Here is a 57,671-nt window from a genome sequence, read left to right on the forward strand (position 1 = left end):
CCGAGCCTGGGCGAGGTGCCGAGTGGCGGGGCAAGAGCGTTTTGCTTACTTTTGCGCTTTTCAAAAGTGAGCCGCTGTAAAAGCGGAACCCATAGCAGCCGTTACCGCAGAAACGGATATGTACTCGGTCTGATCCAGCATCCTGGTCGGCCCTGAGGCCGCCATCGGGGGCAAGCCTCCTCCCACATTTGGATTGCGATCAATTCAGCGCAAAGCCATTGCGACCTGCCGACTTCGCCCCATAAAGCGCCTTGTCGGCCGCCTCGATCAAGCTGAGCAAGCGCTCCAGTTCAATACCCGCCGCCGCCGCAATGCCGATACTCACACTCACACGCCCGAACGGACTGCCCGGATGTACGATGTTTTCCCGCAGCAACCGATCAATGATCAATTGCGCTACCACCGCCGCGCCTTCGCCGTCGGTCGCGGGCATGATGATGGCTATTTCCTCTCCGCCGTAACGCGCCACCAGATCCGAAGGCCGCCGTACACAGGTTTCCAACAACTGGCTGACCCTCTGCAGGCAGGCATCGCCGGCGACGTGACCCAGGGCATCGTTGTAGCGCTTGAAATAATCGATATCAATCATCAACAACGCCAATGAAGTGCCATCGCGCTGAGCCCGACGCGCTTCCAGGGCCAGGGTGTCATCGAAGCAGCGACGGTTGGCCAGGCCGGTCAGCGCGTCCTTCATTGCCAGCAATTCAAGCTGCCGGTTGGAATCGAGCAGCTGTTGCTGGGCAATACGCAGCGCCTCTTCCACCAGGGTTCGCCGGCGGATATCGAGGATCAGAAACCAGCCGATCAAACCGGTCAGCCCCAGCAGCCCCGCCACCACCACCGCCGACAACGCAGCTTCGATACGCCAGGCCGCCAGCGACTCGTGCTTGCCCAGGGCAACGGTAGTGATCAGCGGCAGGCTCTCGCTTTTGCGGAAGGCATACAGCCGCTCTACTCCATCCAGGCTGGAGGTGTGCGAAGCGGTACCGACGGAGCGGTCCACCAGATGCTGGGAATAGATAGGCGACTTGGAAAAGTTGCGCCCCATGTCCTGCTCGCGGAAGGGGTAGCGCACCAGCAAGGTACCGTCGGTGTAGGACAAACCGATCGCGCCCTCCTGGCCGACATCGAGTTTGCCGAACACCCGTAGAAAGTTTTCCACCCCCAGCGTCACGGCCACCACCCCGGCAAAGTTGCCGGCCGCGTCATCGAAACGGCGGCTGATGGTCACCACCCACTCGCGGTTGGTATGGCTCTGAATCGGCGGGCCGATGAAAGGCTCACGGCTCGGATCGTCGCGATGATGGATGAAATAGGCACGTGCGCTGCTGTTGGCACCCGCCGGAATCAAGCGATTGGACGACATCAGCCAACCGCCCTGGCGGTCGTAGATAGTGATACCGCTCAGTTGTGGCATCAGCGGCTGTTGTCGACGGATCAAGGTGCTGATGCGCTGGATCTGCGCGGGGCCACTGCCTTCGGTTTCCAGGCGCTCGACCAGCCCCAGCAACAGCAGCGCGCTTTGCCGCACGATGCCTTCGGTGTAGGTAGTGAGCGCCTGGGTCAGGTTCAAGCCGTGCACGTCCACTTCCGCCAGCGCCCGCTCGCGGGAAGACAGGACCTTCCAGATCGTCAACGACGTCAGGGAACAGCCGATCACCAACAGCAAAAGCATCACAAGACGGGTATCGCGCTTCACGTCAGCACCTTAAGGAAGTCCGGTTTCCGTTCCAGCCATCATTTGAACGTCGGTACTCACAGGGGCCACCGGTTCCGGGGCGCAAGCATACAAGCAGTCCGGCGGGGCCGCAGCAACAGAGTGGGCCTGGGCATGCGCCGTTTCGAGAGGGCGCCAGGCAAAGGTCACCGCCAGCCGCAAACCAGGCAAAGCGGTTATTGCATTTAATGACGGCACATTGGCAACTCAGTCCAATAGCAGGCATCGCCATTATTTCAATATCAACCCAAGTTAAAAAGTTATACGAAGCGGCACACAAACAGCCATTTTGTACAAGTTTTTCGCTACACACTACCGTTCATCGCCATTTCGAAAAAATTTCAAAACATCTGGCCGCTTGCTCTTATCGGAGTAGATGTCCGTTGCATAAATGGGCAACTAGCGAAACGACAACTGAACTTGGAGTATTGTTATGACCACTAGCAATAAAAACCCTGGCAACTTCGCTAACGATCGCGAGAAAGCGTCGGAGGCGGGAAAGAAAGGCGGCCAGGCGTCAGGTGGCAACTTTGCCAACGACCGCGAGAAAGCGTCGGAAGCGGGTCGTAAAGGCGGCCAGAACAGTCACGGTGGTGGACGCAAGTCATAACGAAGGGCATTAATCATGCGAGCGTCAATTGATTACCAGCGTGGCGAGTTGCATCACCGATCAATGGTGGAAGTGCGAACCGGGGCTAAATCCGGCACAGGTTCTAACACAACGCCATGTTACGAACGCCAGCAAGCCGTTGAACTCGCCGAAGCAACTATCGGTGCGACGCAAACACCACCATTGTGCGAGAGACACTTATAGCCCGTGCACCCGCACGACTAAGTGTAAGTTCCCTGCAAGATCGAAATGAACGTTGGACAACCGACATAACGACGAGGTAACTGAACATGAGTACTCAAGACAAGAAAGGCCAAATGAGCGTCAATGAAGCCGGTAAAAAAGGTGGCGAAGCCACGTCGGCCTCCCATGACAAAGAGTTCTATCAAGAGATCGGCAGCAAGGGCGGCCAAAACAGTGGAGGGAACTTCAAGAATGACCCTGAGCGCGCTGCCGAAGCGGGTAGCAAAGGCGGCCAGAACAGCGGCGGGAACTTCAAGAATGATCCCGAACGCGCCTCCGAGGCCGGCCGTAAAGGTGGTCAAAACAGTGGCGGTAACTTCGCCAACGACCGGGAGAAAGCTTCCGAAGCCGGGCGTAAAGGCGGCGAGAACAGCCATGGCGGTGGCCGCAACAGCTGATGTGCTTGATGCAGGGGGGCCAGGCTCCCCTGCTTTCATTGATGAGGGACACCATGCCTTTACACATTATTAATTTCACCGGCCCTGTCACTGCGTCAACCTGCAGCCAACTGATCGAAAAAGCCTCGTTGGCCGTGCAGCAAGACGCCTCGGGCCTGGTGGTGAACATTGCAACCATGGGCGGTGAATGCAGCTACGGGTTCACCATGTATAACTTCCTGATGTCCCTGCCAATACCGGTGCATACCCATAACCTGGGCACGGTGGAGTCAATGGGCAACATCATCTTTCTCGCCGGCGAGCGCCGGACTGCCTGCATCCACAGCAAATTCCTGTTCCATCCGTTTCATTGGCACGTGCAAGGCGCAGTCGATCATTCGCGCATGTCCGAATACGCGATGAGCCTCGATTACGACTTGCAGCTGTATGCCCGCATCGTGGCCGAGCGCACCGCCGGTGCCAGCGAAACATTGGAAACGGAAAAGTACCTGATCGCCGCACCGCGCATTCTCGACCCCCACCAGGCGCTGGCCGCCGGCCTGATCCACGCAATTGAGCTGCCCGTGATCAAGGCGGAGTTTGTGAGCTGCTTCATTCACTCCTGAGGCCGTTAATAGGGGGGAGATTGCACAGCAGGAAGAAGCGACTCGACCGATCATCACGCACCCCTGCTGCCGGCCGGGATACTGGCATTAAAATATCAACTAAGCGCTTGTTTGAAATTCGCACGTTTATTGGTTGAAAACATCCGTCCAATCATGAAAGGTGGTATTCCATTCAGGGAGGAACTGATGTGCCAGACTCACAAGCGAACCGTCGTTGCGTTCAATGCAAACAGCCCTATGAACCGACCACGGAGGAACCTGCCTACCTGGTGTCGACAGCGTCGGAAATGCTCTGCCCGACATGCAAAAACACCTATTCGGCCGAGCTGATGAAAGAGGCACTTCAACGCAGCGTTCTGAAGTTATACAAACTTCAGGAGCGCCGTGGAAAACAGTAGATTTTAAAAATAGCCGCACACACTCGAATGCACTCATTCAACTAAAGGATGCGCTCATTCGGGTGGTGGCGGCACATAGGGTTGTGCAACAAACGGAACACTGCCGGATGGTCTCCATCTTACATTTTCAAGGCCGTAGCGCTCGGCAAGGGGTTTGCTTATTCGCTTGATCTTTTCATTGCGCGAGCGTGGGATGACGCCGATGCCGGCATCGCAACATGCCCAATGCCAAGCCTCCGCGTTGTTCATGAACTCCGCCCTTATAATGAAAGACTTCGGCGTTTGGTGATAGTCGTATTCAATGATATATAAAGAATTTTTCATAACCGCTCCTTCTGTTTTTTTGTTGTTTGAGCAGAATGAAGGTTCAGAATTTTTCTTATCTTAATGACAGATTTTGCTTTTTCAGTGCTTAACAACCATTCGTCGGCAATCCCTGAAAAAAGAATAAACCACCGGCTTTTTTTTGATTCTCAATAGTGAGTCTGTTCACTCCAGACTCTTGGTAAAAACTCCTGTCTTGCCCGTACTTAGTGCGGGCTTTTTTTTGATCGCAGTTCATATGGCTAAACAATGTATGCGTACAGGCCTGGGCTATCGGCCAGATACCTGTGACCATCCTTATATACGCAAAGGCTACTATTTGGGCCTGGACCCAAATGTCTATGTGTGCGTGCGCTGCGGTGAACAACGTGAGCCCGAGCGGTGGGACGATTTCGCACGTCGGCGCATGCCGCCGCGGGGGCTTCTGAATGAATCCCCAACCACTGACAGCGATGATCAATACCCGCCTTGATACCTTTCATCCCCCCATCGTGAAATGCACCGGAACCTCAAACGGCGCAGGATTTTCTACCGAAAACACACCCGTAGGAGGACTGGAAAATGCCTGAGCAACCCCTGATAGCCAACCACACCCCTCAAGACACCCACCGACGCGGCACACTGACCAAGGCTGAACGCGCGCTTTCGTTGACGGCCGGCGCTGCCCTGCTGCTGCAAGGCTGGCGCAAAGGCGGACTGGGCGGCGCATTGCACAGCGCGGCAGGCGCCTACGCCGTATTTCGCGGTTACGCCGGCCATTGCTCACTCAAACAAGCGCTGACGCCAACGCCTTTCGAACAGCAGTTCAGTCGCGAGCATCACTGGCCGATCAGCGAGGCGATCACACGCAGTATCACAATTGCACGCCCGCTTGAGGAGGTGTCTGCCTTCCTCGCCCGGCCCGAGCAGATCGGCCCGCTGCTGCGCTGGGTCGACAGTGTCGAACAGCTTGCACCGGACACCACGCTCTGGACGCTGCGCGCTCCCGCCGGCAAGCGCGTGCAGTGCACCTTGATCCAGACCCAATCCCAGGAACCCTCGGTGTTGCATTGGAAAACCCCGGGCGATGCGCGCTGGGCGCACGACATTACCGTCTCGCTCATCCCTGCCCCCGCTGGCCGTGGCACTCAAGTCAAAGCGGTGGTGGTGTGCAAGCCGGCCATGGGCAAATTGGGCTATGGCCTGGCGCGGGCGATCAGCCTGTTCAGCGACAAAGCCTTGCTCAATGCACTGCAGGCCGTGAAACAGCAACTGGAAACCGGCGAGGTCAGCAGCAACCGCCTCAGACCGGAACAGGATGACGACTTTTTTTACGTACACGCCGCCGATGACCAGGTGACCACCGATCACCCGGCCGTCAAAACCGGCGTCGCCATTGAAGGGGGACCTCACTGATGCGCGCACTCACCTGGCAAGCTCCGAACCTGTTGCAAGTGGACAATGTCCCCGACCCGACGATCCTCAACCCGCGTGACGCGATCATTCGCGTGACGCTGTCTTCCGTGTGCGGTTCCGACCTGCACCTGCTGGGCGGCTACGTACCGGCCATGAAGCCTGGCGATATCATCGGCCACGAATTCATGGGCGAAGTGGTCGAGGTCGGCAAGGGCATCACCGACCTGCGCCAGGGCGACAAAGTGGTGACCATTTCGATTATCGGCTGCGGCAACTGCGAACCGTGCCAGCGCAGCGATTTTTCCTGTTGCGACAACTCCAACCCCAACCCGTCGGCGACGGACTTGATGTACGGCCAGCCATGCTGCGGCATCCTCGGCTACAGCCACGCCTTCGGCGGCTACCCTGGCAGCCACGCGACCTACGTGCGGGTGCCGTTTGCCGACGTCAACCTGTTCAAGGTGCCCGAAGGTGTCAGCGACGAGCAGGCGCTGTTTGTTTCGGATGCGGCGCCTACCGGTTACTTCGCCGCGGACAATGCCGGTATCCAGCCCGGCGATACCGTGGCGGTGTGGGGTTGCGGCGGCGTGGGCCAGATGGCCATTTGCAGCGCGTACCTTCTGGGCGCGGAACGGGTGATCGCCATCGACCGCTACCCCGACCGGCTGCGCCTGGCCCAAGAGCGCGGCAAGGTGATCCCTATCAACTACGAGAAAACCAACGTGCATGAGGCTTTGCTGGAACTGACCGGCGGGCGTGGGCCGGACCGTTGCATCGATTGCGTGGGGATGGAGGCCCATGGCACCGAAATCGACTACGCCTATGACAAGGCCAAGCAATTGCTCCGGCTGCACACCGAACGCGGCACGGTGCTCAGGCAGGCCATCCGCGCGTGTCGCAAAGGCGGGACGGTATCGGTGGTGGGTGTCTATGGTGGGGTGCTCGACAAGTTTCCCATGGGCGCGATCGTCAACAAGGCCCTGACGTTGAAATCCGGGCAGCAGCCGGGTCAACGGTATGCGACGACCCTGTTTGAGCATATTCAGAGGGGTGAGTTGGACCCTGCTTATTTGCTGACTCATCCGATGAGCCTGGAGGACGGGGCGCAGGGGTATAAGTTGTTCAAGGAGAAATCGGATGAGTGTTTGCGGGTGGTGTTCAGGCCCTGAGGTTGGGGTTTGATTGGGTACATATCCGTTGTTTCAGTAACGGCCGCTGATGGTTCCGCTCTCACAGCGGGTCACTTTTGAAAAGCCCAAAAGTAACCAAAAGGCTCTTGCCCCACCACTCGGCACCTCGCTAATGCTCGGTGTGCCCAAGATCAAAAGCAAGCGGCTCGCTTCGCATCGTGGATACGCTGGGGCTTGCCCCAATGAGGAGAGTCAGTGAGTGCATCAGTGGCTGACACACCGTCATCGGGGGCAAGTCCTAATGCCAGTCAGTTAAGGCTTTTTGTAGGAGCGAGCTTGCTCGCGAAAAACTCACAGACGCCGCGTTCATTCAGGAAGCACGCGTTATCGTTGACGTTTTTCGCGAGCAAGCTCGCTCCTACAGACGGCGGTGTACGCTTAACTGACTGACATTAGGGCAAGCCCTCTCCCACATTGGACCCGGATCGACACAAGGTACGGTCGGCTCTAAGGCCGCCGCGCTTTTGCTTTTGATCTGCTTTTGATCTTAAGCGCCCCGTTAAACCACGCTGGCCGAACGCAGGCTTGAATCCGTGGGTAACCCGGCAGGACGCCGGGTTAGCTGGACTGGGCCATGGATGGCCCATTGCGGCGGCCCACGGATTCATGCCTGCGTTCGGGCACACCGAGCACTAGCGAGGTGCCGAGTGGTGGGGCGAGGACCTTTTGGTTACTTTTGGGTCCTTCCAAAAGTGACCCGCTGTAAGAGCGGAACCGCCAGCAGCCACAACCTAAATAACGGATATGTACTCGATCAGCCTCACCCCGCCTGCACCGCCGGCGCCACCAACCGATTGCACCCATACAACACCATGCCCAGCACAATCAGCGCCCCACCCCGCAGCCAGGTATCCAGGCTCTGCTGGCTGAGCAGAATCAGACACGAAACAATCGCCAGCACCGGTACCCAGCTCGGCACACGAAAATGCTTTTCCTCGATGGTGTCACGACGCAATACCAGCACCGCGAGGTTAGTACTGAGAAACACAAACAGCAGCAACAACACCACTGTCTCGGCCAAGGCCGCCAGCGTGCCGGTCAGGGTCAAGGCAATGGCCACGGCCGTGCTGGCAATGATCGCCACCCAGGGCGTACGGCGCTTGGGCAACACGCGTGACAACGGCTCCGGCAGCAGGCCCATGCGCGCCATGCCGTAGGTCAGGCGGCTGGCCATGACCATCGTCAGCAGCGCGCCATTGGCGACCGCCACCAAGGCGATGAAGGCAAACAGTTGCGGGGGAATATTCAGGCCCGAGGCGCGCACCACTTCGAGCAGCGGTGCCGAAGTGGCCGTCAGTTTGTCCATCGGCAGCACCACGGAGGCGGCGATACCGACCGCCATATACACAATGCCCGCCACGATCAACGCGGCGAACAGCGCGCGCGGATAAACCTTGCGCACCCCACGGATTTCTTCCGCCAGGTTGGCCGACGTCTCGAAGCCGACAAACGAATAGAACGCCAGCAATGCGGCGCCGAGCACGGCGAGCATCGGGTTGATGCCGGGTTTGAATTCGAACGCCCGCCCCAGATTGGCTTCGCCGGACTGAAAGCACCAGGCCGCAGCGACCACCACCAACAACAGCCCGGACAGTTCCACGCAGGTCATCACCATATTGGCGCCCAGGGACTCCTTGATCCCGCGGGCATTCAACAGCGCGATCACCAGCAGAAAGACCAGCGCCGCCCAGTGGGGCGAGACGTCAATGAATGCGGCCAGGTAGTCGCCGGCAAACGCCAGGGATAACCCGGCGGCGCTGGTCACGGCGGCGGCAAGCATGCAAAAGCCCACCAGGAATGAAATCAGCGGCGACTTGAAGGCCTTTTCGGCGAACACCGAAGCGGCGCCCGCATGCGGGTACTTGGTCACCAACTCGGCGTACGAGCCTGCCGTGAGCATGGCGAAGAACAACGCCACCAGCAATGGCACCCAGATCGCCCCGCCCACCTGGCCGGCAATGGTGCCGGCCAGCGCATACACGCCTGCGCCGAGCACGTCGCCGAGGATAAACAGGAACAACATCGGGCCGGTTACGGCACGGCGCAAGGACGGCTTGGAGGGTTCGGCTTGGCTCAAACTGGATTCGGACATGGGCGGCTCTGGCGGCGGATTGTTATCAGCGATCAGTCGGCGCGGGCCGGCTGACGCGGGGGCTATCTGCAATGGAAAATGCCCGCGTCACCAAAGTTCCGTTTTCCGCTGCGAACCGGCGCAGGCGCCCCGTCAATCGTCATCGGGCAAGTGTGCGTCAGCGCAGGGCAATCGACCCGATTCCCCGCCAGCAATCCGTTCCGCTTGATCAATGCCGCGCTTGAGCGCGTCGTGCACGGTCCATTCGGTGCCAGGCAACTGCCTGGTGCGCTCGACCACACATTGACCCGTGGCGGTGTACACGCTGACCAGCACTTCAATATCAGCGTCCTCCCGCTCCCGGGCCCTGACTTCGATATGGCAGCCGTTTTCCACTTCCTGGGTAAAGCACTCTTCTTCCAGTGCCTTCTCGGCCCAGGCCTTATAGGTATTGCCGCGAATGAACATAGCTGTTCTCCAAGACCGTTAGTGGGTTGCTCCTCAACTAATACATGAACTCTTTAGCAGGGATTACGTCTTTTTTCCAAGACGATTTCAATCATGCACCTATAAGAACCCTAATAGCGTTTCGCTTGTTAAACCGTTCGTCAGGCGGAGTAACATTTTGTTAAACCAACCCCTGAGGGCTCATTCAAATTGTTCGGGAGCGCGGTGAAACGCGCCCTGTAGAGCGGCGGCAAAGCCAGCGAAACCTGGCAGTCGATGCATTTTATCGACTGACGGCGACGTATTGCCGGACGTTAAACAATTAAGTGTGCCAAGCATTAACAAGCGCAACGGCAACGTTTCGCTTAACCAACTTTCTTGCGCACAGGCGCGGCGGCTTCGGCACTGTAACAACGGAAGTTTTCAATACAGGAGCAAGGCATGAAACGAACGATTGCTTATTGCCTGGCATCTCTGGCCAGCCTCTTCTTGTTAACCGGCTGCAACTTGGTGGTGTTCAACCCCAAGGGACAGGTTGCAACCGATGAACGCGACCTGATTATCCTCGCCACCGGCCTGATGTTGCTGGTGGTGGTGCCGGTGATCGTGCTGATGTTCGTATTCGCCTACCGCTACCGTGCGACCAACAAGAACGCGCGTTACTCGCCGCGCTGGGCCAGCTCCCACAAAATCGAAGCGGTGGTGTGGGGCGTTCCGCTGCTGATCATCATCGCCCTGGGCTGGGTGACGTGGGAAACCACCCATGCCCTTGACCCCTATCGCCCGCTCGACTCGGACACGCCGCCGATCAACGTGCAGGTCGTGGCCACCGACTGGAAGTGGCTGTTCATCTACCCCGACCTGGGTATCGCCAGCGTCAACGAACTGGCCCTGCCGGTGCACACGCCGGTGAGTTTCACCATCACCTCCGACGCGGCCATGACGTCATTCTTCATCCCGGCACTGGGCGGGCAGATCTACGCCATGGCCGGCATGCAGACCAAGCTGCACCTGATCGCCAATGAGACCGGCGAGTTCCGGGGCATTGCCGCCAACTACAATGGCCCCGGTTTTTCCGACATGCATTTCGCTGCGCTGTCGCTGAGCCCCACCGACTTTCAAACCTGGGTGACCAAGGTCAAGGGTGCCTCCAAGCCCCTTGACCACACCAGCTACGCGCAATTGGCCAAGCCCACCATCAAGCACCCGGTGACCTATTACTCGGCGGTGCAGGAGCGGCTGTTCCTGGACATCGTCGATAAATACGAAGGCATGAACAAGGCCAATAAAACCAGGCGCGCGCCATTGAGCAGCGCGCAAAAACGCGCCGATCCACACCCCAGTCTGCTGGCCGAGGAGCAATAACAATGTTCGGAAAACTGTCATGGGATGCGATTCCAACCACTGAACCCATTGTGATGTACACGCTGGCCTTCATCGGGCTGATCGGCGTGGCGATGGTGGGCACGATCACCTGGAAACGCAAATGGGGCTATTTGTGGCGCGAGTGGTTTACCTCGGTGGACCACAAGAAAATCGGCTGCATGTACATCATTGTCGCGCTGGTGATGCTGCTGCGCGGTTTTTCCGACGCCATCATGATGCGCACCCAGCAAGCCATGGCCGCCAGCGGCGGGCCGGGCTATTTGCCGCCGGAACACTACGACCAGATCTTCACCGCCCACGGCGTGATCATGATCTTTTTCGTGGCCATGCCCTTCGTGGTCGGCTTGATGAACGTTGTGGTGCCGTTGCAGATCGGCGCACGCGACGTGGCCTACCCATTTCTTAACGCGTTGAGCTTCTGGCTGTTCGTGGCCGGTGCCGCGCTGGTCAACGTCTCACTGGGGATCGGTGAGTTCGCGCGAACCGGTTGGGTGGCCTACCCGCCGTTGTCCGGGCTGGCGTACAGCCCCGGCGTCGGGGTGGACTACTACATCTGGTCACTGCAGATATCCGGCATAGGCACGTTACTGACGGGGCTGAATTTCTTCGTCACGATCTTGAAGATGCGCACCGAAGGCATGACGCTGTTCAAGATGCCGGTGTTCACCTGGAACGCGCTGTGCACCTCGGTGCTGATCCTGGCGTCGTTTCCGATCCTCACCGCCACCCTGCTGATGCTGAGCCTGGACCGTTACTTGGGCATGCATTTCTTTACCAACGAAGCCGGCGGCAACCCGATGATGTACGTCAACCTCATCTGGGCCTGGGGGCATCCGGAGGTGTACATCCTGATCCTGCCGGCGTTCGGGGTATTTTCAGAAATTGCCGCGACGTTCAGCAGTAAACGGCTGTTCGGCTACGTGTCGCTGGTCTGGGCAACGATCGCGATTACCGTGCTGTCGTTCATCGTGTGGCTGCATCACTTTTTCACCATGGGCGCGGGGGCCAACGTCAACGCATTCTTCGGCATCATGACCATGATCATTGCCGTGCCGACCGGGGTGAAAATCTTTACCTGGCTGTTCACCATGTACCGTGGCCGGGTCCGTTTCGAGACCCCGATGCTGTGGACCCTGGGCTTTATCGTGACCTTCAGCATCGGTGGCATGACCGGGGTACTGCTGGCCGTGCCGGGCGCTGACTTCCTGCTGCACAACAGCCTGTTCCTGATCGCGCACTTTCACAACGTGATCATCGGCGGCGCGGTGTTTGGCTACATGGCCGGCCTGACCTACTGGTTCCCCAAGGCCTTTGGCTTCCGCTTGAACGACAAGCTGGGGCGCATCGCTTTCTGGTGCTGGCTGATCGGCTTCTATTTCGCCTTCATGCCGTCCTACGTGCTGGGCTTCATGGGCATGACCCGACGCCTCAACCATTTCGACAATCCGGAATGGCGGCCGTGGCTGCTGCTGGAAGTGCTGGGCGTGCTGATCATTCTCTGCGGCGTGATCGCCCAGGCCCTGCAACTGTTCGTCAGCATCCGCAACCGTCACCAATACCGCGACCTCACGGGCGACCCATGGGACGGACGCACCCTGGAGTGGGCCACCTCCTCCCCGCCGCCACTGTACAACTTCGCCGAGCAACCCAAGGTCAATGATCTGGACGCCTATTGGGGCATGAAGGAGCGCGGTGTGAGCACCCTGAACCACACCGACTACCGCGCCATCCACATGCCGCGCAACACCGCCTCGGGCCTGGTGATCAGCCTGTTTGCGCTGATCTGCAGCTTCGCCCTGGTGTGGCATATCTGGTGGCTGGCGGCGTTCGGGCTGGTGGCTTCGGTGGTGGCGTTCGTGGTGCGCAGCTACGACGAAGACACTGATTACTTCGTGCCCGCCGAGGAAGTCGCGCGCATCGAAACGGCACGTCTCAAAGACCTGGCAGAGGCTTGATCCATGTCCAATATCGTGATTGAAAAAGACGTCGCTCATACCCAGGAACACGGGCATGAAGACGCCGGATCCCTGAGCGTTTTCGGGTTCTGGATCTACCTGATGACCGATTGCATCCTGTTCGCGACCTTGTTCGCCGGCTATGCGGTGTTGCGCGACAGCGTGGCGGGCGGTCCGTCGACCATGGATATTTTCGAACTGCCCTATGTGCTTGCCGAAACCATGCTGCTGTTGCTCAGCAGCATCACCTACGGCTACGCGATGCTGGCGATGAACCGCGGCGAGCAAAGCCTGGTGCTGCGTTGGCTGGGGCTCACGTTCGTGCTCGGTGCCGGCTTCATCGCCATGGAAATCAACGAGTTCCACCACCTGATCGCAGAAGGCTACGGACCGGACCGCAGTGCATTCCTCACCGCCTTCTTCACCCTGGTCGGCACCCACGGCGCGCACGTGCTGACGGGGTTGATCTGGATGGCGGTGCTGATGGTGCAGGTTCGGCAGAAAGGCCTGACCAACACCAACGCCACCCGGCTCAGTTGCCTGAGCCTGTTCTGGCACTTCCTGGACGTGGTGTGGATCTGCGTCTTTACCGTGGTCTATCTGTTGGGGGTGGTGTGACATGTACAAGCAAAGTTCGCTTCACAGCAGCGCCGGTACCAGTCATGGCAGCGGCCGTTCCTACCTGGTCGGTTTCCTGGTGTCGGTGCTGCTGACCCTGATCCCGTTCGGCCTGGTGATGTTCCCGTCACTGCCGCGTATCACCACCGCCTGGCTGGTGGTGGCGTTGGGCGCGATACAAATCGTGGTCCATCTCAAGTTCTTCCTGCATCTGGATACCGCCGAGGAACAACGCTGGAACCTGATTGCGCTGATTTTCTCGGCGGTCATCATCCTTCTGCTGGTAGGACTCTCGCTATGGATCATGGGCAGTATTCATCACAACATGCTGGCGCACTGAAACACTGGCTGGGGCTGTTCAATGCCGGGATTCAACTGACCAAGCCGGGAATTATTTTCGGCAACCTCGCGTCGGTACTGGGGGGCTACTTCCTCGCAGGTCGCGGCGACCTGGCAGAGCCTGCGAGTTTGCTGGCAACCCTGCTGGGCACCGCCCTGGTGATCGGGTGCGGCTGTGTCATCAACAACTGCGTCGACCGTGATATCGACCGGCGCATGGTGCGCACCTGTCACCGCGCGCTGGCGCTGCGAACCATCACCGTGCCCACCGCCGCAAGCTATGCCATCGCCCTGGGCGTGGCCGGCTTCGGTCTGCTGTGGGCAGGCAGCAATGCCCTGGCCAGCTTCCTGGCCATGGTTGGGCTGGTGATCTACGCTGGCGTCTATACCTACTGGCTCAAGCGGCGCTCCCACTGGGCAACCCTGATCGGCAGCCTTTCAGGGGCGATGCCGCCGGTTATCGGTTATTGCGCGGTCACCGGCAGGTTCGACGCCACGGCAGTGCTGCTGATCGTGGTGTTCTGCTGCTGGCAGATGCCTCACTCACATGCCATCACGGTGATGCGTCGCGAGGATTTTCGCGCGGCACGCCTGCCGCTTCTGAGCCTGCCCGAGGCGTACCGGCAGATACAGGCGTACATCCTGGCATTCCTCGCCGGCAGCCTGGTGCTGGGCGTGGTTGCGCAGATGCATGCCGTGTATTTTGCGCTGATGCTTGGGCTCTGCGGTTACTGGATGACCCTCGCGGCCAGTGCCACCCGCCTGACCGACCCGCCCGGCTGGGCGCGCAAGGTATTCGGCTTTTCGATTCTGCTGGTACTGGCACTCAACCTGTCGCTGGCAGTCATGGGCCAGGCCTGATGACCTGTGGGAGGGGGCTTGCCCTAATGCCGGTCAGTTAAGCGAACGAAACATAGGTATCTACACACCTCTGTAGCGCTCAACCGTAACCACGATGCGAAGCGAGCCGCTCTTGATCTTGATCTGCTTTTGATCTCAGGCGCCCCGTTAAACCACGCTGGCCGAACGCAGGCTTGAATCCGTGGGTAACCCGGCAGGACGCCGGGTTAGCCGCACTGGGCCATGGATGTCCCATTGCGGCGGCCCACGGATTCAAGCCGGAGAGAGGGCACACCGAGCCTAGGCGAGGTGCCGAGTGGTGGGGCAAGAGCGTTTTGCTTACTTTTGCGCTTTTCAAAAGTGAGCCGCTGTAAAAGCGGAACCCTAAGTAGCCGTTAGCGCAGAAACGGATATGTACTCGGTCCAACCCAACATCCCGGTCGGCTCTGAGGCCGCCATCGGGGGCAAGCCCCCTCCCACATTTGGACCGGGATCGACACAAAATCCTGGTCGGTCCTGAGGCCGCCATCGGGGGCAAGTCGAATCGTCGCACCGCCGCTCCCACATTTTTGCAGGTCAGGCATCGAGCACCGCGCGGATTTTCCGGGCCAGGTCGGCGGATTGATAAGGCTTTTGAATCAGCTCGAACTCATCCACCGTTATATCCGTGCGCTCTAATGCATCTTTCGCGTAGCCGGTCGTGAGCAAGACCTTGGTACGCGGATACAAGCGCGACACCTCACGGGCGAGCGCCGCGCCGTTCATCGCGCCCGGCATGATCAAGTCACTGAACACCAGGTCGTACGTGGCGCTCTTGAGCATGCTCAAGGCCTCGACAGCGTTGTGCGCGATGCCAGTCTGGTAACCGTAGTCGGACAGGATTTCTTGCACCAGCTCGGCCACCTCGGGCCGGTCCTCCACAATAAGGATATGTTCGTGGCCCTGCAGCGAGGTTGCGACGGTTGTCTGCTCGACCCAGAGCTGGCTGTCATCGGCCGGGAAGTACAGGCGCAGGGTGGTGCCGATGCCAGGGTATGAATGGATACGTGCCGTGCCGCCCGATTGCTTGACGAAGCCATACACCATTGACAGCCCCAGGCCCGAGCCTTGGCCTTCTTCTTTGGTGGTGAAGAACGGTTGCATGACTTTTTCCTGGATATCGGCAGCGATGCCATGACCATTATCAGACACCGAGATGCTGACGTAGCGCCCCTCGGCCAGGCCATCGCGTTCAGCACTGGCCTCGCCCGGCACCTGGATATTGAGGGTTTTGACCGTCACAGTGGGATCGCTACGCTCTCGCAATGCGTCCAGGGCATTCGATAGTAAATGCCGCACCGCCAGCTCCGCCTGGGCAGGGTCGATGCGGCAGTTCCACAGATCCTCGGCGAGTTCCACATGCAGGTCGACGCCCTGCGGCACGGACATGAAGTCGGGACGATTCAACAAGGTGTTGAGGTTGATCACCCGGCTGTCGAGCCGCTGCTTGCGCGAGAAGGCGAGCAATTGCTGAGTCAGCGTCTGCGCTTTTTCGGCGGCCGCCCGGGCACGCACGGCACTGTTGAAAATGCGCTGCGGGTCGCAACTGGGGCGCTTGGCGCTCTGCTGGATCAGCTCCAGATACCCGACCATCACCTGCAACAGGTTATTGAAGTCATGGGCAATGCCACCGGTCAGTTGCCCTAAAGCCTCCAGGTCCTGGGCGCGGCGCACGCGCTGTTCCGCATCGTGACGCCGGCTCACGTCCAGTTGGGAAGCGAAAAAATACACCAGTTGGCCATGCTCGTTGAACAGCGGGGAGAGGAACAGTTCATTCCAGAAGGTCGAGCCGTCCTTGCGATAATTAAGGACCTCGACACATACCTCATGGCGTTGCTCAAGTGCACGTTGCACCTGCTGCAGGGTGTTCTTGTCGGTCTGAGGCCCTTGCAGGAACCTGCAATTGCGTCCGATCACCTCGTCATGCTCAAACCCCGTAAGGGCCAGGAACGCCGGGTTGGCGAACACGATCGGGTTATCGGGCTGGGTAGGGTCAGTCACGATCATCGCGCTGCGGCTGGCTTGCATGGCGGCGAAGAACGGATCCTTGCGGTTGGAAGAAAGCACCGCCAACCCGACATTGTCGACCACGGGCGTTTTCTTAGTAGCCAAGGTTCACCTCCAGATAAGTGGCGCGTGTTCCATGGACCGTGAAAATGCAGCGCAGTGCCAGCGTGCGCCAAATCAAGCGCGGCGCCGATGGTGAGGCGCCGCGCGCAGCGTCAGCGCTTGGCTTCTGTGTCAGGGGCTGCGGAGCGCTCCAGGAACGCTTGTGTCAGCTCTGGCAAATGCTCGAGCAACCATTGCGCCATGGCAATTTCCTGGGGCAGGATCTTCTCGCACGCCGCTTGTGTCTCGGCGTCTCCCGCCGCCTGCGCGGCCGCTATGAGCACCGTGTAGCTGGCCACCTCCATATTTTCGAAGACGTAGCCGGCCATCGCGCCCTTGATCACTTCGTCACTCATCAGTGAGCCGCCAACGGCCTGACCGAAGGCCATCAACTTTCCGCCGATGTCTTTGAGGGTCGAGGAGCTGCCGCCCAGGCGTGACAGGCACTCGTCAATCAGCGCCTGCTGGCCAAGGGTTTCCTGAATATGCTCGTCGATCCGCGCCTTGAGCTTGGGGTAATGTTCCAGCCGCTCGGATTGCGCCCTGAGCATTTTCTCGGCCTGCTGCTCCATCGCATGGGCATCTCGCAACCAGTCGAGCAGGTTTTCCTGTGGGGTCGCCATGTCGTTACTCCTGTTCAAGCCAATGAAAAAAGCCGCACGCCCGTAAGCGTGCGGTTGCCGCGAATCAGAGATCAGGCTTGGGCTGCATGCCCGAGCCCAGATCGGCACCGGTGACGGGGTCGCTGGTTGGGTCGGAGAGCGTGCGGATTTTCATTGCGCTCAACAGTGCTTCGTCGTCCGCATCCAATTGCACGCTGGCCATGCCATCGCCGCCGTCGACCGCCGGTTGCGGGTTCTCCACGAACTCCCATTCGTCGCCCTGGTTCCAGGGGCCGCGCATATTGCCTTCGCCCTGGGACATGTTGTAGTACACCTGAGTGAACTCCGGTTTGCCCGGCAGCTTGCCTTGGGGGAAGTTCGGTTGAATCGAATGCAAGGCCTTTTCAAAGGAGATCTGGTGCGCGATTTCCCGGGTCATCAGGAAACCCAAAGCGTCCCTCACGCCTGGATCATCGGTGACATTCATCAGGCGTTCATAGACGATTTTCGCGCGCGCTTCGGCGGCAATATTGGAACGCATATCCGCCGTGGGCTCACCGATGGTGTCGATGTAAGCCGCTGTCCACGGCACACCGGCAGAGTTGACCAGCGGCGCGCCCGCACCGTACAGCAGGCTGGTGATATGAGAGTCATTGCCGGCGCCATTGAGAGAGCGGTACAACTCGCCCTCCTCCTCCACACCTTCGGCCATCCGCCCCTTGGCGCCCTTGTTGAGCATCACGATGATGGAACCGACAATCTCAAGATGACTGAGCTCTTCAGTGGCGATGTCCATCAACAGGTCTTTGCGACCTGGGTCGTCTTCAGCCAGGGCCTGGGTGAAATAACGGGACGCGGCTGCCAACTCACCTTGAGCGCCACCAAACTGTTCAAGCAAAAGATTCGCCAGGCCCGGATTAGGCTCGGCAACACGTACGGTGTATTGAAGTCGCTTGTTATGTAGAAACATGAACAAATCTCCTCAGGCTTTTCTGAAAGTGGCGGCAACTTTGGAATGCGCGCCTACCTTTTATGTGAAACAACCAGCGTTCGAAAAATTTCAAAAAAAACCGCGCGTCACGACCAGCGGTTAACCGTTGCACAACAAGCGAAACGGCGATGTGAGGCCGGGTGCTCAGTCGGCGTCGGCATCATCCGCCTGCACAATGGCGTCGATCCCGGGCGTGCCGTTGGGCGGCGTCACGGTGGCATCGGCAGGCACAGTCGGGCGCTCGGGGTGAGCCCAGTCAGTGGTCGCGTTGGGGTCTTCGTCACGGCCGGCGGTACCGATGACGCAACCGTCTTCGTTGGGCTTATCAAGTGGTTCAGAGGGCCGGTTCTGGGTGTTGGATGGGTCATGTGTCATGGCAGGCATCTCCCGTTTACAGGATAGGAACCTGGTTGGAGCCGTCAGCGGATTTCAAGTGCAACGAAAAAGACGAATGGCATTAACGTTGTTGTAGCAGGCAACTATCGAACGCCTGAAACTTATACGAAGCGGCATTACCAGAGCATGTTTGTATAACTTTCCACGGCAATTCGCCGTTCGTCGCCCGTTGCAAAATCCAATAAAACATTTCCGCAGGCCTCGTTATCGGAATAGATGTCCGGTGCGATAACGGGCAACTAACGAAACGCTAACTGAGCGACTGGAGAACTGTCATGACTACAGGTAATAAAAACCCAGGCAACTTTGCAAACGATCGCGAAAAAGCCTCCGAAGCAGGGAAAAAAGGTGGCCAATCGTCCGGCGGCAACTTCGCCAACGACCGTGAAAAAGCCTCCGAGGCAGGCCGCAAAGGCGGTCAGCACAGCCATGGCGGCGGCCGGAAGTCGGGCTCTTGAGTGAGAAAGGAAGGGGCAGCCTCGCTGCCCCTTCAAACCAGTCGTTTAAAAGCGCAAAGACTTACCGCGATCAGATTTGAACTACCCGCCTGTAAACGTTGAGCCTCCTGTTAAAACACGCATCGTTTATCACTCCGACTACCGCTGCGTCGACTCTGCCGTATCGATGCACAGGTCGATAGACACGGTGTCTACACGGTCACGTTGCTGCGCCGCCAGGTGATGCAGCGTTTGTGCGTGAACCCTGTCCGCCGCATCCTTGAGCCGCTGCCATTCCTCCAGGCTGATGACTTCGCGCAGCACCAGTTCATCGGCACGGTTGATCAGCGTGCGATAGAAGTCGTCGGGCCAGTCCAGACGGTAGGCGTCGTCCTCGAGCAATAAGTGCCAGGCCTGAATTTCCATTTCTTTCTCGCTTTTTTTCATCGTAGCCCCCTGCAAAGTTAACCAGCCTGACTGTCTCAATAACGTAATACGGCATCAGGCTTCCCGGATCAGCGCCTGCCGTTGCCAGAGCGTGCGAAAGCGTCCCTGATGGCGGCGTAGCTGATCGGGGCAACCGTCCTGCACAATCTCTCCTTGCTCCAGCACCAGCACCCGGTCGAAGTTGGCGATTGTCGAGAGGCGGTGAGCCACCGCAATCACCGTCCTGCCGCGCATCAGGTCCATCAGCGCGCATTGGATGACGGCTTCGGAATCCGAATCCAGCGCGGAAGTCGCCTCGTCGAGAATCAAGACAGGCGCGTCCTTCAGAAACGCCCGCGCCAGCCCCAGACGCTGCCGTTGCCCGCCCGACAACGTAACCCCACGCTCGCCTACCAGGGTGTGATACCCATCGGGCAACGCCTGCACGAACTCATCGCAAAAGGCGCGTCGGGCCGCCTCGACGATCTGTTGCTCGCTCGCGTGCGGTTGGCCGTAGGCGATGTTTTCCAGAATGCTGCGATTGAACAAAGCGGGCTCCTGGGGCACCACCGCAATCTGTCGACGCAAGCTGTCCTGGCTGACCGACCGGATATCACGGTCGTCGATCAGGATCACGCCGCTGTTTACGTCATCCAGACGTTGCAGCAAGCCAAGCAGCGTCGACTTGCCCGAGCCGGACGTGCCGACAATGCCGACACTCTGCCCCGCTGCAATCTCCAGGAACAAATGCCTGAACACCGGGCGTCCGCCGGGATAGGCATAGCTCACATCGAGCAACCTGATGTTGCCTCGGGTCGGTGCCAGTTCTTGCGGCGTATCGCTGAGTTCGTGGGGCTGGGCGATGATACCCAATGTTTCAGCGATAACGCCCATTTGCTGACTGGCTTCCACCAATGCCAGCGCCAAGTCGCGGGAGCCATGCAGAATACGGAACGTCAACGCGCTGACCATCACCACATCGCCCGCCGTGATCTGGGCCTGGCGCCACAGCAGGATGGCCCAGCCCAGCATCGCCCCGGCCATGATCGACAGGCAGACATCATGCAGCACGCGCGCCTTTTCCAGATAAATCCAGCTGCGCCGATGGGCCCCGGCCTCGACCCCTATCTCCCGCTCCAGCCTGAGGCGCTCGCGCTCACGTGCGGAGAATGCCTTGATCGTCCAGACATTGGAGACCAGATCAACGATCTCGCCGCCCACACGCGCCGACTGTGACGCAAATGCGATGTGCCGGTGCCTGCCACGCACACCGACCACCGTGATCAACGCCGCCACCAGCACCACGCACAGGATCAAGGCCATCGCCATGGCACCATGCACGGTAAACAGCACCACCACGGCGCCGAGGAAATCCACACAGGGCGGCACGATACGCCAGGCCAGACCGCCATAGACGGTGTTGGCGGCGCCGGCCGCCGCCGAGACCCGATTGGCCAGCGCGCCGGCGAAATGCCTGTTGAAATAGCGCATCGGATGCCCGGTCAGATGGTGAAAAAGATCAACGCGCAGATCGGCGCAACTGCCGACCACGGTGTAGCAGCCCACCCAGCCACCCAACCGCCACAGCAGGTTTTCTACCACGATCAGCCCTATGAACAGGCTGAAGGCGCGCCACACCTGGCCTGCCTGCGAGTCGCCGGCCATGGCATCCACCAGCAACTTCATGCCGTACTGCACCGCCACCGCGCAACAGGCCGCACCGATCACCAGCGACAACATGGCGCCGAAATGCACGGGCCGCACCCTGACGTAGCGCCATAAAAACGCGCTCGCTGTGGCCGGCAGCGGCTCATCGCGCAAGCGTCGAAAAATCATGACGGCTGCCCTGGCGGTCGCAGCCGATCAAGCTCGTGCAAACATGCCCGCACGCGTTCGGGCACCGCCGCGAGCTGCACATGCAGAGGGTGAAAAGAGGCGCGCTCGCCCTCCCCGTCCGGGTAGCCGAAGACGCCGGTGGGGCAATAGCGGTCGTCATCCCAGCCGGGATAATCCAGAAAGGGATACCAGCAGATACCCTGCACCGGCACTCCGCGTCTGAGCGCTATCAGCACTTGGTCCACGACATAGTTCAACCAGGGCACACGCGCCTGATCCTCGGCACCGGTTTCGGAAATCAGCAATGGCCGCTGATAGCGTTGATGCAGTTCTTTGAGCATACCGGCCAGCGGACGGTAGTCGGGCGCGCCCTGCGCAATGCGATCGCCCTGGAAAAACCACTGGTTATGCGGGTAGAAATTGGCCCCAATGATGTCCAGGTAATGCTCCTGTCCACCCAGGCCGGGCCATTGGCGCCCGGTCAACAAATCCCAGGCCTGGAATTGAGCCAGGCGGTACTGTTCGGCGTCAGCAATATCTTCGCTACGACGCGAGGCCGGCACCACATGGATCAACGGGTCGCATTGCACGAAACGTGCAGCGGGCGCGTGTTCGCGAATCGCCTCGATTGCAGCGATGCTGGCGCGCACCAACTGATGCTTGAGCTCCTGCCCGCGCCCGCGTGCATTCGGGTTGAAATAACCGACATCGCCCCCCGCCCAACTCCAGAACGATATCTCGTTGATCGGCGAGTAGAACGGGTGCTCGATACCTTCCTCCTTCATCAGCTTCGCCACCGCGCCAGCAAACCGCGCGAACCGCTCGACAAAGCACGGGCGCCAGAGGTCCAGGTCGTCCGGATACCCGTAGTGACACAGGTCCCATATCACTTGCAGCGAGTGCTCCCGCGCGGCCCTGAGCATCGGCAGCAGGCTGCTCCAGTCATAGCGCCCGGGGCTGCGTTCGATCAGGTGCCAGCGCAGGCCGTCGCGGGCGCAACGCACATTCAGGCCCGCCAACTGCCGGTAGTCCTTGTGCGCCCAGCGTGCGTGGCCGGTGTCCGCCAGCAGGTCCAGGCGCCGGCCATCCTGGCGGCGCTGGCTGGAACACTCATAGCCCGCCATCACGAAGCTGGCGAACAGGGACAGATGTTCACGCTCACCGCGTTGGCCCGGGCCGTGCTGTGGCTGTGCGTTCATCGAGCAGCGAGCCCCGCGTCGACAGCGACTGCGCTGCTCGCAGCCTCGATATCGCGGTACAACGCAAGCGCCTGGCCCACGACCTGGTCCATGTTGTAGTACTTGTAGGTGCCCAGGCGCCCGAGGAACGTCACATTCGGCGTCTGCTGCGCGAGGGCTTTGTAACGTTTGTACAATTCGGCGTTTTCGGGTCGCGGAACCGGGTAGTAAGGGTCGCCCTCATCGCAGGGAAACTCGTAACTGATGCTGGTGCAAGGATGTTCCTGGCCGGTCAGGTGCTTGTACTCGGTGATGCGGGTATAGGGCACCTGCGGTTCGGGAAAGTTGACCACCGCCACCGGCTGATAGCGCTCCTGCTCAAGGGTCTGGTGCTCGAACCGCAGGGAGCGATAGGGCAAGCGACCTAACTGGAAGTCGAAGTACTCGTCGATCGGCCCGCAGTAAATGACGTGCTTGAACTTCACCACCTCGCGCACGGCCTTGAAATCGGTGTTGAGCAGCAGGTCGATACGAGGGTGATCCAGCATCCGCTCGAACAGTCGCGTATACCCGTCACGCGGCATCATCTGGAAGCTGTCGGTGAAGTAGCGATCGTCTGCATCGGTGCGGGTGGGGATGCGTGACGTCACCGACTTGTCCAGCTCGCTGGGGTCCAGGCCCCATTGCTTGCGGGTGTAGCCGCGGAAGAATTTCTCGTACAGCGTTCGACCGATCTGATTGACCACCACGTCTTCGGACGTGCGAATCGTGGCAACCGGCTCGGCGCGCTCGGCCAGGAACACTTCGGCTTGTTCGGGCGACATCGACAAACCGTACAGCGTGTTGAGCGTGGTGAGGTTGATGGGAATGGGCACCAGTTGCCCATCCACCTTGGCCAGCACGCGGTGTTCATAGGGTCGCCACTGGGTGAAACGCGACAGGTAATCGACGATGCGCTGTGCGTTGGTGTGAAAAATGTGCGGACCGTAGCGGTGCACCAATACCCCCGCCGCGTCGTAGTGATCGTAGGCGTTGCCGGCCACGTGTGCGCGTCGGTCGATCAACAGCACGTGACGGCCCAGCCCCTCGGCCAGACGCTCGGCCATGACGCTTCCGGCGAATCCGGCGCCGACGATCAGGTAATCATAAACACCGCACCCCGGCTGGCAGGACGGTCCGGTTGTGGCAGTCTCAAGCGCTATCTGAGGCATTGGATCTGCTCCTTCATAAAGCGGCAGGTGTTGTCCCAGGACATACCCTCAAGGGCCGCATCGGCACGTTGCAAAAAGTCGGGCGTGCCTTTGAGGCGCAGCGCGTCTTCGATGGCGGCGACAAATGCCTGCGCGGTGTCGGCGATAAACACGGCCCCGCTGCGGCCATAGCCGTTGACCACGTCGCGAATCGGCGTGGACACCACCGGACAGCCGCCCGCCAGGTATTCAGGGGTTTTGGTGGGGCTGATAAACCGGGTGGAGGCGTTGAGCGCAAACGGCATCAAGGCCACTTCCCAACCGCTCAGATAAGTCGGCAACTCTGCATAGTGGCGCGCGCCCAGGTAGTGGATATTGGGCCGACGCGGCAGCGTTTGCGGGTCGATCTTGACGACCGGCCCGACCAGTACGATCTGCCAGTGGGGCCGCATCGCCGCCACTTGCGCCACTAGATCAATGTCGAAGCGCTCATCGATCACGCCGAAAAAGCCCAGGCGTGGCCGCGCAATCGCCGCCTGGTCCGCAGGCTCCGCCAAGGCCTCACGCGCCTGTGCAAAGTGCGCAATGTCGACGCTGCTGGGCACCGGGTGCGCATTGCCATGCTGGCGTTGCTTGACCTCCCACAGGCTCACTCCGCCGGTGAACACCACATCGGCCCTGGCCATGAGCAGTTGTTCCCTCTCCACCAGTTCCGCAGGAGCGCCCATGAACGCGGACAACTCATCCATGCAGTCGAACACCGTGACCTGCGCCTGGAGATGGTCGGTAAACGCCAGGCTCATCGGGGTGAAGTACCAGAGCAGAAGATCGCCGGGCAGCCGCCGGGCGAGACGCTCGTCCAGCAACTGGCGTTGCGCCTCGATCATTGCGTGGGCATCCAGGCCTTCGGGCAGGCGCGGGACCAGCACCTGCACCCCGTCTGCCGGGCTCGATACTTCCAGGTGAGGCGGCTCGTCACCGGCCACCACAGGCTCTTCGAAAAAAATCACATCGTAGTCTTTCGCCAGGCGCGACATCACATGCTGCGGACGCTGATAAACGAAACCCCAGCGCAGATGGGACAGGCACACCAATGTGGGCCGGGCCGGGGTTGGAGACTCCAAAAGGCTTTGCGCACTCACCGCAGCAAACTGTTCAGGCTGTTCTGCAAGGTTCATATCAATGTCCTTATCCAGCGAAAAGATGACGGCTCATGCATCGAGCCCCTTGGCCACACCGGGTCGATACAGCCACGGCTGTACGGCTCCTGAATGTTGGAAGCGTGCCCGTCATGGGGCGTTCACAAGAAGATTGTGCAAAGCCGATGAACTGCACATACCGGTCGGTCAACCGGTTTGAACTCCCGCAAAAAAACCGCCCCTACCTTGTTAACAGTCAGCCGCCACCACGGCGCTGACCGAACCTGGGCAACAGGCGTCGGGCGGACGCCGGGGCGATTGAGGGCAGGCGCATGATCTTGATAACGGGCGGTGCGGGATACATCGGTGCACACGTCGCACTGGAATGGATGGTCCGAGGCGAAGACGTCGTGATCCTGGATAACTTGTGCAACAGCGAGCGCTCGGCCATCGACCGCATCGCCACCCTGGCTGGAAAGCGCCCGGGGTTTATCTACGGCGACGTGCGCAACCGCCGCTTGCTCGACACGCTGCTGCGCGACTACCCCATCGACGCCGTGGTGCATTGCGCCGGATTGAAAGCCGTCGGCGAAAGCGTGCGTGAGCCGTTGCGCTATTACGACACCAATGTCGGCGGCAGCGTGGTGCTCTGCCAGGCCATGGCGCAGGCGGGTGTGTTCCGGCTGGTGTTCAGTTCATCGGCAACCGTTTACGGAGACTGCACCCGCATGCCCATCAGCGAGGCGTGCTGCACCGGGCAGCCGACCAACCCGTACGGGATGTCGAAATTGATGTGCGAGAACGTGATGAAAAGCCTGGCCGGCGCCGACCCGCGTTGGTCGATAGGCCTGCTGCGCTACTTCAACCCCATCGGTGCCCACCCCTCGGGATTGCTCGGCGAGGCACCCACCAGCACACCGAACAATCTGTTGCCCTATCTGCTCCAGGTGGCCGCCGGCGAGCGCCCGGCACTGTCGGTCTACGGCACGGACTACCCGACCCCGGATGGCACCGGTGTACGCGATTACATCCATGTCGTCGACTTGGCGCGGGGCCACCTCCGTGCGCTTGAAGCGCTGCGCGAACGTCGCGGCATCAGTGTGTGGAATCTGGGGACAGGCCGTGGGTATTCCGTAGTGGAGGTGATCAACACCTTCGAGAAAGTGACCGGCCTGCGCATTCCGCGAACCTATGAAGCGCGCCGACCGGGTGATATCGCCTGTTGCTGGGCCGACCCGCACAAGTCCGCCGAAGAGCTGGGCTGGCAGGCGAACCACACATTGGAGAGCATGCTTGCCGATGCATGGCGATGGCAATGCAACCAGCGCCGGCATGAGGGAGTTCGGCAGGCCCATTGAAGGCCACAGGGGGTGTGCCCTGATACCAACATCGAGAAACGCTCCAGGCTGAAACGTGTCAGCTCGGACAACGTGCTTAATTATGCATAAATGCATTTTCGTCCTTGACCCGAAGAGCCAAGTCTTCTAAAGTCGAATAACTGTATATGAATACAGTATTTATTGACCTTCAAGGACGAGGTTTTACCCATGAAAAGCAACACTGAAAAATTTGGCAAAGTACCCCACCAACCCAGCCTGTGGACCCGCGCCGATGCGCTGAAAGTCCATGCGGACGACCCCACCACCACCCAGCCGTTGGTCAGTGCCAACTTCCCGGTGCTGAGCGACAAGGTGTTCATCTGGGACACCATGCCCCTGCGTGACATTGACGGGAATATCACCTCTGTCGATGGCTGGTCAGTGATCTTCACCCTGACGGCAGACCGTCACCCCACCGACCCGCAATACCTCGATCAGAACGGTAACTACGACATCACCCGCGACTGGAACGATCGCCATGGTCGGGCAAAGATGTATTACTGGTACTCCCGCACCGGCAAGGACTGGAAAATGGGCGGCCGGGTCATGGCTGAAGGCGTTTCCCCGACTGTTCGCGAATGGGCCGGCACGCCGATCCTGTTGAATGAGCAAGGCGAGGTGGACCTGTACTACACCGCAGTCACGCCGGGCGCGACCATCGTCAAGGTGCGTGGCCGCGTGGTGACCACCGAGCACGGCGTCAGCCTGGTGGGCTTCGAGAAGGTCAAGCCACTGTTCGAGGCCGATGGCACGATGTACCAGACCGAAGCGCAGAACGCCTTCTGGGGTTTCCGCGACCCATGGCCATTCCGCGACCCGAACGACGGCAAGCTGTACATGCTGTTTGAAGGCAACGTGGCCGGCGTGCGCGGCTCGCACACGGTGGGCAAGGCAGAAATCGGCGATGTGCCGCCAGGTTATGAAGACGTCGGCAACTCGCGTTTCCAGACTGCCTGTGTCGGTATCGCCGTGGCCCGTGACGAAGACGGGGACGACTGGGAAATGCTGCCGCCGCTGCTCACCGCAGTCGGCGTCAACGACCAGACCGAACGTCCGCACTTCGTGTTCCAGGACGGCAAGTATTACCTGTTCACCATCAGCCACACCTTCACCTACGGCGACGGGGTAACCGGGCCGGACGGGGTGTACGGTTTTGTCGCAGACTCGCTGTTCGGCCCTTACGTGCCCTTGAATGGTTCCGGCCTGGTCCTGGGAAATCCTTCTTCCCAACCGTTCCAGACCTACTCGCACTGCGTGATGCCCAACGGCCTGGTGACCTCCTTCATCGACAGCGTACCCACCGGCGAAGGTGGGACACACATGCGCATCGGCGGTACCGAGGCACCGACCGTGGGCATCAAGATCAAAGGGCAACAGACATTCGTGGTCGCCGAGTATGACTACGGTTACATCCCACCGATGGTTGACGTCACGCTCAAATAAGCGGTGCAGGGCAAAACGGACGCCCTGGCGTCCACTTCATAAGCCACAGGAAAAAAAGCCACTCGAATGAGTGGCTTTTTTATGCAAGCGCGCACCGGCTACCCGTATGACTCACGCCGGCCGCGACGTGAACGCCAGGCGAACCGCAAGCAATACCAGCACGAATGCCAGGCCACGCGATTGCCACTTTGCGGACTCGCCTTTGTGGGCTGCGTAACCCCGGATGATTCCCCCAACCAAACCCAGCGCGACGTGAAAAACCGTCGCGATCAAGGTCAATATCAGCCCCAGCGTCAGGATTTGCTGCGCGACCGCAGAACCGTTGCGCACCACGAACTGCGGCAGGAACACCATGAAGAACAGCAACGCTTTCGGATTGAGCAAAGAATTGAGCATCGCGCGGATGAACACCGACCTCAGTGACGCCTGGAGGGTGGCGTGCAGTGCACGTGCGCTACGAATCCGCAGGGCGTTCCAGGCCATCCAGAGCAGATAGAACGCACCGGCCCAGCGGATCAGGTCGAACGAAAGTGGCCATTGCGCTATGGCGGCCGTAAGGCCGACGGCGGTGAGCGCGGTCAGTACGAGGTCGGCCGCGCCGATGCCCAATGCCGCAGCGACGCCGCCACGCCAGCCGTAGCTCGCGCCGTGGGCAATCACGAAAGCCATATTGGGGCCGGGAGACATCAGCAACAGCAACACGGCGCCTGCGAACAGCAATAGCGTCGATGGCTCTACCATGGGCGCTCCAAAACGCCGTAACAGGCGTTGTGAGGCGTGCTGCCATGGGGATGCGCTGCGCGGCGGATCAGCCCGAGTGGCGCAAGCACGGCGTTGTAAAAAGCCGCTGCTCTTTCAAGATCGGTGCACCCGGCCGTAACGTGACTGAACATGCCTCAATCGATTCGACGCCGCTGGAACCGTTGCATCCTGCGCGCCAAATTCGCCTCCTTGCTGTATGTGGAGGGGAGCCTACGCTCGCCACTTGATACACACAAAGAATTGTCCTGGATACATTCAACCAGGCCGCTATTGGCCCGCCAGGAGCGAGCTGGCGACAGGCCTGCTCGGGTCAACCGACACGCCGGTGTGGCGCGGCGCCTTGTGGCTGATCAGCCGCGGCCAACCGAGCTGCGCGCGGACAACGACCACGGCATCCAGGACTTTCTGCGTCCAGCGTACGTCCTGCGGATCGACCACGACAACGCGGAATCCGTGATCGGCGCCTTCACTCTGCACGCCCTCGGAATCATCGACGTGCAAGTCGATGTCGAATGCCGGCGGATACTTGGAAGGCGCATTCGACAGCCCATGCCCGGTCAGGGCGCGGTTGTGCAGCACACTGTTGACGACCCCGTCGACGCGGATTCCGTAGAGCAACAGCCAGCGGCGGATGTAGGACGGTGTGCGACCGGACGAGGTATAGACCCAGACACTGCAGCCCTGGCGGCGCAACTCGCGGATCAAGGAACGCGTGCCGATACGCAACGGTTCACCCAGCCAACGATGCACACAGGCCGGCAGCCAGCTGGTTTCGACCGCACAGTGGTGGAGCTGGCAGGCCAGCGTGTCGTCGATGTCAAAGGAGATACGCAGGCGTTGACGTTTAAATCGGCGCATCAATGGCCTCCCTGTCGCAGGGGCCGCGGCGTGCCGCCCAGGAAAAATTTGCCTGGATCAGGCGCTTGGTGTTCCAGGAAGGCTGCATACTTTTTCTTGATCTTGGGCAGTTCATACAAGGCCTTGACGCCATGTTTGGCAGAGTTGCGTATCACCGAGGACGGATTGAAATAACCCTCGGCATTTTCAAGCGTCAGCACGAACGGCGGCAAACCTGCACGCATGAGCAGATAGCTGACGATAAGCGACCCGCTGCGGTTGTTGCCTTCAATGAACAGCTGCGGCTTGCTGAGGATGCGCACATAGACGCCGGCCGCCCGTTTCCAGACCGATTCGCTGCGATACGCGCAATACCAGTTGTACAAGTCCTTGATACCGCCCTCAACGTTGTTGAAGAAATGCTCTTCGGTGGCCGCCAGGTGCTGCGCGTATTCCAACCGCCGCGCCGGATCTCGACCGCACAAGACGGTGGCGTTGATTTCCAGCATCAGGTTCAGCTGATGAAGATCAAACAGGTCCACGCCGCGTGCGACATAGTCGTCAATCAACGCATAGCCTTCAAGCACATTGAGCAGCACTTCGTCGGTCAGGGGATCACGCGGCTCGGTGAAGTGCCGGCTAAGCTCGGCGAAACGGTGCTGCACTTCGCGCAATGCGCGTTCAATGGCAGGTAAATCAAGGCGATGCGTTGCAGGCATTGAAACTCCTTGGAAACACGAGGTAAAAAATCTACCGGTTCACGCCACATCCGTTTGGCGTTTGCACGTAGGCGGCCGAGGCCGGACGGTGTTGCTCAGCTGAATTTGCCGCTGATGTAGTCTTCGGTCATTTGCTCGCGTGGCTTGCCGAAAATCTGCGTGGTAGGGCCCATTTCGACCAGATAACCGGTGCGCGTGCCCTGGGAAATATCCACCGAGAAAAACGCCGTGGTATCCGCCACACGGATCGCCTGCTGCATGTTGTGGGTCACCAGTGCGATGGTGTAATCCTTCTTAAGCTCAACCATCAGCTCCTCGACGCGCCGGGTGGCAATCGGGTCGAGTGCCGAACACGGTTCATCCAGCAGCAACACTTCCGGTTCGGTGGCGATAGCGCGCGCAATGCACAGGCGTTGCTGCTGCCCACCGGAGAGCGACAAACCGCTGACCTTGAGCTTGTCCTTGACCTCGTCCCACAGGGCGGCGCCTTGCAGTGCGTGTTTGACGCGGTCGCCCAGGTCGCCCTTGTAGCGATTGAGGCGCAGGCCAAAGGCGACGTTGTCAAAGATGCTCATCGAGAACGGGTTCGGCTGCTGGAACACCATGCCGATGTAACGACGCACCACCACCGGATCGACGCCCTTGCCGTACACGTCCTGGCCGAGAAAATGCACATGCCCTTCGAAACGAAAGCCCTTGACCAGGTCATTCATGCGATTGAGGCTGCGCAGCACGGTGCTTTTGCCACAGCCGGAAGGCCCGATGAAACCGGTGATCTTGTTCTTTTCGATCGGCACATGGCTGTCACGCACGGCCATGAAGTTGCCGTAGAAAATCTTGTCCAGCTTGCAGTCCATGACCACCGGCGACTGGGTAACAAACGGAGCGGCTATTTGCGCAGTTGATACGTTCAAAATTCAGGTGCTCCCGCTTTTAGTACTTGGGTTTGCCGAAAATACGGCTCACGACATTCACGACCAACACAATCATCACCAACACCAGCGAGGCCGCCCACGCGAGTTCAAGCTGATTGTCGAAGGGCATGCCGGAGAAGTTGTAGATCAGCACGGCCAACGAGGCTGTCGGGTTCATGACGGCCAGGTTGCCGTCGTGGTAGATCCAGTAGTTGCTGAACAGTGCGGTGAACAACAGCGGTGCGGTTTCGCCGGCGGCGCGCGCCACGGCGAGCATGACGCCCGTGAGGATTGCCGGCATGCCGGTGGGCAGGACGATTTTCCAGATCACTTGCGAACGGGTGCAGCCCATGCCGTAGGCAGCGTCCTTCATGATCTTGGGCACCATCTTCATCGACTCTTCAGCCGTGAGCACCACGATCGGCAGCATCAATACGGCCAGGGCGATGCCACCGGCAGGGGCCGAGTAGGTCCCGGTGGTCATCACCACCAGGGCGTAGGCAAACACGCCCGCCAGGATCGACGGCAAGCCGGTGAGCATCTTGGCGGCAAAGCGCGAAGCGTTCGCCAGTTTGCTGTCCGGGCCCAGTTCAGCCAGGAACACAGCAGCCAGGATGCCGACCGGTACCGCGATGGCCGCCGCGATACCAACCATGACAAACGTACCCGCCATGGCGTTGCCGAAGCCACCGCCGGTCTCGAACCCGGTCGGTGGCAACTCGGTGAACAGCTCCAGGCTCAGGCGAGCGCCGCCCCGAGTGATCAGCATGTAGAGCACCGAAATCAGCGGCACGGCGGCCAGCAGTGCGCCGAACCACACCAGGCTGGTCAGCACCAGGCTGCGCAGGGCACGGCCTTCGAACCGGCGCTGCAGGCTCGGCATGGCGGTGATTGGGGAAGACAGGTCAGTCATTGTTTAGTCCCCCGTTGGGCGTAGACCATGATCATCGAACCGATGATGTTCACCAGAAGCGTGATGAACATCAGGACCAGTGCGGCGTACATCAGCACCTCGATCTCGTTCGGGCCGGCTTCGGGAAAATTCAGCGCCAGCAAGGCCGCCAGGGTATTGGCCGGTGCAAACAGCGACAGGGAGATATTGTTCGCGTTGCCCACCAGCATGGCCAGGGCCATGGTTTCACCCAGGGCGCGGCCCAGGCCCAGCACCAGGGAACCGAAGATGCCGGTGGCGGCGGATGGCACCATCACTTTGAGAATCGCTTCCCAATGAGTGGTTCCCATGCCGTAGGCGGCTTGCTTGGTTTTCATCGGCACGCCGGTGAGGGCGTCCTGGGAAACGGCGGCGATGGTCGGCAGAATCATGATCGCCAATACCAACGCGGCCGGCAGCAGGCCCGGTCCACTCAGGGAAGTGCCGAAAAACGGGATCCAGCCAAGCTCGCTATTGAGCCACGCCGTGAGCGGGCGAATCGCCGGAATTACCACATAGATCCCCCATAGGCCGTAAACGACGCTGGGGATGGCGGCGAGCAACTCGACGATGGTGCGAAACACTGCAGCCAGCTTGGCCGGTAAAAAATCCTGAGTCAGGAAAATCGCCATGCTGACGCCGAAAAAGCCTGCGATCAGCAACGCGATGAAAGCACTGTACAGCGTGCCCCAAATCGCCGGCAGAATGCCGTATTTGCCTTGGTTCACATCCCAGACACTGCCGAGCAGCACGTCAAAACCGTGCTTTTCCATGCCGGGAAGTGCCTTGCGCCCGACTTCGAACACCAGCGCGAAAACCAGCGCCAGTATCAGCACCACACCGATGCGTGCAAGGGCACGGAAGGTGCGGTCAACCACAAAGTCCTTCGTGGACGGTGGCCGGCACGCAGAGTCCGGGTTAACCGGTACGACAAAAGGTGAGTTCATTGGCTGATTCCGGAACAAGGGGGGAACGCGTCCGGCATGGCGGGCAAGCCTATGCCGGGCGCGGCCTGGCAAGCCTTACTGAATGTTGGCGGAAGCTTTGCGAACCTGCTCGACTACCGAAGGCGGCAGCGGGATGTAGCCCATGGAGTCAGCGATTTTCTGACCTTCGGTCAGGCTGTACTCGACCATTTCACGCATGGCCTTGGCCTTGGCCGGGTTGCCGTTGTCCTTGCGGAAAATCATCCAGGTGTAAGACGTGATCGGGTAGGACTTGGCACCGTCCGGGTCCGGCAGCCAAGCCACCAGGCTTTCCGGCATTTTCACCGCAGCCAGTGCTTCTGCACCGCTTTCGGCATTCGGCACGACGTACTGGCCGGCCTTGTTCTGCAGCTGGGCGAAGTCAACCTTGGCCAGCTTGGCGAAACCGTATTCGATGTAGCCAATCGCGCCTGGAGTCTGGCGTACGGTGGCGGTCACACCGTCGTTCTTGGGCGACTTGATGAACTTGTCGGTGGCAGGCCAGTTGACGGTGTTGCCTTCACCCAATGCCTCTTTGAAGCCAGGGTTGATCGCCGCCAGGTGCTTGGTGAATACCGCGGTGGTGCCGCTGGAGTCCGCACGCACCACGACGGTGATAGGCGTGGCCGGCAGTTTCAAGTCCGGGTTGGCGGCGACGATCTTGGGATCGTTCCACTGGGTGATCTTGCCCAGAAAAATATCGGAGTACACATCGCGCGGCAGCTTCAGGCCCTTCGGGTTGCCCGGCAGGTTGTAGGCCAGCACGATTTCACCGGCGGTCATCGGCAGCAGTTGCACGCCCTCGGCGACCTTGGCGATGTCTTCGTCTTTCATCGCGGAGTCACTGGCGGCGAAGTCAACGGTCTTGTTCAGGAAGTCCTGTACCCCCGCCCCGCTCCCCTTGGACTGGTAGTCAACCGTGACGCCCGCGCTTTTCTTGCTGAAATCCTTGAACCAGGTGAGGTAGATCGGGGCCGGGAAACTGGCGCCGGAACCGGTCAGGCGGATGCTTTCGGCAGCAAACACCGAAGTGGCGCTCAGAGAAACCGCGACGGCGAGTGCAGCAGACTTCATCAAGCTTTTCATTCAGGAACTCCGTGGTGTAATTTCGGGCTCCCGGGACTGTGCAGCAGCTTTGTTACGTTTTTATGAAAAAACCGTGGCAGGCGTGTTTTTGCCCCCTTTTTCCGGCGCAAACTGGCATTTTGCTTTGATTGCTTCGTAACAAAATGCGACTAACAAGGCGCCCCGCCGGCTCACTTGCCGCCCGTCACGTCAAGGAACGTGCCGGTCACGAACGACGCTTCGGCGCCGGCCAGCCAGAGAATGGCCTGAGCTACTTCCTCCGGCTGACCGCCGCGCCCCATGGGAATCGAGTCCTTGACGCGATCGACCCGGCCCGGCTCGCCACCGCTGGCATGCATGTCGGTGTAGATGTGCCCGGGGCGAATACAGTTGACGCGTATGCCCTCGCGCGCCACTTCCTTGGCAAACCCGATGGTGAACGTCTCCAGGGCGCCTTTTGACGCCGCATAATCGATGTATTCGTTGGGACTGCCCAGGCGTGCCGCGGCGGAAGAGACATTGATCACCACGCCGCCCGGCCCGCTGTGCCGGTAGGCCATGCGCTTGACCGCCTGCTGGGCACAGAGCATCGGCCCGATGGCATTGACCGCAAAAATGCGCTGCATGCGTTCAAAGCCAAGGTCCTCCAGGCGCGACTGGGTCGCCAGCACCCCGGCGTTATTGACCAGTACATCAATGCGCCCGAACGTGCGGTCGATGGCCGCGAACAACGCGGCGACCTGTTCGGGGTCTGCGCTGTCGGCCTGCACGGCCAGGGCCCTGCGCCCCGCTGCTTGCACATCCGCCACCACCGCCAATGCCGCCGGCTCGTTGGCAACGTAACTGATAGCGACGTCATAGCCCTTGGCGGCGGCCAGCCGAGCAGTGGCCGCACCCACGCCGCGACTGCCTCCGGTGATCAGGATCAGGGGTGCCTGCGTGACCTTGTCCATTCAGATGATCTCCTGCGTTGTTGGCTGTATCAGCCGATGATGAGGGTGCCGGCGACGATCACGCCACACGCCAGGATCCGGCGCACGGTGAGCGTTTCGCCGAGAAACAGGTAGCCGATCAACAGTGCAAACAGCACGCTGGTTTCGCGCAATGCCGATACCGCGCCCAGGGGCGCTTGGTTCATGGCGTAGATAACGATTGCATAGGCCAGCAAGGAGACCAGCCCGCCGAGCGCAGCGGTCAGCGTGCCGGGCCGCACGCAGAACAGGCTGCGGGCATCGCGCAGGCCGATATACACCAGCGGCATCATCACGCCCCACAAGGCGCACATCCACGCGGTGTAGGCCAGCGGCGCGCCGGAGAGTCTGGCACCGATGCCGTCGACGACGCTGTAGGCCGCGATGAAGCAGCCGGTGCCCAGCGCATAGGGCAGGCTGGGAACCGACAAACTGCGGCCCTTGAACGCCAGCGAAATGATCCCGCCAGAGACCAGCGCGATACCCAGCAACTGACCGGGGGCAATGCGCTCGCCGGCAAACACGGCGGCGCCCAGGGTGATCAGCGCCGGCGACGACCCACGGGAAATCGGATAGATCTGCCCCAGGTCACCGACCCGATAGCTGCGCACCAGGAACAGGTTGTAGCCGACATGCAGCAAGGCTGAAAGCAGCGCGTAGCTCCAGCTCTCAGTCGCGGGTATCGGCATGAACGCTGCAGCGACGCCACAGGTGATGGCAATGGCGATGCACATCACCGTCATCGACCACAGCCGGTCGGCACCGCCACGCAGCAGCGCATTCCAACTGGCGTGCAGAAGCGCGGCGAAAAGAACCAGGCAAACAAGATGGATAGGCATGCGCCATCTTAGGCAGACCGGCACCGGAACGACAGCGAAGTCTACTCATTGCAGCATGAAAGAATGCTCATACCTTAATGAGCTGCCTGCTGCACTTTCAGCGCCTCGCCCATCAACCACTGTCGGAAGTCGAGAATATGCGGCTGCGCCTCGATGCCCTTGGGGCACACAAAGTAGTAAGCCAACGGCGATGGGAACGGCATATCGAACAGCCGTACCAGACGGCCATCAGCGATTTCGTTTTCCACGTGGCCGCTGCGCACCAACGCAACACCCTGGCCAAGCAAGGCGGCCTCGACGGTCATGTTACTGTCGCCGAACCTGACGCTTTCCCTGAGCGGCGAAAACACCAGCCCCACGGCTTGAAACCAGGCCTCCCATTTCGGCACCAACTCGGCGCCATCGCGGGTCAGCAGTGGCAAACGCAATAATTCGACCGGATCGCGCGGTGTTCCGAGGCGCTGCAGCAGGTCGGGGCTGGCCACCGGAAATACCTGCTCGCCGAACAGGAACTCTGAATACAAGCCGGGATAACTGCCCTTGCCCAGCCGAATCGCGACATCCGCCTGGCCCCCAGAGAAGTGGATGATCTTGTCGGTGGTGTCCAGCGAGACCAGCAACTCGGGGTGCTGACGGGCCAGATTCGGCAGGCGCGGCAGCAGCCATTTGAGTGCGAACGAATAGGTGGTGCTGACACTGAGTCGAACCCGGCCCTTTTGCTCGCGCAGATCGCCCAGCGTCGCCTCCAGGCTGATGAAGAATTCGCGCACGATCGGCGCCAGCCTAGCCCCCGCTGCCGTGAGGCGTAACGATTGACCCCGTTCAAACAGCTGCAGCCCCCACAGCGTTTCCAGATGCTTGAGCTGGTGACTGACAGCGCTTTGGCTCACATGCAATTCCTGGGCGGCAGCAGTAAAGGTTGAATGGCGGGTGGCAGCCTCAAAAGCTCGCAGCGTTGCGGTCGGCGGCAGGTCTCTCATCGGCAGGGTCTTCGCGAATGGGCTGGGATGGGCTGGGCATGAACTCAGGCTCATGTTACGCCGGCCAGCCCTGCACCGGAAACTGCGCCCTGATCAGCGTGCCCCCCTCGGCCAGGTTGCTGGCCGTCATGGCGCCGCCGTGAGCCTGGCAGATCGCCCGGGCGATGGACAAGCCCAGCCCGCTGCCGCCCGAATAACGCGCCCTGGAGCGTTCCGCCCGCCAGAAGCGATCGAACACGCTGTCCAGGTGCTGGGCTTCGATACCCGGACCGCGATCGCCGATTTCAATCACCACCTGGCCCTGGACCTGGCGCGCCGTAATATTCATTTCACCGCCGCCTGCCGCATAACGCAGCAGGTTATCCACCAGAATGTTGATGATCTGGCCCAGGCGATCGCGGTCGGCATGAACACGCAGCCCATCGGCCATAATGACCTGCGTTCGAATGCCGGCCTGATCCAATTGCGGCTCGAACCAGGCCAAGCGTTCGGCCACCAGGGCCATCAGGGAGAAATCGCTGCGCTCCAGCACCAACCGGCCGGCCCGCGCCATCGACAACAGGTGCAGGTCATCCACCAGTTTGCTCAGTTGATCGAGCTGGCGCTTGACCATGCCCAACTGCGCGGCATCGCTGGGGAACACCTCGTCCAGCATACCCTGCACGCGCCCCATGGCGGCATTCAACGGCGTGCGCAGCTCGTGGGCAATGACCGCGCTGGACTCACGCACGTCACGCTCATAGCGCTCCAGTTGCGTACTCATGCTGTTGAAGTCGCTGACCAGCCGTTGCAGCTCATCGGGTGCATTGCGGTGCACCGGCAGGCGCGTCAGAAAATCCCCGCCGGCGACCCGCCTTGCGCCTTGGGCAACCGCCGAAAACTGACTGGACAAGGGCCGCGAAAACCACAGGCCGCAGACAATGATGATAGGGATGGCGGCCAGCACCAGGCCAACCAGTACCAGCCAGTCGCGATTGGCGATGGCCGGCTGGAAATACTCCAGCGGATAGTATTGGGCAACCAATTGACGCAAGCGTGCCTCATTGAGCCCAGGATCGGCGCGCAGTTGCAGCAGCTCTTCGCGCGGCCCCGGCGGCAGATGCTGCACGAAATCCCAATCCGACAGGGTGATGTTGATCCACATGCACACCGAGATCATCACCACCGCGCCGATCGCCAGCAGGCTCATGCGCATGCCGATCCAGCGCCACAGCGGTTTGTCGTTGATCCGTGATTTATCCGGCATGACGCTTACCTGAACCGATAGCCAATGGAGCGCACCGTCACCAGTACCCCGGCGATGCCATGGGTTTCCAGTTTGCGCCGCAGGTTGTGCACATGGGTATCGACGACACGGGCCAGGGCTTCGCTTTCCGGCAGGCAGATTTCCAGCAACTCGTCACGGGTGAAGGCCTTGGACGGGGTCTGGAGCAACGTCACCAGCAGCTTGAATTCGGTGGGCGTCAGGTCCAGCCATTGCGGTGCTGCATCGCCCTGCTCAATGGCGGCGGTAAAGGCGACAAGATCCACCCGCAGGTTCTCATGACGCAGCAGGTGTGGCAGCGGCTGGTTGCCGGTGGTGCGGCGCAGCACCGCCTGCACCCTCGCCACCACTTCGCGCGGGCTGTAGGGCTTGACCACATAGTCGTCCGCGCCGTAGCGCAAGGCGCCGAGCTTTTCCGGTTCGTCGCCCATGGCCGTGACCATGATCACCGGCGTGTCACTGCTGCGGCGCACGGCGGACAACACCTCGGTGCCACTCAGGCGCGGCAGCATCACGTCGAGCAATATCAGGTCGGGCTGCCAGCTCTTGTGCAGGTCGAGACCGCGCTGGCCGTCTTCGGCCAAGGCCACCTCATAGCCATCGCGGCGCAGATAGGCTTCGAGAATGCTGGCGCTGTCGGCGTCGTCTTCGACAATGAGGATACGTTTTCCTGACACAAAGAAGCCTCTTGATGAAACCTTGATAATTTGCGAACGGTTTATTGAAAGTCCGCTGCCAGTATTGCCCTGAGCCCAACTTCCGTGAACCGATCCTATGCGCACTACCGCACTGCTGTCCAAACCTATCAACTCGCCTGACAGGCTCCGTTCAAGCGCCAGCTGTTTCATCCCCGGGGCCGCGCCTGGCCCCGTCCGTATGGCTGTCTACGCCGCATAAGGTCGGACGCATCAGGTCGAACATACGATGATTTCTTTCAAGCACCTATCCAAAATGGCCGTGTTGCTTGGCGCGTTGTCGATGAGTATCGACAGCCAAGCCTCCTCCATCCAGCCTGCCGATGCATTCGCCCATCCCGGCCTGCTCCAGACCGAGGCGGACTTCACGCGAATACGCGAAAAACTGGCCAACCAGAACCCGCCATGGTTGGCCGGCTGGCAAAAGCTGATCGCCAATCCACATGCATCATTGGCTTGGCAACCCAATCCAGTGCCCGTGATATATCGCACTTCAAGTAGCTTGAATAACGACAGCACGCTGTTCAATGACGCCGCCGCAGCCTACGCACTGGCCCTGCGCTGGCAGATCTCGCAAGACCCCGCCTATGCCGACAAGGCCGTGGGCATTCTGAACCAGTGGTCCTCCACGCTTACCGCGATCAAGGGCGACCCCGACAAATCCCTGGCGGCGGGCCTGTCCGGTTATCAACTGGCCAACGCGGCCGAGCTGCTGCGCAGCTACCCGAAGTGGCAGGCAAACGACTTTCATCGATTTCAGGGCATGCTGCTCAACGTGTTCTATCCCATCAGTCATGATTTCCTGCTGCACCACGATGGGAGCCCGCCTGATCGTCACGGCGCCCGCTGGGACCTGGCCAACATGAACGCGATCCTGGCCATCGGCGTACTGACGAATCGCCGCGACCTCTACAACGAGGCCGTCGATTACTTCAAGCACGGCAACGGTAACGGCGCCATCGAACACGCGGTCTGGAAGCTCCATGGCAATGGCCTGGGTCAAGTCCAGGAAAGCGGACGTGACCAGACATACGCCCTGCTCGACATCGCCCTGCTCGGCAGCTTCTGCCAGATGGCCTGGAGCCAGGGCGACGACCTGTTCGGCTACCAGAACAACCGCGTACTGCAAGGCGCCGAGTATGTGGCCCTGTACAACCTGGGCCAGGACGTGCCGTTTACCCCTTTGCTCAACCGCACGTTCAAACAGCGGGTGATCTCCGCCGACCATCGCGGCGAAATCCGGCCGATATGGGAGCTGCTCTACAACCACTACGTCGTGCGCAAAAGCCTCAGCGCGCCGAATGTGAAAGCCATGGTGAATAAGGTCCAGGTGGAAGGCGGCGGCGGCGATTATGGCCGCGACAGCGGCGGTTACGAGCAACTGGGGTACGGAACATTGCTGTATTCCTTGGACGAATACGGTGTGTCAGACGCTGAACTGGTGCCGTAAGAGACGCCGGTGCCGAACGGCCCCAACCGCCGCTACGGTGCTATGGGTACAGGTATCGACACAGCTCGGTAGCGCCCAAACGTAACCACGATGCGAAGCGAGCCGCTCTTGCTCTTGCTCTTGCTCTTGCTCTTGCTCTGGCTTTTGATCTTGATCTCAGGCGCCCCGTTAAACCACGCTGGCCGAACGCAGGCTTGAATCCGTGGGCAACCCGGCAGGACGCCGGGTTAGCCGCACTGGGCCATGGATGGCCCATTGCGGCGGCCCACGGATTCAAGCCGGAGAGAGGGCACACCGAGCCCAAGCGAGGTGCCGAGTGGTGGGGCAAGAGCGTTTTGCTTACTTTTGCGCTTTTCAAAAGTGAGCCGCCGTAAGGGCGGAACCCATACCAGCCGTGACCGCAGAAACGGATATGTACTCGATCTGATCCAACATCCTGGTCGGCCCTGAAGCCGCCATCGGGGGCAAGCCCCCTCCCACATTGGGACCAGGATCGACACAAAATCCCGGTCGGCCCTGAGGCCGCCATCGGAGGCAAGCCCCCTCCCACATTGGGACCAGGATCGACACAAAATCCTGGTCGGCCCTGAGGCCGCATCGGGGGCAAGCCCCCTTCCACATTTGGACCAGGATCGACACAAAATCCCGGTCGGCTCTGAGGCCGCCATCGGGGGCAAGCCCCCTTCCACATTTGGACCAGGATCGACACAAAATCCCGGTCGGCCCTGAGGCCGCATCGGGGGCAAGCCCCCTTCCACATTTGGACCAGGATCGACACAAAATCCCGGTCGGCTCTGAGGCCGCCATCGGGGGCAAGCCCCCTCCCACATTTGGACCAGGATCGACACAAAATCCCGGTCGGCTCCAAGTCCGCCATGCTCCCTCACCACAGATCCGGCATCGCACCAAAGTTGTGAAGATACCTAGGGTGCCATGGGCGATCAATGCAGCCTGGAACTCACGTTCACTTATGCAAAATCGCCCGATGAATATCCCCCAGCGCCATGATGCGCTGGGCGGCGTTGAGCTTGATCGCCTCCTTGGGCATGCCGAACACCACACAACTGGCCTCGTCCTGCGCCACCGTGGTGGCGCCGGCGTCAAGCATCTCCTTGAGCCCGCGCGCGCCGTCGTCGCCCATACCGGTCATGATGATGCCCGTGGCGTTTCTGCCGGCGAACCTGGCCACTGAGCGAAACAGCACATCCACTGAAGGCCGGTGCCGGTTGACCAGCGGCCCATCGATGACCTGAGCGTGATAATACGCGCCGCTGCGGGTGACCATCAGGTGCTTGCCGCCGGGGGCGATCAGGGCCAGGCCGGGCAGAATGCGGTCATTGTTGCGCGCTTCGCGCACCTCGATCTCGCAGACGCTGTTGAGACGCTCGGCAAACGAGGCGGTGAATTTTTCCGGCATGTGCTGCACGATCACTATGCCCGGGCATACCCGCGGCAGCGCCCTCAGCACGGCCTCCAGCGCTTGGGTGCCGCCGGTGGAGGTGCCGATGGCGACAATGCGTTCGGTGGTGTGCGCCATGGCCTGGCCATTGGCGGCGGGCAGGATCGCATCCGCGCTGAGCTTGCCGGCAGGTGCCGGTGAAGGTGACTGGGCCGGGCTGACGCTGCGCTTTCCCAGGTTCCTGACGTTGGAGTTAGCCGCGGCACGGATCGCCGCCACCAACTCGGCCGCCGATTCGATCAGGAAATTCTTCAAGCCGGTCGTGGGCTTGGTAATGATTTCCACGGCACCCGCCGCCAGCGCCTGCAGGGAGGTTTGCGCGCCTTTCTGGGTCAGCGACGAGCAGATAACCACCGGTGTCGGCCGCTCGCTCATGATTTTCCTGAGAAAGGTGATGCCGTCCATGCGCGGCATTTCCACATCCAGCACGATCACATCCGGCCATTCCCGGGCGAGTTTATCCATGGCGAAAATCGGGTCGGAGGCGGCGCCCATCACATGGATATCCGGGGTGTCAGCGAGAATCGCCAGCAGTACCTGGCGCACCACGGCCGAGTCATCGACCAGCAGCACACTGATTTTTTTGGTAGGCATCTTGTTGAAGTGTTCCCATCGGTTGGTGCCGGACCCAGACGTTGCCGTTCCACAGGTCGAACAGGATCGTGCGGTAACCGGTACTGCCCATGTCCTGGGCCGTCAGGTGCAATTGATAGCGCTCGGCCAGGGCCAGCGCCGCGCGAATATTCAGGCTGGCCACGTCGTGGGTCGGCAGGCGGCGCGGGTGATCGGGAAACATCTCACCGCCGCCGAACAATTTGACATCGTAATCCTGTGCACCCGTGCCATTGGCCTGCGCGTGGCGCAGCAGCAGTTCCAGGGCTTCGTCGCCATAGCGGCCGTCCAGGGGCTGATGATTGCGCGCTCGCCCCGGCAGCATGAAATGACACATGCCGCCGATCCGCCGTTGCGGATGCCAGAAGGTGATCGCCACGCAGGAACCGAGCAAGGTGCGCAGGCGCGTCGGCCGCGTCGCAAAGCTGACCTGCCCAGGCGCCAACACCACTTCGCCCGCATCGACTGGTTTTTTCATGGCTTGCGGTAAATCGACGGCGCCACCAGCTTCAAGGTGTCGTTGACACCGTTGAGGCTTTCGGAGTGGCTGATGACGAAATAACCGCCGGGTTTGAGCAGCGGCAACAGACGCGCGACCACCTGGCTCTTGGTGGGCTGGTCGAAATAGATCATCACGTTGCGCAGGAAGATCACCTCGAACTCGCCCAGGGCCGGCAGCGCCTCGTTCAGGTTGACCTGCACGAAATTGACGCGGTTACGCAAGGCCTTGTCGATCAGGAACGTACCCTCCTGGCGGCCGATGCCCTTGAGGCAGTACTTGGTCAGCAGCAGCTGGGGCAGCGTGCCGGCGCGCTCCATGGCGTAGTGGCCGTTGCGCGCCTTGGCCAGCACTTGGGTGCTGATATCCGAGCCAACCACCTCCCAAGGCGTAGTGCCCAGGCTCTCGGCCAACGTCATCGCCAGGCTGTAGGGTTCTTCGCCCGAGGAACTGGCCGCGCTCCACACGCGAAATACCTTGCCCGGCGCGGCCTTGGGCAGCACTTGCTGGCGCAGGAAGTCGAAGTGCTTGGGCTCGCGAAAAAAATAGGTTTCGTTGGTGGTCAACAGATCCAGGGCAACCTGCAGTTCGCCCTTGCGTTGGTCACTCATGATCAGCTTGAAGTATTCGCCGTAGCTGTGCAGTTCGTAGTGCTTGAGGCGCTTGAACAAGCGCCCGGCCACCAGGGCTTTCTTGGCCGGCGACAGGTTGATGCCGGCCGCACGGTACAGCCAGCTCTGGAACTGGCCGAATTCACGATCATCGATGGAGGCGGTATCTGGCATGGTCGACACTCAACGCGGATCGAGGTCGAGGGCCGCCGCCTGGCCGCCCTCGGCGAGGCTGGACATCTCATCGATGGACAGCACCTTCTCCACCTCCAGCACAATCACGAACTTGCCGTCGACCTTGGCCATGCCGCCGATGAAATCGGCGCGAATCCGCGCGCCGAAACTGGGCGGCGGCTCAATCTGCGCGGCCGGGATCTCCTGCACGGCAGAAACGGTGTCGACCAGCAACCCGATATCCTGAGGCCGACCGTCGTCGGTATTCGCCTCGATGATGATCACACAGGAGCGCCGGGTAATCGCCGAGTTGGCCCGCCCAAAGCGCGCCGACAAGTCCACCACCGGCACTACCGCGCCGCGCAGGTTGATCACCCCGCGCACGAACGCCGGCATCATCGGCACCACGGTCAGGCTGCCGTATTCGATAATTTCCTTGATGCCCAGAATGCCGATGGCGAACATTTCACCGCCCAGCATGAAGGTCAGGTATTGCGCGTCCTCATCCACCGCAACCGCGGTCTGCCGAGTCGTCATCACTGCGCCCATGTCACTCTCCTTGTTGGCCCGTCTCGATCGTGGGATCAGAAGCGGGTGAAGTCCGCTTCGTCAGGTGCGCTGGCCATGTTGTAGGCAAAGGCCTTGCGTGGTGCCTGTGGTTTCGGGCGTGGCGGCTGACGGCCGGGCTTGCTGCCGGGGCTGTCGACGCTGCTGCTTTGACCCGCAGCTGTTGGGGTTGAATCCAGCACGAAGAAGCTCATGGCTTGTTGCAATTGCTCGGCCTGGCTGCTCATTTCTTCGGCCGTGGCCGCCAGCTCCTCGCTGCTCGAAGCATTTTGCTGGGTCACCTGGTTGAGCTGGGTCATCGCCGTGTTGATCTGCCCGACACCGGCGGCCTGCTCTTCGGAGGCGGCGCTGATTTCCTGCACCAGGTCGGAGGTCTTGTTGATGGACGGCACCATTTCGTCAAGCAGCTTGCCGGCCTTCTCAGCCATGTCCACGCTGCTGGACGACAGCTCGCCGATTTCCTGGGCCGCGACCTGGCTGCGCTCGGCCAGCTTGCGCACTTCGGCGGCCACCACGGCAAAGCCCTTGCCGTGCTCGCCGGCCCGAGCGGCCTCGATGGCGGCATTGAGGGCGAGCAGATTGGTCTGGTAGGCGATGTCATCGATGATGCTGATGCGTTGGGCGATTTTCTTCATCGCCACCACGGTCTGCTGTACCGACTCGCCGCCTTCGGTGGCTTCCTTGGCGGCCTTGCTGGCCATGCCATCGGTGACCTTGGCGTTCTCGGTGTTCTGGTTGATGCTGGCGCTCATCTGTTCCACCGAGGCGCTGGTTTCCTCGACACTGGCGGCCTGTTCACTGGTGGCCTGGCTCATCGATTGCGCGGTGGCGCTGACCTGTTCGGAGGCGCTGGCCAGGTTATCGGCGGCGTTACGCACTTCGCCGATGATATGCGCCAGCTTGCCGACCATGTTGCGCATGGCGTTGAGCACCATGCCGGTTTCGTCTTTGGCACCCGGCTCGATGTGGGCGTTGAGGTTGCCTTCGGCCAATTGTTCGGCGGCGGTTGCGGCCTGCCTCAGGGGGCGGGAAATAATCCGGGCAACAAATACCGCCAGGCCCAGGCCGATCAACAAGGCTGCGACCAGCACCGCGATGATCGACAGGCGTGCGTTTTCGTACAGCGCCGCGCCCTTGTCACCCGCCACCGTCGCGCCGGCGTCATTGAGTTCGACCATTTTCTGCAGGCGGCTGGTCACTTCATCGAAATGCCCCTTGGACTCTCCCCTGAGCAAACCGCGCGCCTGGGCTTCCTGATTCTGCCGGGAAAACTCGAGCACTTGCTTGCTGCTCGCCAGGTACGCGTCCCACGCGCTCTTCACGCTGGCCAGCAGTTGGCGGTCTTCATCGTTCGACAGCAACTGCTCATAGGTGCCCATGCGGGTGTCGAACTGTTGACGCGCCTCGGCGGCTTCACGTTCGGCCTGGGCCTTTTCCTCGGCGATCTCGGTCGCGAGGTGGCGGTTTTCCTTCAAGCGATAGTTGGCGGCAAAAAAACGCATGCCGGCCGCTGCACGCATGGAAGGCATCCAGTTGCCCTTGATGTCCTGGGCCGCATGATTGACCGCACCGAGCTGGAGGATGGCAAAGCCGCCCATGGCCGCAGTGAGCGCCAGGACCACCAGGAACGAGCTGATCAACTTGGTGGAAATTTTAAGATCGTAGAACCATTTCATCGGGAACCTCCATGGAATTGCTTATGCGTCAGCGAACGACGACCGGCGGCGATTGAGGCGCCTGGGGCGTGCGGGCTTCCAGTTGTACGAGTTGGTTGAGCAGTGCCGGTACATCCAGGATCAGGGCCACGGCTCCGCTGCCCAATATGGTCGAGCCGCTGATGCCGCGCAGCGCGCCGAACAGCTTGCCCAACGGTTTGATCACGGTCTGGAACTCACCGAGCAGGTCATCCACCACCAGCCCGGCCTTATGCTCGGCGTAGCGCACCACCACCACGTTCCGGCGCCGTGCAGCCGGGCCTTCGTGGCTGAAGTGTTTGCGCAGGTCCACCAGCGGCAAGACTTCGCCACGCAGGTCCAGATAGCCGTTGTCGTGGCTGGACTGGCGCCGGGTTTCGTCCAGTTCGATACATTCCTGGACCATGTCCAGGGGAATCACATAGGTGGATTGGTCGATGCCGACCAGAAACCCATTGATGATCGCCAGGGTCAGCGGCAAGCGGATGCGCACCACCGTGCCCTCGCCGGGGCGGCTGTCCAGGTCGACGGTGCCGCGTAACAACGTGATATTGCGCTTGACCACGTCCATGCCGACGCCGCGCCCGGACAGGTTGGTCACCGCCTCGGCGGTGGAGAACCCCGCTTCGAAGATCAAGTTGTAGATCTCCTGGTCGGTCAGCACCGCGCCGCTGGCCACCAGCCCGCGTTCCTGGGCCTTTTGCAGGATGCGTTCGCGGTTGAGCCCGGCGCCGTCGTCGGCGATTTCAATGACGATGCTCCCCGAGTCATGGTAGGCATTGAGGCTCAGGTGGCCCTTGGTCGGCTTGCCGGCCGCACGCCGTGCCTCGGCGCTTTCGATACCGTGGTCCATGGCGTTGCGCAGCAGGTGCATCAGCGGGTCGCCGATTTTCTCGACCACGGTCTTGTCCAGTTCGGTGTCCGCACCGCTGATGATCAGCTCGATGTCCTTGCCCAGCTCCTGGCTGATATCGCGCACCACACGGCGAAAACGGTTGAACGTGTCACCAATGGGGATCATGCGCAGGTGCAGAGCGCCATCGAGAATCTCTTCGACCAGCGCCGATACCGTCGAGGTCGCCTCTTGCAAGGGGTCGTTGTTACAGGAGCGGGCCAGCAGGCTTGAGCCGGCACTGGCGATCACCAGTTCGCCGACCAGATTGATCAGCTCGTCGAGCTTGTCGGCGTTGACCCGCACGTAATTGCCGTCGCGCGGTTTCGCCTCGCCGGCGGCGACAGAACGCTGCGGTGTCGTCGCCACAAGGCCCTGCTCTGCCTGGGTGACCCGTTCGCCAGCAACGACCGCAGTGCTCCCAGGCGCTTCGTCCACCGCACTGATGTGCACCTCGCAGTCGTCACGCACAAAGTCGAACACTTCGTTGAGGGTGGCGTGGCTGGCCGTCGAGCGCAGGTCGATCTCGAACCCCAGGTAGCAGCTTTCCGGGTCCCAGCGGTCTATGGGCGGGATGCTGTCGGTCAGGGTGGTGACCTGCATCAGCTGCCCCAAGGTCTCGAGGTAACGCAGAAATGACAGGGGGTCCATGCCGTTACGGAACACGTCCACACCAAAGCGCAGGGAGATGTGCCAGAGCACTTCGGCCGCCGCGTCGTCGGCCACCTCAACGGTTGCGACGCCGGCAGCGGCGGTTCGCATCGGCTGGTAGGCGCTCAGCGCCTCGCGCAATGCCTCACCGCGCGCCAGAGCGGCAGGCGTCGGCGTCTCACCGCGGTTGGCGACCACTTCGACCAGTTCGAGCATATGGTCGCCGCACTTGAGCAACAGCGCGATGAATACGGCGTCCACCGCCACTTCGCCATCGCGCAGGCGGTCAAGCACGTCTTCGACGATATGCGTGAACCCCACGATCGACGCCAGCCCGAAAAGGCCCGCCGACCCCTTGATGGTGTGCGCGGCGCGGAAAATCGCGCCAATGGCGTCCTCGTCGCCGGGCTCGCTTTCCAGTTGCAGCAGGGATTGCTCCATGGCCTGCAACAGCTCGCGTGCCTCAACGATGAATGTCTGCAGTGCCTGATCGAGATTGATGCTCACCGGGACCTTCCTTGTCGATCAAAAAACGTGGGAAGCGCTGACTATGAGGCCGCGCTGCGACACAGTTGGAGCGCTTGCACGACCACCTGGCTCTGGCCGGTCACGCTCAAGGCAATACCTGCGACGCCGGCTTCACGCTGGATGACCGCGAGCAACTGCAAGCCGGCGCCATCGATTTCCGTGACCTCCGACAGGTCCAGCTCCAGGCGCGGTGCCGCGCCCATCTGCGGCAGCAGCGCACCCGCCAGTTCCGCCACGGTGTAGATCGTCAGCTCGCCGTCAATGCGCACGCGGGCAGTGTCGTCGACTGTTTCAGTGGTTATCGGCATGGGAGCCTCCCTGGCGCCGGGGGATCAGGGCAGGATCAGTTTAGACACGGCTGCCAACATCTGCGCCGGCTGGAACGGTTTGACCACCCACGCCTTGGCGCCGGCGGCCTGGCCCTCGGCCTTCTTCGATTCCTGGGACTCGGTGGTCAGCATGATGATCGGGGTGAACTTGTAATTGGCCAGCTTCTTGACCTCCTTGACGAAGGTGATGCCGTCCATGTTGGGCATGTTCACGTCGCTGATGATCAAGTGCACTTTCTGCCCGGTCAGCTTGCTCAGGGCATCCTTGCCGTCGCTGGCCTCGATGACGTCATAGCCGGCGCTTTTCAGGGCAATGCCGACCACTTGCCGCACGCTGCTCGAGTCGTCGACCACTAATACATTCTTCGCCATGATGTGCTCCTAAAAGAAGGTGATGTCTTGAGAGTGCTGCTGCGCGGTCGCCGCTCCGTGATGGAGGCGCCGTTGCTCGTCGGTGGCGTAGGTGGCTTCCATGCGCGCGAGCCACTGCCGGGCATCGACCCCCACCGCCTGGTCCGGCGCCTGGCTGGCTTGCAGGAGGTGGTCATGCAAGGCCTGCATGTTGTCTCGCACGTGGCTGAGGATCTGGCTGACGCGGTCCTGGAATTGCAGGCTGACCAGCACTTCGGTCATCTCATCACGGATGCCGTAGCTTTCCTGCTTGAGCAGGTCGGCAGAGTCGGCCAGGCGCCCGGTGATGTTCTGGAAGCGCTCGAGCACCCGTTGAATGCTGTTTTCGGACTCGGCCACCGAGTGGCTGTCCTGGTCGGCACTGCTGGACGCGGCCTGCACCAATTGCGTGATGGCGTTATTGATGATGTCGACCTTGGCCGACATCTGCTGGCCGGTTTCACTGGATTTGTTCGACAGGCTGCGCACCGCATCGGCCACCACCGCAAAGCCGCGCCCTGCCTCGCCGGCACGCGCCGCCTCGATGGCGGCGTTGAGGGCCAGCAGGTTGGTCTGCGCGGCAATCGCCGCCACGTCGGCGGCCATGGCGCGCAGTTCCTTGGTATAGGCGGTGAGGCTGCGGACCTGGGCCAGGGTCTGGTCACGGCTGGTCTGAGTGGCCTTGAGCGAGTTGATCACCTGGCTCAGTTCGCTGTCACTGCGCGCCAGCACCTCCAGCGCGCCATCGGCGGACTGCCCATCCAGTTCGCCGGCAGCCTGCTGCGAGGCCTGTACCGTTTCCTGCAATCGCGCGGCGATCCCGGTGAAACGGTTGGCCAGGCTTACAATCGCTTCTTCAGTCTGATGCCGGGAGCTTTCCACCTGCTTGGCCCAGATCGGCATGGCGCCCAGCAACACTTCATCGAGCTGTGCGCGAGAAGCCATGCCATTGTGCGCTGCGTCCACCGTTGACCGATCCGCCTGCCCCCGCGACATCGCGCGCAACACAGCCTTGCGCTGTGAACCTGTGCTCCAGGCACAGGCACCGAGACCCATCAACACCAATACCGCACAGGCCACCAGGTTGGCCGTGGAGGCTGATTGCACCAGCAACCACACAACGGCGGGCACTACCGGGATGAGAGCAAACCAGCAAAAACGCGGGTAACCAGGGAGGGGAATGCGCACGGATTGACGCTGGGTCATGAGTTCGATCCTTGAACAGTGTTGCGGATATAGACGACATAGGGGTTATCTGCCCAGTGCCTCGCAACTTTAGAATCCTGATATGCCTTCCGTCTGTTTTATGACCATTGGATGACCGGCCTGGTGTCCTGGCCCCGTGCACTGAACAAAAACGGAATATGGCGTGCGCGCGGAATCAGGGCGAATCGCTGGTCAGGCCAACAGGTATCTCTTTTCGACGTCCCAGTTGTGCAATCAAGTAGGCGATGGAGTCGGCGTTGTTAAGTACCGTAATGATGCGTTTAAGCGGATCGCTACGGAAAACCCGCCGGGCTTCGACGAGGGTTTGGGTGCCAGTGACGGTGAGCAGCCTGTCGAGCACAGGTTGTGTTGACGTGCCCATCATAGGGTCTGTCTTGAGGCCGGTTGCAATATCGACTACTTGGAACAACTTATGGGTCGGGGTATTGAGCGAAAGTCTTGAAAGATGGCGGTTTTCCAGGGCCACTTTAGTGTTGCTGCCCTCAGGCGTTTGGGGATCAATCAGGTCATGAAAGGGATGGGTTGAATGTACGTAAGCCAAGTCCAACGTCGCACAGACATGATGCGTGATTTCGTGAATGAGGGTAGCCGCACGGGCATGGACGCTGACATAGAACGGTTTTATCAACAAATGACTGTATTTGAGCCCCGGGCTGAAAAACACCTCGGTCAAGTACACTAATTGAAGGGGGTCGGGGACAATGGTAAAGGCCATCAACGTTTGTACGCCCCCAAGGGCCGGCATCCGCGAACGGCCAATGACAAATCGCGTTGAGTTCGGGGAGGTCAGTGAGGGCTCCATCAACGCGCTGCACACCTTATCGACGATCTCCTGGATTATTTCAAGGTGCTGGACCTCGAGCGTCTGCAAGCCGAAAAACGTTTTGATTTGTTTGACGAGCTCAGGTGCAGCAAGGGGTGTATGTGCGATCAGGCGCACATTTTCCTGGGCGTTCTTTGCATAAAACGTCGCCAAGGCAAGTGCATCGGTAATAACCCAGGATTCCCGAGGGTAAAGCGCTCGAATCTCGCGCATTCCGCTGGCCAATATATTCATACTGGAGCGCGCAATGGGCTCGGAGTAGAAACGATTGGTCAATCGTGCAATTGTCCGCCGCCCCGTCAGCAATGGGCCGGCGCTACTGAGCATCCACTGTTGTAGGGTGTTGCTGTGCACCACAGGGCCGACTTCGCCGTCACCGGCGATACGCCATTCCAGGCCGTGCTTGATGACCTGGAACACTTTCCCTGCAACCGCCGCGTAGTAGTGGTTGGAGGCCGAGCGGTAAAGGTTGAGTGTGGTGTCTTTAGTCAGGCTGGCCAAGCTCGGCTCAAGGACTTCGAAACGCTGGAGCCGGGTGCGTGGCGCAGCGGTAATGTCCAGCGCGGGCCAGGACACCACAGAGGTCGCAGGTGTGTGAGGCGACAGCATCGGTTCGGGTGCCGGGATCATCCCGCCCTCCGATACGGCAGGCATGGAATCGCGCAAACCGACCAGCAAGGCCACACCGCCGATAAAATGCCCCATTGCCTCATGCCAGTGATGGCTTTGCAGCTCTTCGGCAGACGCTTTGAACAGTTTATGGCTCTGCCAGACCACCAAGGGGTAAGCCAGTTTGCCGGCAAAAAACACAATTGCCTGCTGCACACCTTCCGAGAATACAGTCTTGGCGGTTTCCCAGGCAGTACCTGCATTTGCCGTTTTTTGGCAGCCCAGCAGCGTTGTCAGCAGCTCGACATTGTCGGTGAACAACTGCTTGAACAGCGCAGCGTCGATGGGGTTGCATGCCAGCTGGAGGGCAGTGCTGGCTTGGGATTGCTCCAGCGCGCTTGTCAGTGCCACGTGGTCAACGGCCGGGACCACCTGCCGAATCCAACGCTGTAAGGCGCCGGAGGCTGTCAACTCAGCACGCAGTGCAGCCTCAACGGTATATTCCTTGAGGGTGTAGCCTGGGCTATAGGGGGCATAAAGGACCTGGGGGCCCTCCTCACCTGAGGCGGAACCGATCAGGTAAACCCCAGGGATCCTGACGGTTTTTTTCCCGGCATCGACCAACAGTTCCAGACGGCGGATCATGGCGTTGGCGCCCACCACTGTCGCACGGGCGGTCGCATCGGGCATGTCCATGACCTGTTGAATGAGCCCGAAGGCCGCCGGTGAAAGCTGGCCTTGCAACCTCATGCCGTGAGCGTATTGCATCAGTTGCCACGGCAGTTGTCTGGCGAATCGCGTGAAGCGTTGGCCAACGTCCGGACTGGCAGGACCCAGGAAGGATTGGATGTACGTTTGGTAAGCCGCATTGATGTTCAGCGCCTGTATCCGCGTTTTCAGCGTCTGCGCATCCAGAGTGGATGGCAACGGCGTTGTACCGGTGCTGGCGAACAGGGGCACCTCATCGTTCCAATACGACTGATGACTCAAGACATAGTCCAGCAGCGACTGGTTGCGGGCAGGCGTACTGCCCTGCGCCGGCAGCCCGACTTCGACTTCGTCAGGTGTGACGCTGTCCTGATCGTCAAGCGCCTTGAGTAAGGTACTGAGTTTCTTGCGCGTAAACTGAGCCAGCGAATCGATCCCGTGCAGGTAATCCTGATTGTCGGTGACGTTGTTTCGATACTGCTCCAACGATTCGGCATAGAGTTGTTGATCGACAGCGCTGGCTTTGCCCAGCCATTGCAAACCCTGTTGCAGGATCATGGCCTGGACCATGTCCATGGCACGCTGCACGTTGGTGGGCGCCAGGTTTTGTGTGGCGTGAACCTGCCACAGCTTGCGCAACTGTTCGACCGACAGCTTCATGGACAGGATTTTCGCCAGCTCACGGTCATTTTGTTGTGCGTAGGTTCGTTGCAAGTGCTCGACGAGGTTGTCCTTGATCAGTTCAAGGGAGCTGAGTGCATAACTCGGCTGTGAATCCCAGTCAGGTGTCGCCAGGTTCGCCAGGAAAACCTGCCGTTCGTCCGGGACTGCCAGGCGTCGGTCCATCTCTGCTTTGAAGTCATTCAATGAGTAGAAACTTTCCAGGCCCAACGCGAGCGTCCACAGCAGCGTGCGGCCGGAATATCGAGGATCAAGCCCGCCGCGCTCGGTCAGCACGAAACAGTTAGTGAGTACCTGCGGGGTATTTTGCCCGGCAGGTGTGACCCTCAAAGAAAACGCATCAGGGCGGAACCCATTGACGCTAAGGCGTAAGTCTCTGGCGTAAATACCTAACACGGTCAAGAGCACTTCGTAGTCGAGTGGCAATAAAGCGTTGTTCCATAGCCTGACCTGCACTTCCCCCGTCAAGCCCATCTCCATTGCTTTTCTCAGCAAGGGCTGCATGTTGGGGGACACGCTGTGGGTCCTACGCAGGTACTGTTTAAACCCGCCGACTGCACTGTTGATCAGCGTATTGAAGGTAGCGGCGTCCACGCCTGAGATCCTGGTGGCGGGTTTGTCAGGAGCGGTTGAATAGACGTGGGTGTTCAGCGAATCGATGGGTGGACCCACTTCGCCACATAGGCGCGCCAGAAAATAGTCGACCATGCTGCTCGATGCCAGCAGTCGAGGTTTGTCGGTGTCACTCGAAGGGTTGCTGTATCGGCGTACCGAGAGGCACGCAGCCTCCAGGCGGTGCTGCTTGATAGCGTACAGTTTCGTATTGAGACAGGTGATAACGGAACGCTCCAGCGAGGGGCGAAACGATAGGTGTTGTTCGATTTCGGCGGTGACGTTTTCGAGTAAATGCACCGTTGTGCGCATTGCAGCAAGCGTGGGTGGGACCCTGGGTTCAGCCACCGTCGCAGTCCAGGTCTCTGCCAACTGAGTACTCCAACGCCCCATGGATTCGAAGCTCGGTAATTTTGGATCAATCATGCCACGCACATCGAGCACATGATCGACCAAGGCGTCGAGGTTCATCGTGCCCTGGCTCAGGCGATACTGATCGAGGGCGTATTCAAGGTTGCGACCTTGTTTTTCAATGATGCCCTCCATGATGCTTTGGAAAATAACGCCGGTGATCGGGGCTGTGGTGACGTCACAGGCCAGCAGGTTCACTTCGGTGTAGCGCTCCAACCTGGACAGATGTTTTCTCCAGGCATCGGCATGCTGCCGGGGGTTGAGACTATCGAGGAGGTGGGTTTTCAGGGCGCCCAGCTCGGTAAACGATCGCAGGCCTTGGTGGGGGGTATAGAGCAGCCAGGTCGAGCCGTTATCGCTTTTGTTACTGCTGATGATGAGCGTGCCTGCCAGCTCGGAGGGGGGCTGTTCAGGCTCTTTCAGCAGTGCCTTTTCAACATCAATGGCGGGAGCAAGCATTGGCGCGGAGCGCGCAGCCTTGAGCGGCAAGGCCTGCAGTTGCAAACGCTGGTCAACCGTAATCGTCGTTTGCTGTTGTTGGTCCAGCGTGTGTGTAAAAAAGGCGTTGGCCATGGCGTCGGTAAAAAATTGCAGCCGCGAGGCCCCGGTGCAAGCAGGCTGCTCCCAAAATGCCTTGGGCTGTTGCTTCATATGTGTTTTCAAGCCCTGGGCCAATCCCTGGACCGATGCATCCCAACTCAATTGATCGTCAGGCTGCTGGGAATCAGCGACGTGTTGGGGGTTGTAATAGCGCCGGGTTTGTCCCACAGGCCAGCCATTGGCGACGAAATGCCTGAGGACAGTTTCGCTCAAGGTGCGGGTGTTCATGTGTCGGAACGTAGATTCGCTGGATGAACCGATGACATAACTCTGCACTTGGATTTGGCGCGGATCGACACCCGTAAAAGATCGCGCCAATTGCGTGGCAATGTATTCATCCAGCAGAGAAGTGAAACTGGGCAGCTTGAGCAGCTCCTCGCGCATCAGACGGGCATTCTCAAGCAGATTGTTGGAAAGGGTCGTTTGTTGTGCCTCAAAGACAGCGCCTGCCACGGTATGTGCAGTAATAGTCACGGGCGCAGTGGGCGTCAGGGCGACTTGCTGAGAGAGGGAGAGATAATCAAGCAACGCTTGGCGCTGCGACGAGTCTTTGAGCCACGACCCCAGTTGCGTCTTGAGTGTTTCATGGCTTTCCAGCTTTTCCAGACCACGAGCTGGCGTATAGAGAAAAACCCCGCCTTGCGGGGCGGGGCTCATTACGAATGCGCCCGCCAGCTCAATAGCCGGTTGACCGAGCACGTTCAGTTGCAGGGTTTGGACGTGCATCGGCACTTTTTGTGCCCGCCGCAAAGCATCGTTGGCCAGATAGACGGAGTCGAGCCAGTCGAGGTCCTTGAGGGTAAAGTTGCGCGTACGTTGGCGCTCACTTAGTTGCGTGCGATCGGTTTGGGTTTCACTGAAAAAATACGGTGGGTTGTCAGTGACCATTGAATGCTCTCCATGCCGGATTGGCTGCCGAGGTGAGCAGCCGTTAGTGATCTGAGAGAATCACTCTGGCGTTTCAAGTTTCGGCCGAGGGACTACATATGCACCAGCGCTTCATGCCCCCGCAGAATGCGCGACGCATCGTTCGCCTTCGCCCCGGAAAAGCTTGAGTGAGCTCAACAGCGTACCGGTATCCCCCTCAGTGATGAACGCGTCCCGGAAGGCTTTCCCGGTCTCCGGGTTGAACAGGTCATCACGTTCAAACCGTTCAAAAGCCTGGCGCGCCAGGACACCGGACCACGTGTAGGAATACAGTTTGGCCCCATAGCTACCCATCGGTTGTTCGAAGCGGTTGATCGGACGGGCGCTATCAGGCCACTGTAAATAACCGATTTCAGCGTTGGCCTGGGTGAACACCTCACGGGGTGTACGCCCGTCGCCGTAGGTACGGTGCAACTCGAAGTCGACGAGGCCGGTGAGCAAAAGACTGGCTGTTTCCCGGCTGGTCTGGGTGTGAATAAATCGGCTTATATGATTGGCCATATCGTCAGGCAAAGGATCTCCCGTCTGGACATGGGCCGATAGCCAGCTCAGAAACGACGGCGTAAAGCAGAACTGCTCCAGCACCTGGCCGAAAAATTCCGCCGCGTCGTGGCCTGACTGGCCTATACCGGAAATCGCCCGATAGGGGGCGGCGGTCAACAGGTGCTGCAGGCAGTGGCCGAACTCATGCAACAAGACCCTCAATTGCAAGTGACCCAGCAAGCAAGGCTGGGTCACTGTAGGTCGTGGCAATTGACTGCGTAGCACGGCTATGGGCCGTTGTGGACGCCCCTCGGCCGTCATCCGGTGACTGCGCAAGCCCGAGGCGACGCCAATCGCGCCGCCCTCCACGCGACGATAAGGGTCAATAAACAGATGTCCGATGGGCTCGCCGTACTCCCTGAGTTCGAATACCCGCACGTCCGGGTGCCAGGTCTCGACAGTGGTTTGTTCGATCAGCTCAACGCCGAACAGGGTTTTGGCGAACGTGCACAATCGTTGCAGCACTGTTTCCAACGGGAAGTAGTTGCGCACCGCGTCCTGAGAAACACCCGCCACGTCCTGGCGAATTTTTTCCGCGAAAAATTCGTAATCCCAGGGTTCCAGCGCATCGATTCCTCGTTGCGCGGCATAGCGTTGCAGTTGCTGTGTGTCATGGGCAAATGTCGTGCGTGCCTGATCAATCTGTTGATGCAAAAATGCAGTGACCTCATCGGCCGTCTCCGCCATTTGTTCCACCAGCGCCAGTTCGGCGAAGTTGGCATAGCCCAGCAATTGGGCTTTCTGGTGACGGCTGTCGAGCAACACGGTCAGAACCAGTTCATTGTCGGTGCCAATGGCGTCAGGACCGCTGCCCACGGCACGGCTGTAGTAAGCCTCCATCATTTCCTGGCGCAAGGCTCGATGGTCGGCGTAGTTCATCACCTCCTGAAAGGACTGCTCGCAAAGCGTCAATAACCAGCCATCCAGGCCTGCGTTCCGAGCCGCAACCTCCATGCGTGCCAGCGCCGTGTCAGGCAGTCCGCTGAGCAGCACTTTGTCTTGAATGTGCTTACGCCATGCGTCGCTGGAGTCTTTTACACGGCGCAGGAACTCTTGACTGAATTCATCGATTTGCAGGTTCAGCGCTTTGAGCCGCAGCTGATTCTCTGGCGAAAGATCAAGGCCGGCCAAGTGGTACTTGCGCAGTATCTTATGCAAGGCACGTTGGCGCTGTGGATCGAACAGGGCTGCGATCGGGCTATCGGCAAGTTGTCGGTGAAGCTCGTACAGGTCATTGTTCGCGGCCAACTCGGCGCGGTACTGCATCGCACGCTCATAACTGCGGTGTGATGCCAGCTTCCATGTCTGCCCCTGGGGAAGGGAGTCAAGCAGCTCGATGATGTTGAGAAAGCCATCCAGGCGTGCCTGCAGTGCTTCCACTGCTTGCACCAGGTCGTCCCAGGTGGGGAATGACGCCTGGCTGGCAATGATCGTGGCGGTGGTGTTGCGGCTATCTGCGATGATCTGCTCAATGGCGGGCACCAAGTGTTCCGCTCGGATGGCTGAGAACGGTGGCAAGTCGCAGGGCAGTAGCAGTGGATTGCTTTCAGACATGAAGTCACTCTTCAAAGGTAGCTGTCGAAGCAGCCAGCCTAGGGAATGAATTATCGTTGGAGGGATAGATAGATATAACGTGGAGCATCGGGTCCTCCACGACCACGTCCACGACTGGCGACGCCCGTGCAAGGGGTAAATCAGGACAACGGGGCACTGCCACAATCAGGCTATAGCCAAGAACTATTGCACCGTGAAAGGAACGGAACTCGAACCAGATCACGATCTGTCATGTTCAAGGCGTTCTCGGCGTCATAAAGCAATCAGTTGTACGACAACACATGAGACACATGATAGTATTTCTCATGCAGCGGACGTTCGATTCGCTGCACCGGTGGCAAGGACGTCCGCTCGAGAAACGCGCAAACCCTGTGCGCGTTTAGAACTCAAGTTAATCAAGGATCTGATTACTCATGACAAAACCCTCAACTTTCCCCGCCTGCAAATTGGCCAGTGCCGTATTCGGCGCCCTGCTGT

The 57,671-nt window shown here is 60.2% G+C and carries 51 protein-coding genes (1 of these 51 running past the window's edge); 15 read left to right on the forward strand and 36 right to left on the reverse strand.

Annotated elements, in window-relative coordinates:
* Positions 1 to 199: 199 nt before the first annotated feature.
* Positions 200 to 1,699, reverse strand: a complete 1,500-nt coding sequence (locus tag TU82_RS22705) for a sensor domain-containing diguanylate cyclase (protein WP_057725490.1) — start codon at positions 1,697 to 1,699, stop codon at positions 200 to 202.
* Positions 1,700 to 2,150: 451 nt separating this feature from the next.
* Here TU82_RS22705 and TU82_RS22710 point away from each other — a divergent pair, with 451 nt between their 5' ends.
* The 3 genes from TU82_RS22710 to TU82_RS22720 all read left to right on the forward strand — a co-directional run bounded on the left by TU82_RS22710 (position 2,151) and on the right by TU82_RS22720 (position 3,573).
* The gene (locus TU82_RS22710) at positions 2,151 to 2,327 is read left to right on the forward strand and encodes a con-10 family general stress protein (protein WP_019821495.1); all 177 of its coding nucleotides are present in this window, start codon (positions 2,151 to 2,153) and stop codon (positions 2,325 to 2,327) included.
* Between the two features lie 290 nt (positions 2,328 to 2,617).
* Positions 2,618 to 2,968, forward strand: a complete 351-nt coding sequence (locus tag TU82_RS22715; RefSeq protein WP_057725491.1) for a con-10 family general stress protein — start codon at positions 2,618 to 2,620, stop codon at positions 2,966 to 2,968.
* Between the two features lie 53 nt (positions 2,969 to 3,021).
* A complete protein-coding gene (locus tag TU82_RS22720) occupies positions 3,022 to 3,573 on the forward strand; it encodes an ATP-dependent Clp protease proteolytic subunit (RefSeq protein WP_057725492.1) in 552 nt (183 codons plus the stop codon).
* 452 nt (positions 3,574 to 4,025) lie between these two features.
* Here the strand turns inward: TU82_RS22720 and TU82_RS28265 are convergent, their stop codons facing one another.
* Positions 4,026 to 4,295, reverse strand: coding sequence for a DUF6555 family protein (locus TU82_RS28265; RefSeq protein WP_082632069.1), 270 nt, complete (start codon positions 4,293 to 4,295; stop codon positions 4,026 to 4,028).
* 561 nt (positions 4,296 to 4,856) lie between these two features.
* Here TU82_RS28265 and TU82_RS22730 point away from each other — a divergent pair.
* Complete coding sequence (locus TU82_RS22730; protein ID WP_057725494.1) at positions 4,857 to 5,690, forward strand: SRPBCC family protein; 834 nt, start codon at positions 4,857 to 4,859, stop codon at positions 5,688 to 5,690.
* Positions 5,690 to 6,859, forward strand: coding sequence for a zinc-dependent alcohol dehydrogenase (locus tag TU82_RS22735; protein WP_057725495.1), 1,170 nt, complete (start codon positions 5,690 to 5,692; stop codon positions 6,857 to 6,859). The genes TU82_RS22730 and TU82_RS22735 overlap by 1 nt, the downstream gene beginning before the upstream one ends.
* A 781-nt stretch (positions 6,860 to 7,640) precedes the next feature.
* Here TU82_RS22735 and TU82_RS22740 read toward each other — a convergent pair.
* A complete protein-coding gene (locus tag TU82_RS22740; protein ID WP_057725496.1) occupies positions 7,641 to 8,972 on the reverse strand; it encodes an APC family permease in 1,332 nt (443 codons plus the stop codon).
* A gap of 132 nt (positions 8,973 to 9,104) precedes the next feature.
* A complete protein-coding gene (locus TU82_RS22745; protein WP_057725497.1) occupies positions 9,105 to 9,419 on the reverse strand; it encodes a hypothetical protein in 315 nt (104 codons plus the stop codon).
* Positions 9,420 to 9,839: 420 nt separating this feature from the next.
* On the opposite strand from TU82_RS22745, the gene cyoA reads away from it, so the two are divergent.
* Genes cyoA through cyoE form a run of 5 tightly spaced genes read left to right on the forward strand, consistent with a single transcriptional unit; the run spans position 9,840 to position 14,557 of the window.
* Positions 9,840 to 10,763 carry a ubiquinol oxidase subunit II gene (gene cyoA / locus TU82_RS22750; RefSeq protein ID WP_057725498.1) on the forward strand — a complete coding sequence of 308 codons (924 nt, stop codon included), beginning with the start codon at positions 9,840 to 9,842 and terminating at the stop codon, positions 10,761 to 10,763.
* A gap of 2 nt (positions 10,764 to 10,765) precedes the next feature.
* On the forward strand, positions 10,766 to 12,739 hold the full coding sequence (gene cyoB / locus TU82_RS22755; RefSeq protein WP_057725499.1) for a cytochrome o ubiquinol oxidase subunit I: 1,974 nt from the start codon (positions 10,766 to 10,768) through the stop codon (positions 12,737 to 12,739).
* A 3-nt stretch (positions 12,740 to 12,742) separates the two neighbouring features.
* On the forward strand, positions 12,743 to 13,357 hold the full coding sequence (locus TU82_RS22760) for a cytochrome o ubiquinol oxidase subunit III (protein ID WP_057725500.1): 615 nt from the start codon (positions 12,743 to 12,745) through the stop codon (positions 13,355 to 13,357).
* A 1-nt stretch (position 13,358) separates the two neighbouring features.
* On the forward strand, positions 13,359 to 13,697 hold the full coding sequence (gene cyoD / locus TU82_RS22765) for a cytochrome o ubiquinol oxidase subunit IV (protein ID WP_057725501.1): 339 nt from the start codon (positions 13,359 to 13,361) through the stop codon (positions 13,695 to 13,697).
* Entirely contained in the window at positions 13,655 to 14,557 is a 903-nt protein-coding gene (cyoE, locus tag TU82_RS22770; protein WP_057725502.1) for a heme o synthase, read from the forward strand. The genes cyoD and cyoE overlap by 43 nt, the downstream gene beginning before the upstream one ends.
* Before the next feature lie 555 nt (positions 14,558 to 15,112).
* Here the strand turns inward: cyoE and TU82_RS22775 are convergent.
* The 4 genes from TU82_RS22775 to TU82_RS22790 form a co-directional block, all read right to left on the reverse strand.
* Positions 15,113 to 16,687 (reverse strand): histidine kinase famiy protein, encoded by a 1,575-nt coding sequence (locus TU82_RS22775; protein ID WP_173667465.1) that lies wholly within the window; start codon positions 16,685 to 16,687, stop codon positions 15,113 to 15,115.
* Positions 16,688 to 16,797: 110 nt separating this feature from the next.
* Positions 16,798 to 17,307, reverse strand: coding sequence for a ferritin-like domain-containing protein (locus TU82_RS22780; protein ID WP_057725504.1), 510 nt, complete (start codon positions 17,305 to 17,307; stop codon positions 16,798 to 16,800).
* Positions 17,308 to 17,371: 64 nt separating this feature from the next.
* A complete protein-coding gene (locus tag TU82_RS22785; protein ID WP_057725505.1) occupies positions 17,372 to 18,256 on the reverse strand; it encodes a manganese catalase family protein in 885 nt (294 codons plus the stop codon).
* A gap of 165 nt (positions 18,257 to 18,421) precedes the next feature.
* Positions 18,422 to 18,652, reverse strand: a complete 231-nt coding sequence (locus TU82_RS22790) for a hypothetical protein (RefSeq protein ID WP_057725506.1) — start codon at positions 18,650 to 18,652, stop codon at positions 18,422 to 18,424.
* Between the two features lie 296 nt (positions 18,653 to 18,948).
* Here TU82_RS22790 and TU82_RS22795 point away from each other — a divergent pair, with 296 nt between their 5' ends.
* A complete protein-coding gene (locus TU82_RS22795) occupies positions 18,949 to 19,131 on the forward strand; it encodes a con-10 family general stress protein (RefSeq protein ID WP_057428464.1) in 183 nt (60 codons plus the stop codon).
* A gap of 138 nt (positions 19,132 to 19,269) precedes the next feature.
* On the opposite strand, the gene TU82_RS22800 is transcribed toward TU82_RS22795, so the two are convergent.
* Genes TU82_RS22800 through TU82_RS22820 form a run of 5 tightly spaced genes read right to left on the reverse strand, consistent with a single transcriptional unit; the run spans position 19,270 to position 24,918 of the window.
* Positions 19,270 to 19,557, reverse strand: coding sequence for a hypothetical protein (locus TU82_RS22800; RefSeq protein ID WP_057725507.1), 288 nt, complete (start codon positions 19,555 to 19,557; stop codon positions 19,270 to 19,272).
* Positions 19,558 to 19,611: 54 nt separating this feature from the next.
* Complete coding sequence (locus tag TU82_RS22805) at positions 19,612 to 21,372, reverse strand: ABC transporter ATP-binding protein (RefSeq protein ID WP_057725508.1); 1,761 nt, start codon at positions 21,370 to 21,372, stop codon at positions 19,612 to 19,614.
* A complete protein-coding gene (locus TU82_RS22810) occupies positions 21,369 to 22,571 on the reverse strand; it encodes a glycoside hydrolase family 1 protein (protein WP_057725509.1) in 1,203 nt (400 codons plus the stop codon). The genes TU82_RS22805 and TU82_RS22810 overlap by 4 nt, the downstream gene beginning before the upstream one ends.
* Positions 22,568 to 23,761, reverse strand: a complete 1,194-nt coding sequence (glf, locus tag TU82_RS22815) for a UDP-galactopyranose mutase (protein ID WP_082632071.1) — start codon at positions 23,759 to 23,761, stop codon at positions 22,568 to 22,570. Before glf ends, TU82_RS22810 begins: the two co-directional genes overlap by 4 nt.
* The gene (locus TU82_RS22820; RefSeq protein WP_057725510.1) at positions 23,749 to 24,918 is read right to left on the reverse strand and encodes a glycosyltransferase family 1 protein; all 1,170 of its coding nucleotides are present in this window, start codon (positions 24,916 to 24,918) and stop codon (positions 23,749 to 23,751) included. Before TU82_RS22820 ends, glf begins: the two co-directional genes overlap by 13 nt.
* A gap of 293 nt (positions 24,919 to 25,211) precedes the next feature.
* Between TU82_RS22820 and galE the strand changes: the two genes are divergently transcribed.
* Both galE and TU82_RS22830 read left to right on the forward strand, forming a co-directional pair.
* Complete coding sequence (gene galE, locus TU82_RS22825) at positions 25,212 to 26,237, forward strand: UDP-glucose 4-epimerase GalE (protein WP_057725511.1); 1,026 nt, start codon at positions 25,212 to 25,214, stop codon at positions 26,235 to 26,237.
* Positions 26,238 to 26,426: 189 nt separating this feature from the next.
* Entirely contained in the window at positions 26,427 to 27,701 is a 1,275-nt protein-coding gene (locus tag TU82_RS22830) for a glycoside hydrolase family 68 protein (RefSeq protein ID WP_057725512.1), read from the forward strand.
* 111 nt (positions 27,702 to 27,812) lie between these two features.
* On the opposite strand, the gene TU82_RS22835 is transcribed toward TU82_RS22830, so the two are convergent.
* The 12 genes from TU82_RS22835 to TU82_RS22890 all read right to left on the reverse strand — a co-directional run bounded on the left by TU82_RS22835 (position 27,813) and on the right by TU82_RS22890 (position 38,625).
* Positions 27,813 to 28,442, reverse strand: a complete 630-nt coding sequence (locus tag TU82_RS22835; protein WP_057725513.1) for a LysE family translocator — start codon at positions 28,440 to 28,442, stop codon at positions 27,813 to 27,815.
* A gap of 288 nt (positions 28,443 to 28,730) precedes the next feature.
* Entirely contained in the window at positions 28,731 to 29,321 is a 591-nt protein-coding gene (locus tag TU82_RS22840; RefSeq protein ID WP_057725514.1) for a hypothetical protein, read from the reverse strand.
* Positions 29,321 to 30,019 carry a hypothetical protein gene (locus TU82_RS22845; RefSeq protein ID WP_057725515.1) on the reverse strand — a complete coding sequence of 233 codons (699 nt, stop codon included), beginning with the start codon at positions 30,017 to 30,019 and terminating at the stop codon, positions 29,321 to 29,323. The genes TU82_RS22840 and TU82_RS22845 overlap by 1 nt, the downstream gene beginning before the upstream one ends.
* Positions 30,020 to 30,114: 95 nt before the next feature.
* A complete protein-coding gene (gene pstB / locus TU82_RS22850; protein ID WP_231982786.1) occupies positions 30,115 to 30,876 on the reverse strand; it encodes a phosphate ABC transporter ATP-binding protein PstB in 762 nt (253 codons plus the stop codon).
* 76 nt (positions 30,877 to 30,952) lie between these two features.
* Positions 30,953 to 31,846 carry a phosphate ABC transporter permease PstA gene (gene pstA / locus TU82_RS22855; RefSeq protein WP_057725517.1) on the reverse strand — a complete coding sequence of 298 codons (894 nt, stop codon included), beginning with the start codon at positions 31,844 to 31,846 and terminating at the stop codon, positions 30,953 to 30,955.
* Positions 31,843 to 32,811: a phosphate ABC transporter permease subunit PstC gene (gene pstC, locus TU82_RS22860; RefSeq protein WP_057725518.1), complete on the reverse strand. Its 969-nt coding sequence runs from the start codon at positions 32,809 to 32,811 to the stop codon at positions 31,843 to 31,845. The genes pstA and pstC overlap by 4 nt, the downstream gene beginning before the upstream one ends.
* A 75-nt stretch (positions 32,812 to 32,886) precedes the next feature.
* Complete coding sequence (gene pstS / locus TU82_RS22865) at positions 32,887 to 33,915, reverse strand: phosphate ABC transporter substrate-binding protein PstS (protein WP_057725519.1); 1,029 nt, start codon at positions 33,913 to 33,915, stop codon at positions 32,887 to 32,889.
* A gap of 170 nt (positions 33,916 to 34,085) precedes the next feature.
* Positions 34,086 to 34,847 (reverse strand): SDR family oxidoreductase, encoded by a 762-nt coding sequence (locus TU82_RS22870; RefSeq protein ID WP_057725520.1) that lies wholly within the window; start codon positions 34,845 to 34,847, stop codon positions 34,086 to 34,088.
* A 29-nt stretch (positions 34,848 to 34,876) separates the two neighbouring features.
* Positions 34,877 to 35,704, reverse strand: a complete 828-nt coding sequence (locus tag TU82_RS22875; protein WP_057725521.1) for a DMT family transporter — start codon at positions 35,702 to 35,704, stop codon at positions 34,877 to 34,879.
* 74 nt (positions 35,705 to 35,778) lie between these two features.
* On the reverse strand, positions 35,779 to 36,684 hold the full coding sequence (gcvA, locus tag TU82_RS22880) for a transcriptional regulator GcvA (RefSeq protein ID WP_057725651.1): 906 nt from the start codon (positions 36,682 to 36,684) through the stop codon (positions 35,779 to 35,781).
* Positions 36,685 to 36,739: 55 nt separating this feature from the next.
* The gene (locus tag TU82_RS22885) at positions 36,740 to 37,930 is read right to left on the reverse strand and encodes a sensor histidine kinase (protein ID WP_057725522.1); all 1,191 of its coding nucleotides are present in this window, start codon (positions 37,928 to 37,930) and stop codon (positions 36,740 to 36,742) included.
* Positions 37,931 to 37,935: 5 nt separating this feature from the next.
* Positions 37,936 to 38,625 (reverse strand): response regulator, encoded by a 690-nt coding sequence (locus TU82_RS22890; protein WP_057725523.1) that lies wholly within the window; start codon positions 38,623 to 38,625, stop codon positions 37,936 to 37,938.
* 247 nt (positions 38,626 to 38,872) lie between these two features.
* Here TU82_RS22890 and TU82_RS22895 point away from each other — a divergent pair, with 247 nt between their 5' ends.
* Positions 38,873 to 40,093, forward strand: coding sequence for an alginate lyase family protein (locus TU82_RS22895; protein ID WP_057725524.1), 1,221 nt, complete (start codon positions 38,873 to 38,875; stop codon positions 40,091 to 40,093).
* A gap of 964 nt (positions 40,094 to 41,057) precedes the next feature.
* Here TU82_RS22895 and TU82_RS22900 read toward each other — a convergent pair.
* From TU82_RS22900 to TU82_RS22950, 11 genes are all read right to left on the reverse strand, one after another.
* Positions 41,058 to 42,146 carry a protein-glutamate methylesterase/protein-glutamine glutaminase gene (locus TU82_RS22900; RefSeq protein ID WP_057725525.1) on the reverse strand — a complete coding sequence of 363 codons (1,089 nt, stop codon included), beginning with the start codon at positions 42,144 to 42,146 and terminating at the stop codon, positions 41,058 to 41,060.
* Positions 42,109 to 42,642, reverse strand: coding sequence for a chemoreceptor glutamine deamidase CheD (gene cheD / locus TU82_RS22905; RefSeq protein WP_057725526.1), 534 nt, complete (start codon positions 42,640 to 42,642; stop codon positions 42,109 to 42,111). Before cheD ends, TU82_RS22900 begins: the two co-directional genes overlap by 38 nt.
* Positions 42,639 to 43,448 carry a CheR family methyltransferase gene (locus TU82_RS22910; RefSeq protein ID WP_057725527.1) on the reverse strand — a complete coding sequence of 270 codons (810 nt, stop codon included), beginning with the start codon at positions 43,446 to 43,448 and terminating at the stop codon, positions 42,639 to 42,641. The genes cheD and TU82_RS22910 overlap by 4 nt, the downstream gene beginning before the upstream one ends.
* A 9-nt stretch (positions 43,449 to 43,457) precedes the next feature.
* The gene (locus TU82_RS22915; RefSeq protein WP_057725528.1) at positions 43,458 to 43,997 is read right to left on the reverse strand and encodes a chemotaxis protein CheW; all 540 of its coding nucleotides are present in this window, start codon (positions 43,995 to 43,997) and stop codon (positions 43,458 to 43,460) included.
* Positions 43,998 to 44,032: 35 nt separating this feature from the next.
* The gene (locus TU82_RS22920; protein ID WP_057725529.1) at positions 44,033 to 45,691 is read right to left on the reverse strand and encodes a methyl-accepting chemotaxis protein; all 1,659 of its coding nucleotides are present in this window, start codon (positions 45,689 to 45,691) and stop codon (positions 44,033 to 44,035) included.
* A gap of 28 nt (positions 45,692 to 45,719) precedes the next feature.
* Positions 45,720 to 47,759: a chemotaxis protein CheA gene (locus tag TU82_RS22925; protein WP_057725530.1), complete on the reverse strand. Its 2,040-nt coding sequence runs from the start codon at positions 47,757 to 47,759 to the stop codon at positions 45,720 to 45,722.
* Between the two features lie 41 nt (positions 47,760 to 47,800).
* Positions 47,801 to 48,088: an STAS domain-containing protein gene (locus TU82_RS22930; protein ID WP_057725531.1), complete on the reverse strand. Its 288-nt coding sequence runs from the start codon at positions 48,086 to 48,088 to the stop codon at positions 47,801 to 47,803.
* Positions 48,089 to 48,112: 24 nt separating this feature from the next.
* Positions 48,113 to 48,481: a response regulator gene (locus tag TU82_RS22935; RefSeq protein ID WP_010446480.1), complete on the reverse strand. Its 369-nt coding sequence runs from the start codon at positions 48,479 to 48,481 to the stop codon at positions 48,113 to 48,115.
* A 9-nt stretch (positions 48,482 to 48,490) separates the two neighbouring features.
* Positions 48,491 to 49,705: a methyl-accepting chemotaxis protein gene (locus TU82_RS22940; protein WP_082632073.1), complete on the reverse strand. Its 1,215-nt coding sequence runs from the start codon at positions 49,703 to 49,705 to the stop codon at positions 48,491 to 48,493.
* Between the two features lie 175 nt (positions 49,706 to 49,880).
* Positions 49,881 to 55,058, reverse strand: coding sequence for a dermonecrotic toxin domain-containing protein (locus TU82_RS22945; protein ID WP_057725532.1), 5,178 nt, complete (start codon positions 55,056 to 55,058; stop codon positions 49,881 to 49,883).
* Between the two features lie 111 nt (positions 55,059 to 55,169).
* Entirely contained in the window at positions 55,170 to 57,209 is a 2,040-nt protein-coding gene (locus TU82_RS22950) for a M3 family metallopeptidase (RefSeq protein ID WP_156421690.1), read from the reverse strand.
* A gap of 398 nt (positions 57,210 to 57,607) precedes the next feature.
* Here TU82_RS22950 and TU82_RS22955 point away from each other — a divergent pair, with 398 nt between their 5' ends.
* On the forward strand, positions 57,608 to 57,671 hold the 5' end (the start) of the coding sequence (locus TU82_RS22955; protein WP_057725534.1) for a pectate lyase family protein. 1,079 nt of this gene lie beyond the right edge of the window; only the first 64 of its 1,143 coding nucleotides appear in the window; the start codon lies at positions 57,608 to 57,610; its stop codon lies beyond the right edge, outside the window.

The organism is Pseudomonas orientalis, from assembly GCF_001439815.1.
Taxonomy (GTDB): domain Bacteria; phylum Pseudomonadota; class Gammaproteobacteria; order Pseudomonadales; family Pseudomonadaceae; genus Aquipseudomonas; species Aquipseudomonas orientalis.

What these genes read in the sequence shown, in the direction of transcription:
- pstB (WP_231982786.1), bottom strand. Translation starts at nt 30,876, where the DNA reads ATGGACTGCAAGCTGGACAAGATTTTCTACGGCAACTTCATGGCCGTG.
- TU82_RS22840 (WP_057725514.1), bottom strand. Translation starts at nt 29,321, where the DNA reads ATGCGCCGATTTAAACGTCAACGCCTGCGTATCTCCTTTGACATCGAC.
- pstA (WP_057725517.1), bottom strand. Translation starts at nt 31,846, where the DNA reads ATGACTGACCTGTCTTCCCCAATCACCGCCATGCCGAGCCTGCAGCGC.
- TU82_RS22935 (WP_010446480.1), bottom strand. Translation starts at nt 48,481, where the DNA reads ATGGCGAAGAATGTATTAGTGGTCGACGACTCGAGCAGCGTGCGGCAA.
- TU82_RS22785 (WP_057725505.1), bottom strand. Translation starts at nt 18,256, where the DNA reads ATGTTTCTACATAACAAGCGACTTCAATACACCGTACGTGTTGCCGAG.
- pstC (WP_057725518.1), bottom strand. Translation starts at nt 32,811, where the DNA reads ATGAACTCACCTTTTGTCGTACCGGTTAACCCGGACTCTGCGTGCCGG.
- TU82_RS22715 (WP_057725491.1), top strand. Translation starts at nt 2,618, where the DNA reads ATGAGTACTCAAGACAAGAAAGGCCAAATGAGCGTCAATGAAGCCGGT.
- glf (WP_082632071.1), bottom strand. Translation starts at nt 23,761, where the DNA reads ATGCCTCAGATAGCGCTTGAGACTGCCACAACCGGACCGTCCTGCCAG.
- TU82_RS22780 (WP_057725504.1), bottom strand. Translation starts at nt 17,307, where the DNA reads ATGGCGACCCCACAGGAAAACCTGCTCGACTGGTTGCGAGATGCCCAT.
- TU82_RS22870 (WP_057725520.1), bottom strand. Translation starts at nt 34,847, where the DNA reads ATGGACAAGGTCACGCAGGCACCCCTGATCCTGATCACCGGAGGCAGT.
- TU82_RS22835 (WP_057725513.1), bottom strand. Translation starts at nt 28,442, where the DNA reads ATGGTAGAGCCATCGACGCTATTGCTGTTCGCAGGCGCCGTGTTGCTG.
- TU82_RS22945 (WP_057725532.1), bottom strand. Translation starts at nt 55,058, where the DNA reads ATGGTCACTGACAACCCACCGTATTTTTTCAGTGAAACCCAAACCGAT.
- TU82_RS22720 (WP_057725492.1), top strand. Translation starts at nt 3,022, where the DNA reads ATGCCTTTACACATTATTAATTTCACCGGCCCTGTCACTGCGTCAACC.
- TU82_RS22910 (WP_057725527.1), bottom strand. Translation starts at nt 43,448, where the DNA reads ATGCCAGATACCGCCTCCATCGATGATCGTGAATTCGGCCAGTTCCAG.
- TU82_RS22820 (WP_057725510.1), bottom strand. Translation starts at nt 24,918, where the DNA reads ATGAACCTTGCAGAACAGCCTGAACAGTTTGCTGCGGTGAGTGCGCAA.
- pstS (WP_057725519.1), bottom strand. Translation starts at nt 33,915, where the DNA reads ATGAAAAGCTTGATGAAGTCTGCTGCACTCGCCGTCGCGGTTTCTCTG.
- TU82_RS22800 (WP_057725507.1), bottom strand. Translation starts at nt 19,557, where the DNA reads ATGAAAAAAAGCGAGAAAGAAATGGAAATTCAGGCCTGGCACTTATTG.
- TU82_RS22730 (WP_057725494.1), top strand. Translation starts at nt 4,857, where the DNA reads ATGCCTGAGCAACCCCTGATAGCCAACCACACCCCTCAAGACACCCAC.
- cyoD (WP_057725501.1), top strand. Translation starts at nt 13,359, where the DNA reads ATGTACAAGCAAAGTTCGCTTCACAGCAGCGCCGGTACCAGTCATGGC.
- TU82_RS22930 (WP_057725531.1), bottom strand. Translation starts at nt 48,088, where the DNA reads ATGCCGATAACCACTGAAACAGTCGACGACACTGCCCGCGTGCGCATT.
- TU82_RS22810 (WP_057725509.1), bottom strand. Translation starts at nt 22,571, where the DNA reads ATGAACGCACAGCCACAGCACGGCCCGGGCCAACGCGGTGAGCGTGAA.
- cyoA (WP_057725498.1), top strand. Translation starts at nt 9,840, where the DNA reads ATGAAACGAACGATTGCTTATTGCCTGGCATCTCTGGCCAGCCTCTTC.
- TU82_RS22745 (WP_057725497.1), bottom strand. Translation starts at nt 9,419, where the DNA reads ATGTTCATTCGCGGCAATACCTATAAGGCCTGGGCCGAGAAGGCACTG.
- TU82_RS22740 (WP_057725496.1), bottom strand. Translation starts at nt 8,972, where the DNA reads ATGTCCGAATCCAGTTTGAGCCAAGCCGAACCCTCCAAGCCGTCCTTG.
- TU82_RS22735 (WP_057725495.1), top strand. Translation starts at nt 5,690, where the DNA reads ATGCGCGCACTCACCTGGCAAGCTCCGAACCTGTTGCAAGTGGACAAT.
- TU82_RS22900 (WP_057725525.1), bottom strand. Translation starts at nt 42,146, where the DNA reads ATGCCTACCAAAAAAATCAGTGTGCTGCTGGTCGATGACTCGGCCGTG.
- TU82_RS22875 (WP_057725521.1), bottom strand. Translation starts at nt 35,704, where the DNA reads ATGCCTATCCATCTTGTTTGCCTGGTTCTTTTCGCCGCGCTTCTGCAC.
- galE (WP_057725511.1), top strand. Translation starts at nt 25,212, where the DNA reads ATGATCTTGATAACGGGCGGTGCGGGATACATCGGTGCACACGTCGCA.
- TU82_RS22830 (WP_057725512.1), top strand. Translation starts at nt 26,427, where the DNA reads ATGAAAAGCAACACTGAAAAATTTGGCAAAGTACCCCACCAACCCAGC.
- TU82_RS28265 (WP_082632069.1), bottom strand. Translation starts at nt 4,295, where the DNA reads ATGAAAAATTCTTTATATATCATTGAATACGACTATCACCAAACGCCG.
- TU82_RS22895 (WP_057725524.1), top strand. Translation starts at nt 38,873, where the DNA reads ATGATTTCTTTCAAGCACCTATCCAAAATGGCCGTGTTGCTTGGCGCG.
- TU82_RS22940 (WP_082632073.1), bottom strand. Translation starts at nt 49,705, where the DNA reads ATGACCCAGCGTCAATCCGTGCGCATTCCCCTCCCTGGTTACCCGCGT.
- cyoB (WP_057725499.1), top strand. Translation starts at nt 10,766, where the DNA reads ATGTTCGGAAAACTGTCATGGGATGCGATTCCAACCACTGAACCCATT.
- cheD (WP_057725526.1), bottom strand. Translation starts at nt 42,642, where the DNA reads ATGAAAAAACCAGTCGATGCGGGCGAAGTGGTGTTGGCGCCTGGGCAG.
- TU82_RS22795 (WP_057428464.1), top strand. Translation starts at nt 18,949, where the DNA reads ATGACTACAGGTAATAAAAACCCAGGCAACTTTGCAAACGATCGCGAA.
- TU82_RS22760 (WP_057725500.1), top strand. Translation starts at nt 12,743, where the DNA reads ATGTCCAATATCGTGATTGAAAAAGACGTCGCTCATACCCAGGAACAC.
- TU82_RS22805 (WP_057725508.1), bottom strand. Translation starts at nt 21,372, where the DNA reads ATGATTTTTCGACGCTTGCGCGATGAGCCGCTGCCGGCCACAGCGAGC.
- TU82_RS22920 (WP_057725529.1), bottom strand. Translation starts at nt 45,691, where the DNA reads ATGAAATGGTTCTACGATCTTAAAATTTCCACCAAGTTGATCAGCTCG.
- TU82_RS22885 (WP_057725522.1), bottom strand. Translation starts at nt 37,930, where the DNA reads ATGCCGGATAAATCACGGATCAACGACAAACCGCTGTGGCGCTGGATC.
- TU82_RS22845 (WP_057725515.1), bottom strand. Translation starts at nt 30,019, where the DNA reads ATGCCTGCAACGCATCGCCTTGATTTACCTGCCATTGAACGCGCATTG.
- gcvA (WP_057725651.1), bottom strand. Translation starts at nt 36,684, where the DNA reads ATGAGAGACCTGCCGCCGACCGCAACGCTGCGAGCTTTTGAGGCTGCC.
- cyoE (WP_057725502.1), top strand. Translation starts at nt 13,655, where the DNA reads ATGGATCATGGGCAGTATTCATCACAACATGCTGGCGCACTGAAACAC.
- TU82_RS22915 (WP_057725528.1), bottom strand. Translation starts at nt 43,997, where the DNA reads ATGGGCGCAGTGATGACGACTCGGCAGACCGCGGTTGCGGTGGATGAG.
- TU82_RS22790 (WP_057725506.1), bottom strand. Translation starts at nt 18,652, where the DNA reads ATGACACATGACCCATCCAACACCCAGAACCGGCCCTCTGAACCACTT.
- TU82_RS22710 (WP_019821495.1), top strand. Translation starts at nt 2,151, where the DNA reads ATGACCACTAGCAATAAAAACCCTGGCAACTTCGCTAACGATCGCGAG.